This window comes from Marinoscillum luteum (assembly GCF_044005705.1).
Taxonomy (GTDB): domain Bacteria; phylum Bacteroidota; class Bacteroidia; order Cytophagales; family Cyclobacteriaceae; genus Marinoscillum; species Marinoscillum luteum.
Genome location: NZ_JBIPKE010000018.1, coordinates 230,687 through 288,357 on the forward strand (window position 1 = coordinate 230,687; position 57,671 = coordinate 288,357).

Genomic DNA, 57,671 nt, shown 5'->3' on the forward strand with positions numbered 1-57,671 from the left:
CGGCGAGTATTGTTGCCCGACAGGCAGGGGATGAGGAGTACAATGCAGCTTCCCTCAAGATGACTTTTGAAATAGACAAGGCCCCACTTACTGCCACGGCCGAATCTAAGAGCAGGATTTATGGTGAAGTGAATCCGGCATTGACGATTAGCTATGCCGGCTTTGTCAATGGAGAGACGGAGTCTGTCATAACAGAGCCATCAGCCGAGGTGATTGCGGATGAACAGAGTGAGGTGGGTAGCTATCCCATTACCCTGTCAGGTGGATTGGCAAACAATTACACCATTACCCTGGCAAACGGAAGTATGTCAGTAGAAAAGGCCACGCTGACCGTGACACCTGACGATCAGCAGAAAGTATATGGAGAGGAAAATCCGGGTTTTACATTTGAGTATTCGGGCTTTGTCAATGAAGAAGATGCCACCGTGATCGCCACAGCCCCAGTCTTCTCCAGCGACGCTACCGCTTCAAGTGATGTAGGGAGCTACGAGATTACCGGCTCTGGCGGAGAAGCGACAAATTATTCCTTCAGTTATGAGATAGGCGCTCTCACAGTGGTCAAAGCTGATCAGGTCATCAGTATAGAAGCGATAGAAGACAAGGACGTAACAGCGGAACCATTTGAGGTGGTGGCCAGCGCCACTTCCGGTCTGGAACTAAGCTATGAAGTGACCGGCCCTGCCACTGTCGAGGGTAACATCATCACTCTGACAGGCGTCACCGGGGAGGTGGAAGTGGCAGTAAGCCAGTTGGGCAATATCAACTATCATGCTGCGGCAACGGAGATCGTAAGCTTTACAGTGACCGATGCGAGTAAAACCACACAAACTATTTCGTTTACTGAGATTTTGGATCAGACTTACGGGGCCACTCCTATTACACTGGAAGCTACTTCTGATTCAGGATTGGATCTCACATTTGATGTGGAGGGACCTGCGATTCTTGACGGCTCAACACTCACGATCACCGGAGTGGGTGAAGTGACGGTCACAGCCAGTCAGGCCGGGAATGAGACCTTCAATCCTGCCACTCTCGCTCAGTCGTTTACCGTTGCTCCGGCCATCCTCACGGTTACTGCGCAAGGGGAGATAATCACCTATGGAGATGATCTTCCGGAGTTTACTTATGAGATAGGAGGCTTTGTGAATGGTGAAGAAGAGGGGGTGCTGACGTCCGTACCTACCATCAGCAGTAACGCTTCGGTAGAGAGTGATGCCGGCACCTATGAGATCATCGCGTCTGGTGGAGAAGCGGTTAATTATACTTTCGCGTATGTGTCTGCTACTCTGACCATAGAAAAAGCAGATCAGGCGATAGCGCTGGAAGGGATTGCGGATAAATTAGTCACTGATGCTCCTTTTGAGATCATTGGGATTGCAAGTTCCGATCTACCACTCACCTATGAACTTACCGGACCGGCCAGCCTCTCGGGCACGACCATCACGCTCAGCGGCAGTACGGGTACCGTTGTGATCACAGCCAGTCAGGCAGGTAATCAGAACTATCATGCAGCGGCAATTACAAGTGTGAGTTTTAATGTGACAGATCCATCTAAAGCGATGCAGACGATCACTTTCGAAGCTATCGCTGAAAAGAAATATGGAGATGTATTTACGCTTGGGGCAACGGCAAGTTCAGCCCTCAGTGTGGTGTACGCTGTGACTTCAGGTCCTGCCAGTATTTCAGGTTCGGAACTGACCGTTACCGGAGTAGGGGAAGTGACCGTACTGGCCACACAGGATGGAGATGAGTCCTTCAACCCTGCACCGTCAGTGAGTATGAGTTTTGAGGCCGGCAAAGCGGATCTGACAGTAACAGCAGATGACAAAACCCGAATTTTCGGGGAAGAGAATCCTGAGTTCACCGCCAGTATTCAGGGTTTCATTGGTAGTGATTCGGAGGCAGATTTGGAAGCGGTTCCAGCTGCCTCCACCACTGCCACTGAGACAAGTGATGCGGGGACTTATGCGATCACCGTTTCCGGTGGAGCTGCTCAGAATTATACTTTTAGTTACTCAGAGGGTACGCTCACCATTGGCAAGGCAGTGGCTGTTGTGAGCCTGAGCAACATGGAGCAGGTGGCAGATGGAGAATCCAAGATGCCTACAGTAACCACCGATCCTGCTGATCTGTCTTATGACATTACTTTTGACGGTAGCAGTGAGGTGCCTTCTGAAGACGGTACCTATGTGGTGGAGGTCACCATTGATGAGACCAACTATGAAGGGTCGGCTTCAGGAAACTTTGTATTAACCAAGGCATTCACACTGGTGGCACCCGTGAGGAATGAGGTGCAAGTCTACCCCAACCCGGCCTCTGAGCGGGTCATGGTGGAAGGAGCAGCTGGTCAGCTGGTCAAAATATATAATCTGATGGGTGTGCTACAGATGGAGAGCGAAACCAACAGGACTATTCAAATTGGGGCACTTAGCTCGGGAGTCTATTTGATTCGGGTGCTGGATGCTTCTGGTCAATTGGTCAGTCACCATAGAATAGTTAAGCACTAGAATTAAAGACCATACTAAGGCGGACTGATCATTAGATTGGTCACTAGCCAGCTCCCAGGGAGCTGGCTTTTTTTATGCCTTCAGCAGCTAGCGCTTATCGCAGTTGTCTGTTTTGGGTGAATTGGCTTAAATTCGGGATACCTAATACTCCTTAGGTGGCAAATAAGGGTTAAAGTAGATTTATGGCAAAATTGAGGATACTAGTAGCTGAGGATAACCTGGTTCACGCCAGCAAAATGGAGATGATACTGGAAGAGCTAGGATATGATCTGATTGGTATTTTCAATAATGAAGCAGAGGTGATGCGCATGTTCAATGCCACTCTGCCGGACCTGGTGATCCTGGATATTGATCTGAAAGATAGTGACGATGGTGTGTCCATTGCTTCTAAAATCAATAACATACGGCCTACTCCTATCATTTTTGCCACGTCATTTGTAGACAAAGAGACCATTTCCAGGGCGCTGCAGACCGATCCATATGCATACCTGATCAAGCCCATAGAAAAGCCCTCTTTGCAGGCGGCTATTGAACTGGCAGTATTTAAGTTGGGTAAGAAAGATCAGGAGGGGAGTGCTGGCAAATTTTCGGGCTGGTCTGAAGACCTTGTTCTGAACGAAAGCTTTTTTATTAAATCTGGCAGCAAGTTGGTGAAGGTTGCCTGGGCTGATATTCGATGGATAGAGGTAAGCCAGGACCGGTACTGTGAGATCGTCTCAGAAAAGCGCAGTTTTCAGATTCGCTCATCTATGAACCAGTTAGAGGAGAAATTGAACCCGGCAGTGTTTGTGAGGATTCACAGATCACATATCGTGAATATCGAAAAAGTGGACGGGGTGGATGATGTTGATATGGTGGTAGAAGTAGGCGAAAAATCACTACCCCTTGGGGGAGCTTATAAAAACAATTTGATGAACAGACTCAGATTGTTATGATTTACTAATATTACTCTCAACCAACCTTACTTATCGCCATGAATAGAGTCATTCGTTTCTCCCTGTGTTTGTCATTCTACATTAGTTCCCTATTTGCGGGAGCTCAGGGATTGTCTCTGGTAGATAGCTTGAAATCGATGCTGAAAAATCCGCCCAATGATTCAGTGGAAACCCGCTGGGTCAACTCACTCTTTGGGTTATACATGTCGATTGATATGGACTCTGCCCTTTACTATGGCCAGCAGGCCAAAGCGCTGGCAGAGGAGCTTCAGGATTCGGTATTGATTGCCAGCAACACCCTCAATTTCGGAGGGTATTACTGGTACCAGTCGGATTTCATCAAAGCGATGGAATGCTATGTCCGGGCTGCAGAGATTTTTGATAAGCTGGGGAGTGAAACTGACAAAGCCGACGCGCAGCTCAATATTGCCCTGATCTATATGACCATGGGCGAAGGAGCAAAATCTAAACCCCTTTTTTACAAAGTCTTTGAGGTCTATAAACGAAATAATTACCTGAACGGTCTCTCAACGGCCTATCAATACCTCGGGGCTGTCTTTCAGGATGAAGCCAACTATGACTCGGCTATTTATTGCTTTAAAAACTGCATTGACTATGCCATAAAGTCTAAAATGGTGTTGAATCAGGCTTGGGGCTATAGTGGCCTGGGGGAGGCGTATCTAAAGAAAGGAATGTATGCTGAAGCCAGAGCGTATCAATTGAAATCTCTTCAAATAGAAGAACAGCTGGGCAACAGAGTAGGAATGCTCCAATCTTACATCGCTCTTGGGTCATTAGAAAAACAAATGGGGAACCTGTCAATGGCTGAGCAATATTTTGTAAAAGCAGAGTCCATGCCTGAGTTGTCAGGAGACCTTATCAGTCAGCGAAATCTATCCCAGGAGTTTGTGAAATTGTATGAAACCACAGGTGAAGTGGCTAAAGCATACGAATACTATCGAAAACATGTAGCTGCGGTTGATTCCATTAAAAATTCACAAGACTTGGCGACGATCAATGAGCTCAATGAAAAATATGAATCTGAGAAGAAGGCCAACGAAATTTTGACTTTGCAAAGAGAAAGTGAGCTGAACAGATTGATTTTGGACAAAGAGAGGAGTCAGAAATTGCTCTTCGGAGGTGCTTCTGTTTTATTTCTGCTACTCAGTGGTGCCATGATTTTTGGCTATTTCCAACTGAAGAAGTCGAAAAATCAGATTGACAAGCAAAACAAACTGGTCACCAAAATCAACAAAGCACTCAACAAGTCACAGGATGAACTCCTTGCAGCCAATAAGACCAAAGACAAGTTTTTTGCACTCGTGGCCCATGATCTCAGGGGGCCGGTTACTTCTATGCAAGGCATTGGCCGAATGCTTTCGTTTTATCGAAAAAAGGGAGATGAGGAGCGCATCGATCAACTCATCGAGCAGGTAGATCAGTCCTCTGCATCGGTGAATCATCTGCTGGACAATCTGCTCAAATGGGCCCTCTCGCAAACCAATGGTCTCAATTTTCAGCGTGGAGCATTTGAAACGAAGGGCTTGGTAGAGGAGTGCATGACTATTTTTGACGAGGGCATAAAAGCCAAAGAGATCGCCGTATCTGTAGAAATGCAAGGCGGCCTGATGGTGGAGGCCGACTACAATATGATCAGTACCGTTCTCAGAAACCTGCTGAGCAACGCGCTCAAATTTTCACCAGTAGGGGGCACGATTAAATTATCAGTTTCTGAGCGAGAGGATTATGCTGAGATCACTGTAACGGACTCAGGGCAGGGTATGCCAGAAGAGACCATCCGTAAAATTCAAGGAAATGAGCCTGTAGAAAGCACCCGCGGTTCACAGGGTGAAAAGGGCACCGGGCTTGGGCTTGTATTGTGTCAGGAATTCATTCGCTTGCATGGTCAGCAGTTGCACATCTCTTCCTCCAGCCAGGGTACTTCTATCTCCTTTCTACTGCAGCTCGCACATCAGATGGCTTAGGTTTGGGGTTTTCAAAGGTAAAAATTAAGACGCGCTTAAAAATTTAATGATCAGAGTTGATAGGTTCATGTACGTATCTGAGTAGTTCATGTACGGATTGAATTAGCAGATTTTATTAGGAATCATATTACGGTGCAAAGCCTCTCAGGGAGGTCTATTGTCCCTTAAAACCTAGTAAAGACATGAACAATCTATCCACCTTTGATTCCCTGGAATCACGCACCGCACCTTTGACCAAAGGAGTGTACAGATCCTTGGCAGTCTTAGTACTGCTCTTGCTTACAGTTTCAGCCACTTTTGCCCAGCCGCCCATCTCTGGTGGAGATTGTGGAAGAAACGTCCTGGAGTTTGATGTCAGTGGTAACACTGGTACTACCTCCATTACCGGTTTTGACTATGCTGAAGGAAGTTTTGAAGCCTGGGTCAGGAAGGACAACTGGAGCGATCCTTATGACGATGCACTTTTCTCCAACGAAATCGGACATCCACATTCGAACTCTTTCTATATTTCTTTTCACAGTGCCGTAGGTTTACATTTCAGATATGGTGGTAGTGAGGATACCGGAAATGTTGCCGCTTACGCCTCGAGTACTTCCACAGACACCCTGGCAGCCAACTCCTGGCACCACATCGCCGCGACATGGGAAAATGATGGCAATGCTACTACTGTAGCCATCTACATTGACGCTCAGTTAATTGCGAGCACTTCCACTAGTAGTGATTTGGTGCTCAACACCACCAATCCATTTGGTCTGGGACTTGGTGTGGTCAACTATCTATACGATTTTCAGGGGGGAGCCATGGCTGAAGTCAGTGTATGGAATGTCGCCAAAACACAGGCAGAAATAGAATTAGATATGGGCAGGATATTGTCCGTGGAGGATTTGGGTTTGATTGCCTACTGGCCGTTGAACGATACTCCCGGAAGTGCCACAGCTTCAAATCTTATTCAGGCCACAGAAACCCTTTCGCTGTTGGATTTTAGTGATGTAAATACGTCTTGGGCTTCTTTTCCCATGGAGATCAAGGTGTCGGATGAGCGAATGTCATCAGGAGATACCCAAGATTTTGGGTTGGTGGCATTAGGTACATCACGTGAAGTTACTTTCACCATTACAAACCAAACTGATACCTCACTTGACCTCCTTGGCAACCCTGCTGCCACCATTACCGGGAGCGAGGCAGACCAGTTCACACTTGATCTGTCAGGTACAGCTACCACACTTGCGGCAGGAGCCTCTACAACATTCAGTGTGAGTTTTGATCCTCAGACAGTAGGGGTTAAGGAAGCTTCATTGGCTTTTACCACTGTTGCAGATTGCTCTGATCCCTACACGATCAATTTGACCGGGACGAGCCCGGATTTGACCCTATCGTATGCTGGTGCAGGGTTCACCGAGCAGACGGCCAATGACGGGTCGGTAGTAGGATCTATCACTATTACAGTATGGGGAGATACTTTCCAGGATGATGACGCTGATAATTTGCTTGACATTGATAGCGAGGTGACGATTGGCAATGTTCCGGTGGGTCTTACTCCCATTCTGACGCTGAACAGCGACACAGAGGCGGTACTAACCCTCATAGGGAATGCCTCCGCTCACCAGAGTGTGGATGATGTGGCGGATATTACTTTTGAATTTAAGGATGCAGCTTTCACAAATTACGAAGCTGCGTCTATACCCAACGCTACTGGTCCCGTATCAGGTGGTGCAGGTATTGATTTTGATGATAACCCAATCATGATTTATTCAGGAGAGGGGTTTGTGGAGACCATAACTAACGATGGTAGTGTATCAGGGTCAATATTCATGAACCTCTCAACAGGGTCTTTTGCAACAAAAAGTTCTCTAGTCTATGCCACGGACTATTCCATAAATAACCTACCAGAGGGACTTGTGCCAAATATTGCCATTTCAAATACTACTTTGGGAGAAAATTGGGTTTTAGGTAGCGGATCTTCAATTCAAAGTTGGAGATCTGTTGCTTATGGCAATGGTAAATATGTGGCTGTTGGTTACGAAACAAGTGACGTGATGATCTCCTCCGATGGTATCAACTGGGAAACTCATCCGGCTCTGTCTTATGGCAGATGGAATGAGGTGGCTTTTGGTGCAGGCAGATTCGTAGCAGTGTCCAATTCAGGAACAGATAGAATCATGACTTCCACCGATGGAGTCAATTGGTCTTCTGTGGGAATTAGCTCTGGCTCATTATGGTCAGTTACTTATGACCAGGGAAAGTTTGTGGTTTGTGGGACTGGAGTCACCCGTACCTCCACAGATGGGTTGACCTGGTCTATCCAATCTGAGCCGTCAAATAGTTATTGGTGGGGGGTTACCTATGGAAATGGGCTCTTCGTTGCTGTATCATATGTTGGGAGTAATAGCATCATGACCTCCACGGATGGTGTGAGCTGGACGTATCGCTCAGCACCGGAATCAAATTCCTGGAGAGGAGTAACCTATGGGAACGGTGTATTTGTAGCAGTAGGTGCTAACAGCATAATGACTTCAACCGACGGCATCAACTGGACAGCTCATTCGGCACCTTTTGGGAATTGGGAGGAGGTGACTTTTAGTCAGGGCTTCTTCACCGCTGTTGGTGATTATGGCATCATCACTTCATCTGATGGAGCGAGTTGGGTGCAAAAGACAGCCCCGTCTGCATCATGGTATGGACTTACTTTTGGCAATGGTAAATTGATAGCCGTAGCAAATGGAAGTAGTAATGTGACTGTGTACAGCGAGACCAGAGGAGCGACATTAACCTTTTCTGCTCAGGCATCTTCTCACTTAGGTTCGGACGATGTAGTCGGTTTGGAACTCACGTTTAACGACTCTGCTTTTGATGGAATACCTGCCAGCAGTGTGATAAATGCCATTAACGGGAACACGGGCTTAGGTATAAACTTTGTTGATGAAGCGCCCTCTCTCACATATTCTGGGACTGGCTTTTCAGAATCGGTTTCAAACCTTGGTGCTGTAGATGGTTCTATTGTTATCACGCTAACGGAAGATTCCTTTCGTGATGAAGACACAGACGGAAAACTCGAAGTAGGATCACAAGTCTCAATCAACAATGTACCGGATGGACTCACCCCGGTGGTGACAATTAACACCACAACCGAGGCGGTATTAACTCTGTTTGGAAATGCCTCGACACACCAAGTTTCCGACAATGTCGCGGAAATCACTTTCGAGTTTGACGATACCGCATTCGGTGCGTTTGGAGCTCAGGATATCACAAACGCCACCGGTCCGGCTAGTAGTTCGTTGGGTGTTTCATTTTCTGATAATCCCTCCATTACCTTCTCTAGTGAGGGTTTTGAGGAAACGACCGCCAATGATGGAAGCGTAAGCGGTTCACTGATCATCGACTTAAGTGGAGATACATTTGCTGAAGGCATTGATATTGGGAATGGAATTACCTTTGATAACATCCCCGCAGGGTTAATAGCTACGTTGACCAGCAATAGTTCGACTCAGATTGAAATTACCCTTTCAGGAAACGCCACTGACCATGAAACTGACCATGATTTAGCAGAGCTCTTGTTTTCTATGGATGATGTCGCATTTTCTAATTATAACGTGAGTGCAGTACTCAATGCCACAGGCACAGTGAATTCAGGAGTGGGCATCAGTTTTGCAGACAGCCCTGTGTTGTCATATACTGGTGAGGGATTTGAAGAGTATTACTCTAACAATGGCAGGCTTGAGGGCTATATTTCCATCACACTTGTTGGGGATACTTTCAATGGTTTAAGTGATGCTCATGGAAATAAATACCTGGAATATGGAGTGCATTACACCATCACCAACCTCCCGTCTGGCCTCATGCCCAGAATGGGTACGTGGGAAACGACCGCACAACTAAGTTTTTTATCTGATGGGCTTGCCGAGGCGCATCAGCCTTCGGATGATATCAGCGATCTGATCATCAATTTCAACGATGCAGCCTTCACTTCGGTCAGTGCCGAAAATATTATCAATGCGACCAATGCTTCTACCGGAGTGGGGATCAGCTTTAATTATGCCCGAGGGAGCTTGTCTTATAGTGGTGGCTTCACAGAGTCTGACCAAAATGATGGGTCATTGGAGGGTAGCATGGTCGTCACTTTAACAGGTGATACATTTTCTGATCCCGATATGGATGACTTATTGACCCACGGCAGCCAGGTTTACGTGTCAACTCCTTATCCATTGACTCCCAAATTGGTACTGCTCAGTTCAACGCAAGTGGAGGTGACACTCGAAGGAAATGCCAATGATCATGAAAATACAAACGATCAAAGCTATCTGACCATCACCTTTTATGACCAGGCTTTTACCAACTCCAATAGTGCTGAAATCTCTAATGCTAGAGATTATCAAAATGGAATTACTTTAGATTTCAATGATAACGCCGGGCTTACTTATTCTGGAGATGGATTCTCCGAAACATCAGAAAACAAAGGGGTAGTTTCGGGTTCAATGACCATAGATTTGATCAATGATACATTTGCCGACCCAGATGGCGATGGCCTTTTGACTGTTCCGGGTCAATTGAATCTACAGAACTTACCTGCGGGATTGACTCCTGTAGCTATTTTAACTTCCACCTCACAAATGGTGTTGACGCTGATAGGTAAGGCAGTAGATCACGAAAGCTCGAACGATGTACCAAGCCTCAATTTTCAATTTACGGACGAAGCATTTACTCTTACTGCGGCCCAATATGTAGCAAATGCAACTGACCCATATTCAGAATTCTTTGCTAGTGGCATTGGGATCGACTTTGAAAACCGGCCGGAAGGCATCAGTTTTGAAGGGAATGGTTTTAAGGAAGTATTAGCAAATGACGGATCAGTGGAGGGGGAAATCAAAATATTTTTGGCTGGTGAAACCTTTGAAGATGATGGAGATGGCCTCCTTGACCTTTCTTCACAGGTGACACTAGGCAATGTTCCTTCCGGCCTCACACCAAACCTCAGCATTACATCCAACAATTTGGCAGGCTATGACTGGGCGTCAACCTTCCATTCAGGTGATGGCAAATATGTAACCGTAACATATGGCGATGGATTATTTGTAGCTCTTGCTAATCACAACACCCATCGGCTGGCAACCTCTCCCGACGGTCTCAACTGGACCAAAAGCACATCGCTTGACATAGCTGAGTGGTCTTCTGTTACCTATGGCAATGGCATTTTTGTTGCCGTCTGCTACAGTGGTACTTATTTTTCTTACACCTCTACTGATGGTGTCAATTGGACACCCGGTACCGCTATGACAGAAATTGGTTGGCAAAAAGTAGTCTATGCAAACGGCATCTTTGTAGCGACTCAATCATCAGGAGCGAACAGGGTGATGACCTCTACTGATGGTGTAAACTGGAGTGTAAATGCCGGAGACTCAAATATAGGCAGCTCTCTCGCTTATGGAAATGGAAAATTTGTTTCTTTCGACTATTATCAGGGTCAAAGCGTGGCTGTATCAACAGACGGAATCAACTGGACCGCCCATGCAGTTTCAGCTTCCGACAGTTACTATTTGGGCATGAACGGAATAGCCTTTGGAAACGGAAAATTTGTTATCGTTTGTGACTATGTTGAGGATTCCGGAGAGCAGAATAGCAATGTGATAATCACCTCGGTTGATGGCATCAATTGGACCATGCATGAAATAGCCAATACCGAGATGTACGGGGTAGTTTATGGAGAGGGGATTTTTATCGCGAATGGGTATAACGATGTTTCTGAGGACAATGGGATTTACATTTCAGAAGATGGCCAGACCTGGGAGATCCTGGAAGGTGTGCCGGGTTTTGGTTGGAATGAAGCCATTTTTGCAAATGGAGGATTTGTTACAGTAAATCAAGGTTGGGTTAATGAAGGCTGGGGCAGTTACCAGATCATGACCAGTTTTCCTAATGCTGAGGCTACCCTCACCCTTACCGGAAATGCGGACTCACATCAATCAGCTGATGACATAGCGGACATTACCTTTGAGTTTACAGATGCGGCTTTTACAAATTCCCTTGCGGTGAATGTTCTAAACGCTACAGGCCCAGCGAGTAGTGGACTAGGAGTTGATTTTGAGAACAATCCACCCGCCAACGACGATTGTGCAAACCCTCAGGTCTTGAGTGTCTACCAACCGGGTGAAGGAATGGCAACAGAGGGATCCACTGAATTTGGCGTGCCAAATACCGAATCCAGCCCTTGCACAGAAGAATCAAACATTAGGGATGTCTGGTATTCGTTTAATTCGGGTGAATCAGGCCAGGTGATTTTTACAGTGGAGGCCGGAGAAAACACGACCATAGGGGGAGCGATTTATGCTGCTTGCGGTGAAATATACCAAATACCGCATCCGCTTGGAGCTTTTCCGGCTTGCGCACTCGACCAGAGTGAGCTGCTTCTTCTGACCCTTACTCCAAATACGGACTATTTGCTCCAGGTATGGAGCCCGGATGGAGACGAAGGTGACTTTACCGTACTACTTGAAGCGAACGCTCCTCCCGTCATCGATCAAATAACGGATAAGACCCTGGACGAAGAGACAGAAATTCAATTCACCGTTACCGCAACGGACGATTTTCTTCCATTGGGCAATATAGAATTTGTGCTTCACGAGGAGTCAGTCAATCTGGGAATGAATCTGGACAGTCAGACCGGTGCGTTCAGTTGGATCCCAACTGAAGACCAGGGGGGTGTCTATGAGGTAGTGGTTTACGCCTTGGATTACTTAAGTGAACTTACATATTCTGTTAGTTATACTTCAGATACTTTCAACATTACTGTAAATGAAGTGAATGTGGCTCCTGTGCTGAATGTAGTGGAAGATCAATCTGCGACAGTTGGACAAACGATGACCATCGCAATTTCCGGATCGGATAGGGATTTGCCTTCAAATGTGCTAACCTTTTCCTTGGATCCTATTTCCTTGGGCAAAGGGATGAGCATCAATTCAGCCACAGGGGGATTTAGTTGGTCGCCGACTTCAGCTGGTGCAGGAACTTCCAATGCTGTAACCGTGACACTTTCCGATGGATTTCTATCGGATGACGTCTCCTTTTTGATCAATGTGGAAAAGTTAGACCAGGCAATTACTTTCGACGAACTTGCAGACAAAACCTATGGAGACGCACCTTTTGACCTGACAGCTACGGCGAGTTCCGGTTTAGAGGTGGCTTATGCCAGTTCGGATGAAACTGTAGCATCGATTTCCGGAAGCACCGTAACGATCGTGGGAGCGGGTACAGCCACCATAACGGCCAACCAGGCAGGTAATGACAACTACAGTGCTGCATTGGATGTACAACAAACCTTGACCATAGAAAAGGCCTCCCAAGCCATCACTTTTGAGGCATTGGCTGATAAGACTTATGGGGATGCCGCTTTTGACCTGACTGCTACAGGCGGTGCGAGTGGCCATGAAGTGACCTTCACCAGCTCGGATGAAACTGTGGCTTCTATTTCAGGAAGCACCGTGACGATCGTGGGAGCGGGTACAGCCACCATTACGGCCAGTCAGGCAGGCAATGACAACTACAGTGCTGCATTGGATGTGACACAAAGTCTAACCATTGGAAAGGCCTCTCAGGCCATCACTTTTGAGACACTGACTGATAAGACTTATGGCGATGCAGCTTTTGACCTGACTGCTACAGGCGGTGCGAGTGGCCATGCGGTGATCTTCACCAGCTCGGATGAAACCGTGGCTTCTGTTTCAGGAAGCACCGTGACGATAGTGGGAGCGGGTACAGCCACCATTACCGCCAGCCAGTCAGGCAATGACAACTACAGTTCGGCATTGGATATAACACAAAGTTTGAACATTGGCCAAGCATCCTTAATGGTGTCGGCAGGTGATGAGTTCAGGATGTATGGCGAAGTGAATCCCGGATTCACAATTGCCTATCAGGGGTTTATCGGTGATGATTCGGAGGCAGATCTGGAAACAGTCCCGACGGCCTCCACCCTTGCCACTCAAACGAGCGATGTTGGCACATACGCCATCACTGTTTCTGGTGGTGTGGCTCAAAACTATGCCTTCACTTATACAGATGGAACATTGACCATCAACAAGGCGCAAGCCAAAGTGACCCTTGAGAACCTGACTCAAACAGCGGATGGTACAGCCAAGTCGCCGACAGTCACAACTAACCCTGCTGCGCTCAACTATTCAATGACCTTTGATGACAGTAGCACTTTACCCACCGAGGCTGGTACCTATGTGGTGGAAGTGACTGTATTGGAAACTAACTATGAAGGGTCGGCTACCGGCAATTTTGTACTCACAAAAGCGGTAGCCTTAGGCGCTCTTCCGCTGGTGAATGAAGTGAAAGTTTATCCCAACCCCGCCGCTGAACGATTGACGGTAAGTGGGGATGACGGACTCCTCGTGAAGATTTACGACATCAGTGGTGTGTTACTGCTCGAAGATGAAATAAACCAAACCATAGCCATTGACAGACTCAGAGCGGGCGTGTACCTGCTCCAGGTAAGTGATGCCAACGGTAGGGTTGTGAGTCATCAGAGGGTTGTGAAATACTGAACAGGAATAAACGATTACTAGGGCAGACTGATCTCAGAGATTGGTCACTAGCCAGCTCCCAGGGAGCTGGCTTTTTTTATTATTTATTCATCCCGAAGCACTTCTGCCGGATCTGCAGTGATGGTTTTGTAGAAATTAGAAAACACGGTCAATGCAGAAATCAGGATAGCGAGCGCGCCTGCCGTTAGAAAGGGAGCCGGACCGAGATCCACCCGGTAGGCAAAATCTGACAGCCAATTCCTAACCAAAAGAAGGGCAATGGGCGTGGCTAAAATGAGTGAGCCTAAAACCAGAAAAAACTGCTCTTTGTAGCCTACCATGAAAAGCTTCAAATGGCCAGCGCCCAGTACTTTTCGTATACCAATTTCCTTGGTTTTTTGCTGTGCAATAAAAGTAGCCAGCGCAAAAAGACCGAGACAGGCTATGATAATCGTGAGCACCGCAAAAACTCCCAGAATCTGTCCCAGGTTATTTTCACTTTTATAGAGCCCACGCAGTTCTTCGCTCAGTATTTTATAAGTAAATGGCTTATTCGGCACAAATTCTTCCCAAATGTTCTGGATATGGCCTAGCGTCTGATTATTTACCTCACTGACCTTGATGGCCACATGCCGAAAGAAAAAGAATCCATTGGGTCCGCGCTGACCTATATCCAGGACAAACGGCCCTATCTCAGAATGGAGGGATTTGTAATTGAAATCCCGGACCACTCCCACTATGTTTTCGTTGCCCGAAAGTGACCGAAGGGGGTGACCAATGGCCTCTTCCGGGGTGGCATAGCCAAGGGTTTTGGCCATGGCGACATTGATGATCACAGCCAGGCTATCTTCCTTTTGATGGTTTCTGTTAAAATCCCTGCCGGCAATCACCTCCAAACCTAGTGTGCCCGCAAAGTCTTCATCCACCAGCAGTGCCGGATAGAAATTCCAGGTGCCAGGCTGCATGCCTTCATGATGAAAGTCGTGATTGTTGTTATTGGCACCTATCATGTCACTCATGGTGGTGATAGACTCAACTGATGCATTGGCTTTTAGGGCGGTTTTAAAGCCTTCAATCCGCTGACCAAGATTTGTGGTGGCCGCATCCAGAATGATCACATCGTTGGTGTGATAGCCATAGTCCTGGTTGCGAAGGAGCTGTAGTTGCTGATAGGTGACATAGGTAAATATGATAAGTACTATGGCAATGGTAAACTGGGAGATCACCAGCCCTTTTCTAAGTAGTTGTCCTTTGGCGTTGGAGATAAATTTGCCTTTGAAGACCAGCAGCGGATCAAATGAGGAGATAAAGAAGGCGGGATAAATCCCAGATACCAACCCAACTAAAATTACCACTCCCAGTTGGAAGAGCAGATTGTTCAATCCAAACAGCTCTGCGAAGCTGATATTGATCAAACCCTGCAGAAATGGCAGCGCTATATAACACCCAATGAGTGCCAACACATAGGCAATGAGTGAAATGATCACTGACTCAGATAAGAACTGAAATATCAGCTGAGACCTGGCAGCTCCTGACACCTTGCGGACGCCTATTTCTTTGGCCCTCAGGAGGGAAAATGAGGTAGAGAGATTGATGAAATTGACAATAGCAATAACGATGAGGAACAGCGCACAGGAGATAAAAATATACACGTACTTCATATCACTGTTGGCACTCAGTTCGAATTCAAGATGCGAGCCCAGGTGGATATCCTGAATGGGCTGGAGGTAGTGGCTGGTTTTATCCTTGGTGCGTGGGTCATAATATTTCTCTACCATCAGGGGAAACTTATTTTTTTCCAGGTCCTGGACCGAGGCATTTTCGCTTAGCCTGATATAGGTCCATGCCGGATTCCACACCCATTGAGTTTTGAGAAATGGGGCATTTGTTTCCAGCGTTTGCATGGAAAGCAGCATTTCCGTACGAATGTGGGAAATAGATCCTTGTTCGTATACCCCGGTAATGGTATAGGTGGTATTAAATCCTTCACGAGTGATCTTCTTCCCCATTGGATTTTCATCACCAAAATATTTCTCCGCAAGGTTTTTAGAAATGGTTGCAGAGAAGGGGCCGGACAAAGCAGACCGATCACCCTGAATAAGCTTAAAATCCAGAAGGTCGAACACGGTGGAGTCAGTGAAGTAGATGTAGCGCTCATTGAACTTTCGCTGATCTTCCAAGGTGATGGTGATGATGGGAGTTTGAAAGTCAAAAAATCTTACCATCCCTTCCACATCATCTGGAAACTCTCTGACAATGGCGGGCCCTGTGGGCCACGGTGAACTGGAGCTGTTCTCCAGATAATTTTCACTCTCTATCAGCTCTGCCACGCGGTATAACCGCTCATAGTGTGGGTGTCCCTGGTCATAACTCAGCTCTTTCATTACATACCTGTAGATGAAAAAGAATGCAGCAAGGCTCACTGCCAGTCCAACAATGTTGATAAAGCTGATCAATTTGTTTTTGGCCAGGCTTCTAACAGTGGTTTTGATGTATTCAGGTGTCATGGGCGCGGAGTTTGTTTGTCTTATTTACGGTACACAGCTTAGGAAGTATGCTGATTTTACTTCAGCGGTTAATTAGGGTATATTGATTGTGCAGAGTGGAGATAAACAGGCAATTTGAGCTACCAGATGCAATAAGCCAATGGGTCTTGTCAGTAGAATTCTCATAATTTTCGCTATTTTCATACCCATGCCCTGTTTGTACCCCCTGAACAAGTAGCCACCAACATGTATCAGACCAATGTGAATGACGCCCAAAAAGTAACACGCCTGCTCGTAGAAGCCTATGATGCGAGGGTGAATGACCTTTCTAAAAGCGTGATGCTGGCGCAAGAAGCCCTGGAGATTAGCCAGCAACTGGACGAAGCTATTCTTATTGCCCGTTCGCTCTCGAGACTCTCCCTGTTCTATATGATTTTGGGAGAGTATAAGAAGACCATGAAGCTTGGTAAAAAGGCTTTGGGGTATTTTCAGATTCTGGGTGATGAAAAGGGCATTGCGGATGTCAAGTACAATATCGCCGGGGTGTACTACCGTACTGACAACTATCACCTGGCGCTTATTTACCTGATTGATTGTTTTGAGATTTACCAAAAGCTCAACGATTTTCATAATCAATCACGGGTGCAAAAATCTCTGGGCACCATTTATGAGTATTTTGGAGACCAGAAAAGTGCCATTCTTTCCTACGAAAAAGCCATCAAAGCCGCCCAAATGGCTGGCGATCTCAATCTCGAGTCCAATGCCTATAATCCACTATCTGGCGTTTATCTGAACAGAGGTGAAATAGACAAGGCTTCTGAAATGATAGAGCAATCGATCCGCATGAAGAATAAAACAGGGGATGTCCGTGGATTGGCATTTGGACTTTATGGCAGGGCCAAGGTGTATGTAAAACGCAAACAATATCAGTTGGCAGAGGAGACTTTCCTGGAAGCCGTTAGAATCCATGTGGAGATGGGTGAGCGGCTGGGCCGGGGTATGTGTTATCATAAGCTGGGGCAACTGTACCTCGAAATGGGTGATCTGGAGAAATCTGAGAAGATGCTGGATGAGGCATTGGACTTTGCCCAGGAGTACAACATGGTCATCATTAAAATTAACTGCAATTATCTCAAGTATCAGCTTTATAGGCAGAAGGATGATGCGGTGCAGGCACTGAAGTATTTAGAAATCTACCTCAAAGAGAAGGAGGCGGTGATGAATACCCAGACCCAAAAAGTGATAGAAAGCTATGAAGCAGTAACCAAAATGGAGCGCCTGCAGAAGGAGGCTCAGATGAACAGGGAAAAGGCCGAAATTCTCAAGAAGAAGAATAGGGCAGAGGAGTCTTCCAGGGTGAAGCAGGAGTTTTTATCCACCATGAGTCATGAGATCAGGACACCCCTCAATGCGGTTATTACCATTACATCCTTGTTGGAAGAGAGATCGGACAAGGAAGAGAATGAATTACTCCGGTCGCTGAAGTTTTCTGCAGATAACCTTTTGAGAATCATCAATGACATCCTGGACTTCTCCAAATTGGATGCTGGCAAGGTGGTGCTGGAACCTCAGCCCGTGGAGATTAGCTTGCTGATGGAAAACATCAGAAACACTTACCTGGGGATGGCTCGCGAAAAAGGGATTGACCTCAAGCTGACTGTAGATCCTTTGCTGGCGGAGGTCTATCTGGCTGACGAAACCAAGCTTTCCCAGATTTTGGGTAACCTCATCAGCAATGCGATCAAATATACGGATGAGGGGCAGGTGAGCGTGGAAGTAAAACTATTGGATCAGGGCGAATCGCGGGATCAGATAGAGTTCAGGGTGGAGGATACCGGGGGAGGGATCCCCGAGAATTTCCTGGAGGAGATTTTTGAAAGCTTCTCACAGCCCAGGTCTTACACCACCAAAAAGCAAGGCGGATCTGGGTTGGGCTTGGCCATAGTGAAAAAGCTCATAGGACTTCATGGGAGTAACATTCATGTGAAAACCCAGGAAAATGAAGGTTCGGTATTTTACTTTCAGGTGAGTTTTATGAAGGGGGAAAGAAAGATTACCCCCTCTCATCAGGAATCTGATGGACTAACCGGCCGTACGGTGCTCATAGCTGAAGATAATATGATCAATGCCATGGTAGCTCTCAAACTACTGGCCAACTGGGGGGTGAAGGCCACCCATGCGCGGGATGGATCGGAGGCTATTCAAATGTCCAGCGAATGTAAATACGATTACATCCTCATGGATATTCATATGCCAGAGGTAGATGGATTCGATGCTGCCAAGACCATTCGGGAATCAGAGAATCCAAATCTTGAGACTCCCATTTTTGCACTGACGGCTGATATTACTGCTCATCAGCGAGAGGTTTTTGAGCCGTATTTTGATGGTTTTTTACTGAAACCCATCGAACGAGAGAAGCTCTATCAGACGCTTCTTACTCATTAGCTTGGATTATTCAAGTTTGGCGGAATCGTGGCCCCGAATGGCAAGATTATGAGGGTGAACAGGTCATATCTTTACTGAAAAATCGGAAGTATGTTAACTACAAAATCCCGCAAGGACGTTCACCCATTATACAAATACATGCAGCACTGGCAGGCTTTCAATCAGCTGATGAGAAAGCAGGTAAACCACTCCTTACTCAGAGGACTTGGATACCTGATCTTTGCACTCATTATCCTTGGGCTGCTGGAGTATTGGTTCTAAAGCTTAAAAGGGCATAAAAAAAGCATTTTTGCTACCAAAAATGCTTGAGAGTGTTGCCTTAGGTGGCTTACTCTGCTTTTACAGACTTCTTGGCGCCATCTACCAGACCTTTGGCATTGTCAATAAGTCCTTTGGACTTGGTTGCATAGGTTTCCACCATATCATTGTACGTGGTTTTATACTCCGTAAGTTTCTTATCGAGCGTTTTCCTCGTTTTCTTCAAATCCTTCTCTATTTTCTTCAGTTTTTGCTGACTTCCCTTCGGATCTGCATAGTAGGCCAGGGCCAGTCCTGATGCCACTCCTGTAATAAATGTGAACAATGTTTTGCTAGCACTCATATCGTTAAAATTTTTAGTGATCTAATCTTTGAGTTATTAACCGACTCATTATCAATTTGTTTTATTTTACCACGCGGTATTTTTCTGACCTATTGCGATATTTAGTTGGCGAAATGAGTTAATTTTCGGGTTCTTTGGTATGAAGATAGGAGCGGAATATGAGCAACCCACCAGCGAATAAGTACGCATTTTTTCTACTGATCAGCACCTTTTTTTGTGTTCATTGTGCTTTTGCCCAGAGTAATGAATTCCAGGATTTGGTTAGGTCTATTGAAGCGATAGAAGCTCAGGATGAGCCGCCTACGGATAGCTTATGGGCCTTGAGTCAGCCTTATTTCAGTGCTAAGTCTGATACCATTAAGGCCCGCATCAACCTGCTATGGGGGCGTCACTATTTCAGTGAATTTCAGTTCGATTCAGCCAAACACTTTATGGAAGAAGCCATAGGCTTCTATGCCAAGGCCCCCGGAAGGAAAAGAGATCTGGCGGCCTCATTGATCTATCTTGGACATCTATGCTATGACATTGAGGACATCTCCAGTGCCATCAGTGCCTATCATCGGGCTCTGGCGATCTATGAGGAGTTGGGGATGCAAGCAGAAGCTGGAAATGCTTACAATGGAATAGGCAATAGCTACTGCTACATTGCGGAGTTCAACCTCTCTCTGGAGAACTACCAGAAATCCATGGAACTATACTCCACTATTGGTGACTCCACTGGTGTTTCCAAAGTCTTGGGAAACATTGCCAATTTGTATACGGTCAGGAAGGATTATGATAAATCCCTGGAATATTATGAAAAAGCCCTGAAATGGAGTGTTAATAACGCTCGTCAGCGAATGGATCACATTTTGGGAATTGGTATTATCAAAGAAGAAACCAAGGAGTACGATGGGGCCGAAGCGTATTATCGTGAGGCCGTGTCATTGGGCAAAGAAGTGAAGGACTATATCCAACTCGCCTACACCTATCAGAACCTGGCTTTCCTGTATGTCAACACTGATCAGCTGGATTCTGTACCTAAGTACATGGAACTCACCAGGGAACTGGCGGAAAAATACGCTATCGGGAACCTGCACAACAATCTCAATGAGATCAATCACCAGTACCTCTTCAAGAAAGGCTTATACAAGGAAGCCTACGAGTTGCTGAAGGAGGTACGAGCCAAGAGCGATTCATTTTACAACCTGGATATGACCCGTCAGCTACAGGAGGTAGAGGCCCAGTACAGCACCCTGAAAAAGCAAAAGGAATTGGCTCAGAAGGATCTGGAGCTGGAAAGAGCTTCTGGTGAGTTGGGAAGAAAGGAGTTTCAGAGAAATATTCTGATTGTCGGCCTGTTATTCGTCATGGTGCTGGTGGTGATGATTTACAGAAGTCGCCGGCTGAAGGATAGAGCCAATAATATTCTGAAACAAAAAAATCAGCAGATAGAGGAGAAGAACAAGGAAATCAAATCCATGGAGGAGGCCAAATCACGCTGGTTTATCAATATCTCTCATGAGCTCCGCACACCGCTTACGCTCATCAAAGGGCCCATCAGGCAGGCGCTTGGGGCCATCCCCAGCAATGATCACATTTATCAGGACCTGAAGATAGCCGACCGGAATGTAGGCCAATTACAAAAACTGGTGGATGAGATTCTGGATCTTTCCAAAATGGAAGATGGCAAGATGCCTGTGAATTTGGGGAGAACTAACCTGACCGAGCTTGTATTGAATGCCCTGGCGAGTTTTGACAATGCCGCGCGCCATACCAAGGTGAAGTTAGAGTTTGAGCTGGATCCGCAGAATCCCGTGGTGATTAGTGCGGATCGGGAAAAGATCAATAAAGTCCTGACTAACCTTGTTTCTAACGCGTTGAAATTTACGCACGAAGGTGGCAAAATCACCGTTGGACTAGAGGTGAGTGAGGAGGGTGTAGCCCTGTTTGTAAGAGATACTGGTGATGGGATTCCGGCAGATGATCTGGACAAAATATTCGATCGATTTTATCAATCTACCCATTCTGGTGGAGGTCAGGGGGGCACAGGTGTGGGACTTGCCTTTTGCAAGGAAATCGCCAGGATGCATGGAGGGGACCTTTCTGTTACCAGTGAGTTGGGAGTGGGTAGCCGGTTCGAATTGTTCCTTCCGGGGCAAAGGCTCTCAGGCGCAGATGAGATAGCGCAGGAAGAAGAAGCACTGCAGTTGGCAACTCCGGATATTCATGAAGAACCTGCCCAGTACCGTTCCGTGTTGAAAGACAAAAAAATACTGGTGGTAGAAGACAACGCAGATATGCGTGCTTATATCTCGGGTTTCCTGAGTAGGGATTTTGAAGTGATAGAAGCCAGAGATGGCATGGAGGGACTGGAGAAGCTGCGTGCTCACACACCGGACCTCATCGTGTCTGATGTGATGATGCCCCGTATGGATGGGCTCACTTTTGCCAGAGAAGTGAAGAAGCACCCGACCTGGAAAAACATTCCGTTCATCACGGTGAGTGCCATTGGGGACGAAACTGAGAAAGTGAACACCCTGAGAATCGGGATCGATGATTATCTGGTGAAGCCCTTCTTTGCAGAAGAGCTCCGTGTGCGGGTGCAAAACCTGATTTATAATTATTCGGAGCGGATCACCTCACAGGCAGAGCCACAAGAGGAGGAAATTTCTCATGAAGAAAAGACCTTGAAAAAGCTGGAAAAGGAAGTGTATGACAACATTGATGATTCCAACTTCAACGTGATCAGGCTGGCGGAGGCCGCTTCTATGAGTGAGCGTCAGCTGTATAGGTACATCCGTGAGATGACAGGCCTCACTCCTGCCAATTTCATCAAAGAGATCAGGCTGCAACGTGCCATGGACCTGATCCAGAAAAAGGTTTACAAACGTACCTCCCAGCTATCCTATGCGGTTGGGTTTCCACAGCCTGCCTACTTTTCCACGGTCTTCAAAAAACGTTTCGGGAGGCTTCCGGCAGAGTACATAGAAGACTAGTCACCTTATCAGCACCCGTGTCTTATGGTTTTGTTCTTAGCGAAAGTCTGATGATGACTCCTGACCGTAGATCAGATGGTTTTTGCGTCAGATCGGGTATTTTAATGCCTCAGTATGTTATCTTTCGACTCATGTCATCGCTAAGAAAGAAACTAATTCCAATATTCGTTTTGGTCATTTGCCTTGCCTCAGTTGGAATCGTTCAGTCCCAGCCTTCGGAAAAGCAATTTGATTTCGACAGTTTGGAGCAGCTGGTGTCATCTTCTCCTGATACTGTGAGGATAAAAATGCTGTTTGACGCCACATATGCCCTCAGAAAAAATTTTCCTGATAGTGCCCTTAGCTATGGGCAGCGAGCTCTAGAGCGATCAAAGATCATTGGTTTCGACAGGGGTATTGCCGAGAGCTATAATAATTTAGGGGCTGTATTTATCATCAGGAGTGAATATGATACCGCGGTGTCCTTGCACAGAAAGGCGATCGAATACTATCAGAAGCTGGGGGATGAAAAGGGCCGGGCCACGGCTTTGAATAACATTGGGCATATAGAGCAGGAAAGGGGCAACTATGAAGCAGCCGCGGAGGTGCTTCTAGAGTCTATTCAGCTCAATGAGCAAATTGGAAATGACAAAATATTGGGTTCAAACTATATTAATCTGGGCCTTGTCATGTCAAATCTTGGTCAGGCAGACGAGGCTATTTCCTATTACCGAAAGGCCATTCCGCTGAAGGAAGCCAGTGAAGACTTTGAGTCCCTCGGTAATATTTATAACAACCTGGGGATCGAATTTAGAGTGCGGGATCAATTGGATTCTGCGGAATATTTTTACCGAAAGGCGATTCATTATCGCATAAATGCCAGGGATTACTATGCCCTCGCTGGGAGCTACAATAATTTGGGAATACTCTATTACTATTTGGATAAGCCCGATTCAACCGCAAAGCTGTTTCACAACGCCCTCCAGACCTATCAAGCTGTGGACGATAAGAAGGAAATAGCCAGGTCCTATTTCAATATTGCTGAACTGCACAGAATGCAGGGCCGATTTGAACCCTCAATTACGAATTTGGAACTGGCCTTAGCCTCAGCAAAGCAAGCGAAGAGCAAGGAACAATTGCGGGACATCTATAAGGGTTTATCCAGGGTAAATGCTTCCAATGGGAATTATGAAAAAGCGTACGAGCATAGGCTGAGCTATGAGAACTATGAGGATAGCCTGAGGAGCGATCGGACCAACCGCATGGTAACTGAGATGAGCACGAAGTACCAAACCGCTGAAAAGGATCGGGAAATTGCGGCACTGAACTTAGACCAGCAAACAGCAGCTCTAGCTCTGGCCAACTCACAAAACCAACGAAACATCTTTATTTCAGGGTTTATCATCTTTTTTATAGCGGCTGGCTTCTTGCTCTACCGCTACAATACCAAGCGAAAAACCTCAAACCTACTGACAGAAAAAAATCAACAGATTTCCCTGGCACTAGAGGAGCGGGAGACGCTGCTCAAAGAAATCCACCACCGGGTAAAGAACAACTTGCAGGTCATCTCCAGTCTGCTTAACCTACAGGCCGGATCGCTGAAAGACGAAGCAGCGGTGGATGCAGTAAAGGAAGGACAGAACCGGGTGAAATCCATGGCGCTGATCCATCAGAAACTTTACAGTGCCGAAGATATCCGGGGGGTGGATGTGCAAGACTACCTCGAGAACCTCACTTCAGAGCTGTTCAGTGCCTTTGGGGTGCAGGGTGCAGGATTTGAGATTGATGCTTCGGGTATCAAACTGGACATAGATACGGTCATCCCTTTGGGCCTCATCATCAATGAGCTCATTACCAATACCATCAAGTATGCTTTTGTTACCTCTCATGAGGGGTTATTGGAAATACAGATCAGAGAGGAGGGAGATAAGCTCAATGTAATGGTGCGCGACAATGGAGCGGGCATGGATGCCGAGGCACTGGAAAAATCAAACTCCTTTGGGTGGAAGATGATCCGTTCACTGTCCAGAAAGGTAAAAGCGGAAATAAACATCCTAAATGATCAGGGTACCACCGTGCAGATGACCCTTTCGAGATATAAATTAGTCGTATGACAAAACCCTCGATCTTAGTAGTGGAGGATGAGCCACTCATTGCGGATGACATTGCGGATACGCTGACCAAAAACGGATACTATGTGGTAGCCATTGTGGATGAGGGAGTGGATGCGCTTCAGGCCATGGAGGACCATAAGCCGGATCTGGCCATATTGGATGTGAATATTGAGGGCGATATGGATGGCATTGAGTTGGCACCAAAGCTGGGCATTCCTTTTGTTTTTTTAACTTCCTATTATGACAAGGCCACACTAGACCGGGCGAAAGTCCTGCATCCTGCGGGTTACATTGTAAAGCCCTTCAGCGAGCGCGACCTGATCGCCAATGTGGAGCTGGCGTTGCACAAAGTGCCCCAGCAGCCGGTGGCAGCCAAGGCACATCCAGAAAAACTCTTTGTGAAAAGGGATCAGGAGATTCTCTCTGTGATGTCCGATCAAATCCTCTTCGCGGAGGCATTTGATAACTACGCCTACCTCTATACCGAATCAGAAAAGTACATTATCAGCCATACCCTCAAGAGCATAGAAGAAAAGCTGGTGCCGCTAGGTTTTCTCCGCGTGCATCGCTCGTATCTCATCAATTTTGAGCAAATCGATTCCATATCAGAGGGGTATGTCTTTCTGAAGGGACACAAAGTTCAGATCGGAAAGTCCTTCCGAAAGGAGTTTATGGACAGACTGTCGTTGCTTTAGCGCCACTAAAAGACAATAGCCCTCCACTAAAAATTTTTTGCCCTTCACTAAAAGGGTGTTCCGGGGGTAAAGTGCCCGTCATAATTTCATAGGGTTAAAAAACATATGCCCTATGAATAAGTCACTTTATACCTTCCTGCTCATTTTCATTTCCCATTGGGCGGTAGCTCAGCTCACCGTGACCGGCCTGGTGCCTGGTCAGAATGCCAACTACGCAGCCATTGATGCCAATATAGAAATCACCTTCAGTGCGGCTGTAGATGCTACTACGCTGGCTGGAAACATTCTCGTAAAGAGCGATCTTCAGGGTGGCTTGCCATTCACCGTCACCGGCGGGGGTACGGCAGTGATCACCATTGATCCCAATGATTCATTTCTCTATGGAGATAAAATCCATGTCCTACTCAAATCGGGAATACAGTCTGTTTCTGCTGCTCCTCTGACCAATGGATTTGGATATTCGTTTCGGGTGAAAACACTGCCTTCGTATTCTGCGAGTCCTACGCTGAAACCTCAGAAATTGTCCACATACTATGCCGGAGAAAAAGACCTGAGTGTGGCGGATATGGACAACGATGGAGAGATGGATTTGTTGAGTCTTGGTGGAGGGAGTCTGTTTTGGTATAAAAATGATGGTTCAGAGTCGTTCAGTACATACACACCTTCTGTCAATGAGTTGGCTAACATTGGAGGTGGAAATTCCTTCGATATGCACCTGGATGATTTGGATTACGATGGTGATGTGGACGTAATCTATGAGGAGCTTGCTATGGATCTCTTCAAATGGCTCGAAAATGATGCGGCTTCATTTACCGAACATGATGTGACTACCGAAGCGGATGGTCCGAATGTTTTAGCTTCCGGGGATTTGAACAATGACGGCCTGGTTGATATTGCCTATACTTCCAATAATGGGCTCCAGTTGGCCTTTAACAATGGTAGCGGAGAATTTACCCTGGTGGATATAGAAGGAGAACAGTCCAACGGAAAGCTTGTAGGTCTGGCGGATATGGACAAGGATGGAGATATAGACCTGGTTTGTCAGGGTACCAGCTCAAGATGCTTTTGGTATGAAAATGACGGCTCGGGCAATATGATACAACACCTCCTTGGAAGTTCGGTATCCTCCTTGTCTTACATCGATCCTGTAGATCTGGATGACGATGGTGATATGGACGTGGTGATCAGCTCTAATTTTAATGATGAATACTACTGGTTTGAAAATAACGGGTCACAAACTTTCTCGAAACACTTACTTTCCAACAGTGCAGATGGTGTTCACCTGATCAAAGCAGGGGATTTAGATGGAGATGGCGACATGGATATTCTGACCACTTATAGCAATGGTGCCCAGGTGGTGTGGTTAGAAAATGATGGTTCTGAAAACTTCACGGAGCGAGTTCTGGCGGATAATTTTAATTCTGTCAAATTTATGAATCCGGTGGATCTAAATTTGGATGGCCGTATGGACCTGGTGGTCTATCAGAGTGATGGAATTTACTGGTTTGAAAATAAAGTAAATGAAGACCCCACTTTGGAAAATCCAATTTCCGACGAGTCCGCTCAGGCGTATATTTCATTTACCTATACGTTTCCCTCAGATGTTTTTTCTGATCCGGATTTGATGATTCTGAACTATTCTGCTACACTCGGTACAGGAGATCCTCTGCCAGGGTGGTTATCCTTTGATGCAGATCTTAGGACATTTTCTGGCACTCCGGGCGGATCGGACGCAGGTACTATTTCAGTGAAAGTTACGGCTACGGACCCGGCTGGAGCATCTGTAAGTGACGAATTTGATCTGGAGATCACTGTGCCTTCACTTATGACGCTGGACTCATATGCTCCTGAACATTACGAACAAAACGTGTCGGCAGGAGCAAACCTGACCTTCACCTTTTCAGGAAATATAGATAATACCACCCTGACAACCGCCAATATCAAGGTGCGGGGCTCAATGTCAGGCCTGATAGCCGGAAGCTTTTCTGGAGGAGGTACACCCGGTATCCAGTTTGACCCTAATAATGACTTTTTGCCAGGAGAGCGCATACATGTTATGATCACCACAGATTTGAAAAGTGAGGGTGGAGGCATTATAGCCGGGAATAAGTCTTATTATTTTGATGTAGAGGCAGCACTTCCCCCGAGCACTCCGGCACTTCTTGTGAGCGAAAATGAATATAACATTGACAGCACGCCCACAGACATGGTGGAAGTGGACCTTGACAAAGATGGGGACCTGGATGTGCTGACTAGTAGCCGACCCTACCAGCGGATCAACTGGCATGTAAATGATGGAGCAGGAAACTTTACCGTGACCTATATCAATCACAGTGGAGTGACCTCCTGCAAAATAGATGTAGCAGATATAGATCAGGATGGAGACAATGACATTGTAGTGTTTGCTAATTCTGGGGGGGCTTGGACCTGGCTGGAGAACGACGGTAGTCAGGTGTTTACCTCTCACGTAATGAGTGCCGCCATGAATTACACTATGAGTGTCTCCATTGTAGATCTTAATCAGGATGGTTCCCTTGACGTTTTGGCTACCGAAAGCGGCTCAGATAACGTGCTCTGGTTTAAAAATGATGGTGCTCAAAATTTTACGCAGCGCGAAATAGGAACCTTTGGGACTAATCCCAATAAGGCTTACGCAGAGGATTTGGATCAAGATGGCGATATTGATGTTGTCGTTGGTGGACATAACTATGGCACCAATTTTCTGGCATGGTATGAAAATGATGGATCACAGGGTTTTACTTATAATGAAATCACACAAACTGCCGACGGGGTGTCAGATGTGGACGTGGCGGATGTGGATGGTGATGGCGATATGGACATCCTTACTGCTGAGAATCGGGAGGATCATGTGGTCATTTATCAAAATAACGGGAATCAGTCGTTCACAGCTTTGGAGGTATCAGACGACATTACCGGACCGGTACAGGCCTGTTTTGTAGACTTGGATGCTGATGATGACCTGGATATTGTGATAGGAGCGGATGGTGTAAACGCTGTAGGCTGGCTGGAAAATAAAGGAGGCTTCAATTTCACCTACTGGGAGCTGGCAGCGAATGAAGGAAATCTGATAGGTTTTGGAGATTTGGATGGTGACTCAGATTTGGATCTGGTATCTGTGTCTGAGGGAACGAATAAACTCTATTGGTACCAAAACAAAGCCAACGAAACTCCTGTGGTGAGCAGCCCTAAGTCTGATGAGGAGGTAGTGGCCGGAGTGGCTTTTTCGATTGACATGAGCGGGATATTTTCAGATCCCGATGGAAGCAATACTTTGGTGTATGCTATGACTATGACCAACGGGAATGACCTACCTGACTACCTCACTTTTAGTAATGCAAGCAAAACACTGACGGGAACAGCCCCATATGGATCAGATGGCACTTATAACCTTCGAGTGATCGCCACCGACCATGCAGGTGAAGCCGCATTTGACGATTTCGATTTTACGGTGAGTGAGCCTCCGCTGATCTCAGTGGTGAGCTTCACTCCTCTACGTGGTTCCTATCAGTCCACAGAGGTAGGTATTTCCATCACATTTGACAAAAATGTAGATGCCTCTACACTTCCTGGTTCGCTCATGCTATATGATGTTCAGGGACAGGTCGTTTCCGGGGATTTGGGGGGAGGTGGAACCGCTACAGTCACATTTACTCCGGCGTTTGATTTAGCTCAGAATCATGAATATACGGTTGTTCTTTCTGATCAATTAGAGGCCGAGGATGGATCCATTCGCACTTCACCCTTTTCGTTTTACTTTAAGACATCTGCCTCACCCGCTCCCGGAGCATTTGTGAAACAGTCGACCCTTGTTAGTCATAGTTTTCCACTAGGACTTGACTTGGGCGATTTGGATGGTGATGATGATTTAGATATTACAGTATCCGGAGGTACAGCTGCTACAGCAAACTTGCTGGTATCGGCAGGTGCGGATGCAGGTGTCACCAAGGATCTGGGTGTCCATGCATCTTCAATTCTTATTTTTGATTTGGATCAGGATGGTGACTTGGATGTGATTTCGGCCACCACGATTGATGATAAAATCACGCTGAATAAAAACGACGGGGCTGGCAATTTCACCATCACGGACATTGTGCCTGGTATTACAGACCCTGAAGCTTTCAGGATAAAGGACATGGACATGGATGGAGATTTTGACCTGATTGTGGTCTCTCATCTTTCTGTGGACATCTATCAGAATAACGGCAGTCTTACTTTCACCAAGCTTCATGTAAGCGATGATGATCACACCGCCTTAGAAGTATTGGACTATGACCTGGATGGTGATCTGGATATTTTGGGAGGAGAAAACGTATGGTATGAAAATGACGGACTACTTTCTTTCATCAGTCACAGCGGCTTTTTCTTCGATGACCTGGAAATGGATGATATCGATGGTGATGGTGATCAGGATATAATAGTCTCCCATGCCAATAACCTTACGCTTTATAATAATGATGGAACAGGCTCCTATGCGGCTGAAACACTGCTTTCCGGACAGGGCGCAGGTGTATTGAAAATAGTCGATTTGAATGGAGACGGTCATCTGGATGTGGTGACCTCTTTTCGATCGGATAATGCGCTCTTCTTTTTAGAAAATGATGGAAGTGGCGCGTTTACTTCAGCATTGCTCTCTGACCAGGAGTCGGATGTTATTGACTTTGAGGTAGGTGATTTAAATGGAGATGGAAACCTTGACATCATCGTTTGTAACTATGGAGACAATGAGGTCACCTGGTTTAAGAATCGATCCAATGCAGACCCTACAGTGGACAACGCCATGGCAAATCAGGAGACCAATGAAGATGCTCTTTTTACTTTTTCTATTCCTGAAAATACGTTCGCAGATGCTGATGAGGATGAGCTTTCACTATCTGCAAGTTTAACCGATGAGAGTGCCTTGCCTGACTGGCTTTCTTTCGACCCTGCCAGTCACACCTTCAGCGGCACGCCCCTTCAGGCAAATGTGGGTACAATCAGCATCAGGGTTACTGCCGATGACGGGCTGGAAGGGATTGTTTCTGATGATTTTGACATCACAGTTAACAATGTGAATGATGCGCCAGTAGTGAATCAATCCATTTCAACTAAGACGGCTTTAACGGATTTGACCTTTTCTTTCGAGGTGCCCGCAAATACTTTTGAAGATGAGGATGAGGATGTATTAACACTTACAGCAGGTCTCTCAGATGGGTCGGCCTTGCCGGACTGGTTATCGTTTGATGGTTCTACCAAAACATTTGACGGTACACCCACTGTGTCAGATGTGGCAAACCATACCGTAAGAGTTACTGCTACTGATCCCTCCACTTCCAGTGTTTATACAGACTTCACTTTAAAGGTCACATTGGACAATGATCCCCCGGTGGTAGCGGCGCCTGTACCAGATCTGGAAGCCAGTGAAGACCAGCCTTTTCAGTACAGCTTTGCGGCCAATACATTCACGGATCCAGATGACGATTTACTTACTTATAGCATGACCTTGCAGGGAGGCGACCCGTTACCATCTTGGTTGACCTTTGAAGCTACAGATTTTGAGTTGTCGGGTACCCCGTTGCAGTCAGATGTGAACACGTACACGATTGTGCTTACAGCAGCTGATGAGTTTGCTGAGGTGTCCGATGAGTTTGTGCTGACGGTGAATGCCGTCAATGATGCGCCCTTCCTGGTAGCTGGTTTGCCCGATCACAGTGTAGATGTAGGGGAGGACATCTCCATCGTCATCTCTGAGTCGGCCTTTTCAGATGAGGATCATGCAGAACTGATTTTTTCCATTAGAATGGAAGACGGAAGTGATTTGCCATCCTGGTTGACTTTTGATGCGACCAGTCGTACGCTCAGTGGGATAAGTTCTCTGGAGAATGTGGGTCAATATTCACTCAGGGTTACGGCTTCTGATGGAGAGGAAAGCGCTTCTGATGTATTTGTGTTGACAGTCATTTCCACCAATAGTTCGCCAGTTGTTCGCTCTTCGCTATCTCTTTTGAGGTTGGACATTGGGGATACACTGACCTTAGCCATGAGTACCCTATTTGAAGACCCCAACGGTGACGATCTGTCTTTTGAATCTCAGTTATTTGGAGGAGCCGAGTTGCCTGATTGGATGGTGCTTGCGGAGGATACGCTGACGATTACACCCACAGTGGGCACATTGGGAGAATATACTGTGGAGATTATAGCTTCAGACCCTTTTGATGAGTCAGTGTCCATGACATTTGACCTGGAGGTTTCCAAAAGTGATCAGACCATTTCTTTCACGCAGATAGCCTCAGAGGTGAACATCGGTGCGGAGAGTATCCCGCTTGAAGCTACAGCCAGCTCAGGACTGGAAGTAGTGTTTAGCTCATCCAATACGGATGTAGCGATGGTCGAAGGTGGGTTTTTAGAAATCATTGGTGCTGGCAGTGCAATCATCACCGCAAGCCAGCCTGGTGACGAAAGCTATAATGCTACTACAAGTCAGCAAACGATTACAGTCAGCAAGTATTCACAGTCGATTACTTTCGAACTACTCAGTGAAAAAACCTATGGAGATGGCTCCTTCGATTTGGAAGCTTATGCCAGCAGTGGGTTGGAGATTACTTATGAGAGTTCAGATGAAACAGTGGCTACCATCTCTGGCAAGGTGGTGACCATAATCGGCGCTGGTAATACTACCATTACAGCGAGCCAGCCGGGTGATGAGGAGTTTGACGTGGCCAGTGACGTGGCTCAGGTGCTTACAGTCAACAGAGCACCACAGCTGATTACTTTTGAAGCGATTGGTGAAAAAGCAGCTAACGAGAAACCCTTTGACCTGATCGCTACATCCAGTTCGGATCTTGAAGTTTCCTTTTCGAGCTCTGACGAAACGGTCGCTACCATCTCTGGAAATACGGTGAGCATCTTGTCATCGGGGACCACTACTATCACGGCCACTCAGGCAGGCAATGCGAATTACTTGCCTGCGTCGGAGGAGCAGATTTTATCCGTTTCTGATGTGACTAAACTCGATCAGACCATCACGTTTGTGGGACCTGATGATAGGGTGTTTGGCGATGCGCCATTTGAACTTAGTGCAACGGCCACCTCCGGTTTGGTGGTGAGTTTTGAAAGTTCGGATGAGTCGGTAGCCACTGTCAGTGGTAGCACTGTCACCATTGTGGGGGCGGGTTCCACTACGATCACTGCTACTCAGAATGGTGATCAGGATTACCTGTCTGCAGAATCAGTGGGACAGCCGTTTGAAGTGAGTACCGCTGAGCTGGTGGTGACACCAGATGATCAGGAAGTGGTATATGGTGAAGCGCTTCCTGAGTTTACTTATTCCATTTCAGGATTTGTAAATGGCGAGGATGTACAGGCCCTACTCGTACAACCTCAGGCAGGCGCTGGTTTATCTGGGATTCCGGATGCCGGAGTTTATGAAATCACCAGCTCAGGTGGAGAAGCAGCAAATTATTCTTTTGTATATACAGAGGGGGTGCTTACGATCCACAAGGCCACGGCATCAATAGTAATGACCCATTTGGAACAAGAGGAAGACGGCACCGGGAAGAGACCTGAAGTGACCACTGAGCCGGCTGACTTGAATTTTATCATGACATTCAATGGAGACGCTGAGGAGCCTGTGACAGCCGGCAGCTATGAGGTCTTTGTGGAAATCATTGAAACTAATTATACGGGATCCGCTACCGAAACTTTGGTCATTGCTTCCGAGGAGGTTTTGAGTGCACCGTCTCCAGTTCGGGTGAATGTCTACCCTAATCCGGCAAGTAGTCGCATCTTAGTGAAAACACCAGAGGTTGCCATTTGCAAACTGTATGAACTGGATGGTGGTCTCGTTCAGGAAGGGAGAAGCAATGAACCCATGGACATTAGCAGGGCAGAAGCGGGTATTTATATCCTGCAAATACTCAGCGAAGGTAAGGTCATTGATCAGGTAAAAGTGATCAAGAAGAACTAGGGCAGTCCCGGATACTTTTCGGGAGATAAGCCAACCCAAGGGGTTGGCTTTTTTTGTGTCTGATATGTTTAGGCTTTCAAGAAATCACGGATCAATTCAGAAATCTGTTCCGATTCAGTCAGAAATCCATCATGACCAAATGCGGATGTGACCAAACGGAATTTTGCATCCGGTATGAGCCCGGCAATGTACTGCTGCTCCTCCGGGGGGAAAAGTATATCTGTATCTATACCGATCACCAGTGCTTTGGATCGGATACGTTTCAGGGCAGTTTCTGCCGACCCGAAATGCCTGCCTACGTGGTGGCTATCCATGGCCTTGGAGAGGTAATAATAACTCTCCACTGAAAATCGCTTACGGAGTTTCTCACCCTGATATCGCTGATAAGAGGATGCCGAGAAGTCATCCCATCGCTGGTCTATGTCTCGCTGCGTTTTGTTATAGGTGTTGTAGTGCCTGTATGATAGCATGGCTATGGCTCGGGCGGCCTCCAGTCCTTTGGCACTATCGATGTTTTCCAGCGCCATTCGCTGCGCTTCGTTGAAGGCAATCCCCCATGGGGAATGGAAAGCGTTGGTCGCTAAGGGTACGATGTGATCAAAAAGTGTAGGCTCTTCCACGGCCCATTCCAGAAGCTGCTGTCCACCCATAGATCCACCGATTCCCAGATGGATGGTTTCGATTCCCAAATGCGCTTTCAGTAGCTTGTGAGCATTCACCATGTCACGGATCGTGACCAGAGGGAAGTTATAGTTTTTTGGTCCGGTGGTGCCGTAGCATGAGCCCAGCATATTGGCACATACGACGAACTTATCTTCCGGATCGATAGCCTTACCGGGACCCACAAGCTCGGGCCACCACTCCGCGGGGTTCCCGTTTGCAGTGAGGGCATGAAACACCCAGGCCACATTGGTCTTCTCACTATTGAGCGTACCGTAGGTGGTGTAGGAAATCCGGACATTCCGGAGTGTGTCTCCACACTCCAGGATGAACGGTTCTTCTACTTTGAGGATCGCAGATTTTGGCTGTATTTGTTCGATGGTATTAGGCATTAACTTGATTGTCTGCATATATTTTTTCGAAAGCCTGCTGGAAATCCGCTTTGATATCATCGATGTGCTCGATGCCCAAAGAGACTCTGAGCAGGTTGGGAAGTACGCCCGCATTTAATTGTTCTTCATTGGATAATTGCTGGTGGGTGGTGGCCGCAGGCTGTATGATCAGCGTCTTGGCATCCCCCACATTGGCCAGATGACTGACCAACTCTAGATTATCTACTAGTTGTGTGGCCAACTCTTTTTCTCCCTTCAGGGTAAATGAGAGCACTCCTCCAAACCCGTTTTTGAGGTATTTTTTGGCAAGCTCATGATAGCTGCTGCTTTTCAGACCTGGATAGTTGACGGTTTCTACCAGTGGGTGCTGCTCCAGCCATTGTGCCAGCTCCAATGCATTATCCACGGTGCGCTGCACGCGCAGTGATAAAGTTTCCAGTCCCTGCAAAAGCAAGAAGCTATTGAATGGGCTGAGTGCCGGTCCAAAATCTCTTAGACCTTCCACCCGGGCTCGGATAGCAAAGGCAATATTGGGCAGACCTAGCGGATTTCCTTCTCCAAACACATCCCAGAAGACCAATCCGTGATAGCCCTCAGAAGGCTCGGTAAACTGCGGGAATTTTCCATTGCCCCAGTTGAAATTTCCACCATCTACGATCACACCGCCAATGCTTGTGCCATGGCCACCGATCCATTTGGTAGCCGAGGCAGTGACCACTGAAGCCCCATGCTCCAAAGGTCGAAAGAGGTAGCCACCGGCTCCAAAAGTATTGTCCACTATGAGTGGAATATTGTTTGCTTTGGCTACTGCCGCGATCGCCTCAAAATCAGGCACATTGAAACCCGGATTGCCGATGGTTTCCAGATAAATGGCTTTGGTTTTCTCATCGATCAATTTCTCAAACTCTTCGGCCTGGTCGCTTTCAGCAAACTTCACTTTAATGCCGAGGCGCTTGAAGGCTACTTTAAACTGATTGTAAGTGCCGCCATAGAGAAATGAGCTGGACACAAAGTTGTCACCAGACTCCAGAATATTGCTGAGTGCGATAAACTGAGCAGCTTGCCCGGAGCCTACCGCCAATGCGGCCACTCCCCCTTCCAGTGCAGCGATACGCTTCTCGAATACATCATTGGTGGGATTCATGATCCGACTATAGATGTTTCCAAATTCCTTCAGGGCGAAAAGGTTAGCGCCGTGCTCGGAGTTTTTGAATCCGAATGAAGTAGTTTGATAAATAGGCACAGCCCGTGATCCTGTAGTGGGGTCTATTTCCTGGCCTGCGTGTAGTTGTAAGGTTTCAAATTTTAATGCTGACATGAGTGTATATTTTTTAAGATTCTAGAATAGTATATGGGGTATGCTTTTATGACCAAAGACAATACATGAATCGGCCTGCGGATTTTCCAATAACTAAAAGGAACAATACCTGCGGAATTAGCAGTAGTAACACATACAACAGAACCCTCTGTCGATCGGAGAATGTGAAATAGATAACCTTGCTTCAATGCTTGGCAAAAAAGCAGTTGCTTTCGCAAAAGTGTTTTTGTTGAATTTCATAACTATCAATTTATATATCAGGAATTAGCACCTTCCCGTTTAGGGTGGGGGTTGCTAGCGCTTCTTAGAGCCTGTCTCTCAGCGCTTCTTTATAAATCGATGCTTTATCGATTTGAGAGCACAAACGTAACACGGAAAAATTAGTTTGCAAAAAAAAAGAAGGGCAATAAAAAAATAAAGCCGGTCAGAAAATTCTGACCGGCTTATCTATATCTAATCGAACTAAAGTTATTAGCCCAATGCTTTTTTCATGACTTCCCCGATATCTGCAGGGGAGTTGACCACATGGATGCCATTGGCGGCCATGATCTTCATTTTGGCGGCAGCAGTGTCATCTGCGCCACCGATAATGGCTCCGGCATGGCCCATTCTTCTTCCGGGAGGTGCTGTTTGGCCGGCAATAAATCCTACTACAGGCTTTTTGTTGCCATTTTCTTTGATCCATTTGGCTGCCTCAGCTTCGTAGTTTCCACCGATTTCACCGATCATCACGATCCCTTCAGTCTCCGGATCCTCCATGAGCAACTGTACAGCATCTTTGGTAGAAGTACCGATGATAGGATCTCCTCCAATACCGATGGCGGTAGTAATACCCAATCCTGCTTTTACTACCTGATCGGCTGCTTCGTAGGTCAATGTTCCTGATTTAGAAACGATCCCAATATTTCCTTTCTTAAATACAAAACCTGGCATAATGCCCACTTTGGCTTCACCCGGAGTGATCACCCCAGGGCAGTTTGGCCCTACCAGTTTGGCTCCTCTGGCAATGGCGTAAGGTTTGGCTTTCATCATGTCCTTCACAGGAATACCCTCTGTGATGGTGATGATAACCTTGATGCCTGCATCAGCAGCTTCCATGATGGCATCAGCAGCGAATGCTGGTGGCACGAAGATGATAGATACGTCAGCACCTGTTGCATCTACGGCATCCTTCACAGTATTAAACACAGGTTTGTCCAGGTGGCTTTGTCCACCTTTGCCTGGAGTTACGCCTCCTACTACATTCGTGCCATACTCAATCATCTGAGTGGCGTGGAAGGTTCCTTCAGTGCCGGTAAAGCCCTGTACGATTACTTTAGAATCTTTATTAACTAGAACGCTCATTTTGGATTGGTTTCTATTTGAGTTGCAAAAATATTTGAAATGGACACATTGCCAAACGGATTGTGAATATAAAGTATTATAATACATTTGCGGCAGTCAGATGTCATCCGCCACATCGGCAAATTCAGTATAAAAACAAGGCATGCATAAGGCTGAAGGGTTTCAGATCATTTCGGAGGATAAAACTAAAATAAGCGCTACGCTTTTTTCAGGGGATGCCAAAAGCGCACATCTGATCATCGTGAGCCCTGCGGCTGGGGCCCCTCAGCGCTACTACAAAGGGTTTGCAGACTACGCTTGCCAATACAAAGAATTTGATGTGATCACTTTTGACTATCGGGGGATAGGAGACTCGCTGCACAGCTCGGTCAAAGACGAGCGCTGCAAAATGAGCGACTGGGGAGACAAAGACCTCAATAGCGTGATTGCCTGGGCGAATAAAAAATATGATAAAATTTTCCTAATAGGTCACAGTGTGGCGGGGCAGATTTTTCCAAAAGCGGCCAACAATGGGCGCATTAGATCAGCTTACTTTGTTGGGTCTCAATCTGCCTATAATGGACACTGGAAGGGCTTTTGGTGGCTGTATGTACTGATTTTCTGGTATATTTTAATACCCACCACTGTGGCCATCTACCGCTACTTGCCGGGCTGGACCATGGGTGGAAAAATAGATATCCCCAGGAATGCGGCACTCGAGTGGAGAAAGTGGGGAACCCACCCTCAGGGCGTATTGCAAGGGAGTAAGGAGATGGCCCAAAAATTTGATGCAGTAAGAATCCCAGTGCATTTTGTGAATATTCAGGATGATAAGCTGCTGGCACCTTCGGCCGCAACGCAGGCCCTGATGCATTATTATCGAAATGCCGTGACCACTTTCCAGTTTATCAAACCAAAAGATCTGGGATTTGAAAAAATTGGCCATTTTGGCTTTTTCAAAAAGAAGTTTGCCAGGAAGCTCTGGCCAATGCCCATCTTCTTCTTCACTCAGTTTTTAAATAAATTTGATTGATCAGTCCTCCGAAAGGATAAATCGATCAATAAATTCTCGCACCGCAGCATCACCACCTTTTCTGTCCAATACCACTTTCGCAATTTTCTTAATACCGGATGCTGCATCCGCCGGGCAGGCAGAAAAACCCACTTTTTGCATGACCTCCAGGTCATTGAGGTCGTCACCAATAAAACAGACCTCACTGTAGCTGATGTCGAGTGCTTTCATCCATTCATTTAAGACCTCAAGCTTGGGGCGTTGGCCCACATAAAAGTGCTTCATGCCCAGCATATTGGCTCGGGAGTTGACCATTTCTGTGGCCAGACTATGGCTAATGATGCCCACTTCCACGCCAGCCTTGATAGCTTCCTTGATACCTAGCCCGTCACGGGCATGAAATTTTTTAAACTGCCTGCCATCCTCCATGATGTAGATCCCTCCGTCGGTCATGGTGCCGTCTACATCCAGTACCAGGAGCTTAATGTGTGAAAGTTTAGACATCAGATTAATTTTTGACCCACCGCCTCTGCGACAGGTTTTAGTGAATGAAACATTTTGGTAAACTCATCAAAATTGAGTTGCTGGGCGGCATCAGATTTCGCCAGTTCGGGTGTTGGGTGGGTTTCTATCAGCAAACCATCAATCCCCATCGCTACAGCAGCTCTGGTGAGATCAGGGATGCCATATCTATAGCCCATGGCATGGCTGGGGTCTACCACCACGGGCAAGTTGGTGAATTCCTTCAGATAGGCCACACCGGTCAGGTCGAGGGTAAACCTGGTTTTATTTTCAAATGTGCGAATACCCCGTTCGCACAGCATGACATTGGGATTGCCACCGGAAAGGATAAACTCTGCTGCCTGCACAAACTCCTGCAGGGTGGTACCGAAGCCTCTTTTGAGCAGAACTGGTTTGGTAGACTTTCCGCATTTCCGTAGAATACTCTGGTCATACATGGCTTTGGTGCCGATTTGTACAATGTCTGCATGGTCAATCACCAGGTCCACATGAGAACTGTCCTTTACTTCGGTGATAATATTCAGATCATAAGTTTCCCGCACTTTTACCAGCATTTTTAATCCCTCTTCGCCCATTCCCTGAAAGGTATAGGGTGAGGTGCGAGGCTTGAAACAGCCTGCCCTCAATGTTTTGATGTTGAGGGATTTTAGCAGCTCAGCAGTCTGAGAGATTTGTTCCCAGGATTCTATGCTGCAGGGGCCGGCCATCATCATGGTATGATTGGTGTTACCACCTAACACGTCCTGGCGAATTTTAATATTTCTCTTATAAGACTGATAGTCCTTGCTGGCCAACTGGATGTCGCTGGACATCACAAAAGATTGATCAACGTAAGGGGCCAGGGCCGTCGGGACTGAGGTGATTTTGGAAGAAAGCACCAGTATGTCCCTGTCCTCTGACCGAAAATGGATGGCTTCATGTGCAGTAGCGAGGGTGGCTATTTTCTCAGGAGCCAGGTCACCTTTTAGGTGGATAATCATAGAGTCGAATTAATGCGTGTTAATATGAATTTATGGGGATTCAAAGATAGGGTTATTTCCAATTTCCATATTTTAGAGCAATGATGACAACAAGCAGCATAGCCGACCTGAGAAGCGATACCATCACACGACCTACACCTGCCATGCTGGAGGCCATGATGTCCGCTAAGGTGGGCGACGATGTGCTGGGCGATGACCCCTCAGTGAATGAACTTCAGGAGAGGATTGCGGCACTTTTTGGTGTGGAGGCGGCACTTTTTTGCCCTTCTGGCACGATGGCTAATCAGATTGCGCTGCGCATATCCACCAGCCCGCAGGATGAGGTGATCTGCGATAAAGATGCTCATATTTATCTCTACGAGGGTGGCGGAATGGCTTACAATTCTATGCTCTCCCCGAAGTTACTCGTTGGAGACAGAGGACGTCTTTCAGCGGAACAGGTTCAGGAAAACATCAATGCGGATGACATCCACTTTCCGCGAACCAAACTGGTAGGCCTCGAGAACACCATGAACAAGGGTGGTGGGAGTATCTACGATATCAGGGAGATACGCAGGATTCGAAAAGTTTGCGATGCTCATGGCCTGAATCTGCACATGGATGGGGCCCGGTTTTTCAATGCATTGGCGGAGACGGGGGAAGACCCGGCAGATTATGGAGGTTTGTTTGATACGCTCACTATTTGTTTTTCAAAAGGTCTGGGGGCTCCGGTGGGTTCTGTGCTGCTGGCCTCCAAGCCCATGGTCAAAGAAGCTAAGCGTGTGCGGAAAGCTATGGGTGGAGGCATGCGACAGGCGGGTTATCTGGCCGCGGCATGTACCTATGCCCTGGATCACCATCGTACCAGACTTTCCGAAGATCATCATAGGGCTAAGGTCATCGGCAGGGGGCTGGAGGGGCAGCCTTACATTGGAGAGGTGATCCCGGTGGTAACCAATATCGTGAGTGCCGAGCTGGATGGGATTTCACCGGAAGAATATTTGAAGAAGCTCGCCAAAAAGGGTGTCCTGGCCGTATCTTTCGGCAAAAAAGCAGTCAGATTTGTGACTCATCTGGATTTCACGGATGATCACCTGGAGCAAACACTTTCCACCTTCAAAAGCCTATGAAAAATTTTTATCAATGGACTATCCTATGCCTGATCGCAGCGCTATTGGCCGGATGCGCCAAGAACATTACTACTTCCAGGACTTCAGAGGTCTTTGAGGAGTTCTATGACCGCTTTCATGCTGACGAGCGCTTCCAGCTAGACCGGGTGAAGTTTCCGCTGTCCGGAGAGTATGAAGGCCCAGAGGGTAGTCAGCCCTGGGTAAAATCAGCCTGGGAGCCACATAAGCAAAAGGTGACCGAAATTTCCGATCCACAATACATCACCGATATCGTGAAAACGGAAGGTGAAGTCATCGAAAAAGTACAGGAGGATGGTGGCGGTTTTTATTCGGAGCGCCGCTTCCAACTGATCGATGGGAAGTGGTACCTGGTGTTTTACGATACAGTCAACCTCTAACCTCTTTTTACCACCAGCCATACACCGGCAAACACCAGAAGTGCTGCTATGAGGTGGCGGATGGATAGTATTTCCCCGAAGAAGGTACTGGCGATCAACGTGGCGAAAACAGGTTGGACGTAGATGTAAACACCTACCGTGGAGGGATTGACTTTTTTCAAAGCCCAGATGTTCAGTACATAGACGATCACTGTCACCCCTATGATCACAAAGGCCATGCTAAAATAGACTTTGGCGGTGAGGGCCTGCCATTCAATCTGGGTGAATTCATTCCAGCCAACCGGGAGTACCAGTAAAAAGCCGAAGAAAAAGATCCATTTGGCTACCGTAATGGGGGTATACCTGGCCATGAGTGGCTTCACCAGGACTAAGTAGACACCGTAGCTCATGGCATTGAGGAGAATGAGCACATCCCCTCTCCAGTTTCCCAGGGATATCCCTGTTCCAGGGCTGTAGATAATCAGAAATGCCCCGAGGAACCCAACAGCCAACCCGAGGACTTTTAAAAGGGTGACTTTCTCTTTCAGCAGGATTAGGGAGGTCACAAAGACCATCACCGGTGTGAGTGTCATGATGATACTCCCATTGATGGCGGTGGTTAGGCTCACTCCTTTGAAGAAGAAAAGCATGTTGATCCCTACACCAAAGAATGCGCAGAGCACAATCCGAACCCAGTCAGCACGCCAATTTATTTTTTCATTAACGGAAAGCCCTATGAGCCAAAAACAAGCTGTGGCGATGGCCACCCGTATCACGATCAGCCCAAAAGGAAGAATGTACTCTGGAGTGATGATTTTGACAATGCTGTAATTGGTGCCATAGAGGAGCCCCACCAGGAGCATGGCGATATGTTGCTTGAAATCCGGAATTTTCACGTGGCAAAGATATGGTCGCGGACTTAAGCCCTACCAGTTCCGCTGTTATTTTCGAGCCAGTTTGTCGTGGCTGAAATCACTTTGATCAGCAGGTAGTACAGGCCGGAACCAAGGGCGCACACAGACCAGAAGAGGTGATCAGCTAGAAATGTCACGGGATGAAATTTTTCCGGAGCTGCTATGGCTCCGGAGAGTTGGAATAGGAAGAAAATGCCGAAAATGGCAGCAATCCCATTTTTCTCCTTTCTCAGCACTTTTTTCCAGTTGAAGGCCCGGGTACTGGGTTGGTATTTTCTCAGGGAGGGAAAGAAGACAGGGGTGTTGTTCTTCCAGGTCAGGTAGTCTGCTCCGAACTCTGTTTCCAGAAAGGTCTCTTCCGTGAAGATGATGAGTCGATAAAACCACCAAAAGCTCAACAGAAATAAGATTGTGAACCCAAGGTGCTGGCAAAGGAGAACCACTGCCAGCCAGAGGAGGAAATTGCCAAGGTACAGCGGGTTTCTGGTCACAGCGTAAAGTCCTGTAGTGTTAAGCTGATGGGCTACCTGCGTGGCTGTGTTTCTTCCGGAGGTACCTTTTGGGCTATAACCTACTGTAATGATCCGAATGATCAGGCCTGATAGGGCCAGGCACAAACATGCGAGATCGTAGGTGCGTTGGTCATCTTCGGTAAAGAAAAAAGCAGAGTGTCGGGCTTGCAGAAAAAAAATAATCAATCCGATGATCAAAAAAGCCACTGGGAGGAGACCACGAAATTTGAATAAAAACTGGCCTTGTCGCAGCATTTTATTTTGCCGATTTGTACTCTGCATAATGAATGATTTGCGCTGGTTATTTTTTGCGAAATGTAAATTTAACGGACGTTGGTTCGGCGCAAATAAAGTGAAAATATTTACAACGAAAATGGACTTGCAATCGTTTGCAATTCGTATAATTGTACTACGATTCTATATTCTGGTAACTCTAAAAAGACAGCTTATGGTATTCACCGAGATTGACAAAAAGACTATGCAGATCCTCTGCACCCTTGCAAAGCTAGCCGGGCCTGCTGGAGAGAAAAGAGATGCAATTGTTAATATAGGTCAGTTTTTGGGAGTTCCCAAAGATGACACTTTGGAGCTGCTGGAAGAATGGGAGGAGTATGATATCATGCATTTGGCTTCAGAGGAGGAAAAGCGGCATTTTGTTAATTATTGCTTCTCCTATATGAATAAGGATTATCACCCCAAAAAATCCGAAAGAGAATTTTACCAACAGGTTGTTAATAACCTGGGGCTAACGGCCAGATTCGATAACTGACATTTTTCAATCCAAAATTGAACAGCTTTCCTTTCTAAAGGAAAGCTGTTTTTTTATATCCTTTGGCCACCGGGCCATTTATCTTTGTGGTATGAGCATTTTTCAAGACAACTCCCCGTTGGCGGAGCGGATGCGGCCTTCCAATCTGGATCAGCTCATCGGTCAGGAGCATTTGGTGGGTGAGAAGGGCATTCTGAAGCGATCCATCGCTTCGGGTCGAGTGCCTTCCATGATTTTGTGGGGACCTCCCGGTACTGGAAAAACCACCCTGGCCAATATCATTGCCAATCAGGTGAAAATGCCCTTTCATACCCTGAGTGCCATAAGCGCTGGCGTAAAGGACATCAGGGAAGTAATTGGAAATATACGTGGCGGCAGCAAGGCCATTCTCTTTATTGATGAGATCCACCGGTTCAATAAAGGCCAGCAGGATGCCCTGTTGGGCGCAGTAGAAAAAGGAGCGATCACGCTGATTGGGGCCACTACAGAAAACCCAAGCTTTGAGGTGAATGCGGCCCTACTTTCCAGATGTCAGGTGTACACGCTCAATCACCTGGAAAAAGGTCATCTGAAAACCATCATCGAAAAAGCACTGGTCGAGGATCATGAGTTGAAGAAGATGCAGGTGGATTTGAAAGAGACCGAAGCACTTTTTAACCTCTCAGGAGGGGATGCCAGGAAGCTCCTGAACATCCTGGAGCTGGTGATCAAGAGCGATGAAAATACGAAGGAAATTGTGATCACCGATGAAAAGGTGATCAATGCCGTGCAGCGCAAGACGGTACTTTATGACAAGTCTGGGGAGATGCATTATGACATCATTTCTGCATTCATCAAATCCATCAGGGGGAGTGACCCCAATGCAGCGGTGTATTACCTCGCGCGAATGATCGAAGGAGGAGAAGACGTCAAGTTCATCGCCCGCAGGTTGCTCATTTTAGCTTCTGAAGACATTGGCAATGCCAACCCCACTGCGCTGGTCATGGCCAATGCGACGTTTCAGTCAGTCAACGTAATTGGCTATCCCGAATCCCGGATTATTTTGTCACAATGTGTGACCTATCTGGCCTGCTCGCCCAAGAGCAATGCCAGTTATGAAGCCATCAATGAAGCTCAGCGGGTGGTCGCCCGAACAGGTGATTTACAAGTGCCCATGGCCATTCGCAATGCCCCTACCAAGCTGATGAAGGATCAGGGATATGGCGAGGGTTATAAGTATGCGCACGCTCATGAGCACAATTTTGCCGAAATGGAGTTTTTGCCGGAGGAAATCAGGGCCACCAGGTTTTATGATCCGGGGAAGAACCCCCGGGAGGATGAACTGCGAAAATTTCTCAAAAACCGATGGAAAGAGAAGTACGGATATTGAGTGTAATTACCAGGGGCATCTGCTTCTAAGTAAGCAAATCCTACTAGCTTTGTGTTCTTTTTCATTTAAATCCAAAAAACACCCTCGATGCCTATTCTTCATGGACCTTTCAGGCAAATTATTGCACTTTGGGACATTCCCTTGAAAGGGAAAATTCAGAACGAGCAGCTCACGGTGATCGAGCAGGGAGGGGTAGTGGTAGAGGATGGATACATTGTCAACATCGCTCCGTTTTCTTCCTTTGACGTCCGGGATTACGAATACCACCCCATTGAAGAAGACATGGTGCTTATCCCCGGACTGGTGGACTGCCATACACACCTCGTGTGGGGAGGAAGTCGCTATCAGGACTATACCATGCGTACTTCGGGGCGATCATATCAGGATATTCTGGCAGCTGGAGGAGGTATTTTTGATTCAGTCCGAAAAACTCAGCAGGCCGAATCGGAGGATCTCCTTCAAAACTTAATCCGAAGAGCCGATAAGCATCTGAATGAAGGAGTGACCACCATAGAAGTGAAGACCGGTTATGGACTGGAAACAGCACACGAACTTCGGCTGTTGGAGGTGATCCGGGATGCAAAGTCGGTGGTGAAGGCCGATCTGGTCCCCACCTGCCTGGCAGCTCATGTGTGTCCCAGGGGTTACGAACCTGCAGCTTTTTTGGCTTACCTGGAAAATGAGCTACTCCCTCAGGTGTTGGTAAGGGGGCTGTCCAAAAGGGTAGACATTTTTGTGGAAGACAATGCTTTTCCTGAGCCCCTGGCGCGACCTTACCTGTCCGCGGCACGCAAATTGGGCTTCGAACTGACAGTACATGCTGATCAGTTTAGTGTAGGGGGCAGTAAGTTGGCGGTGGAAATGGGGGCATTTAGTGCTGATCACCTGGAAGCCTCTGGCGAAAATGAGATCAAAGCCCTGGCCACTTCGGATGTGATTTCAGTGGCTTTGCCAGGAGCCTCTTTGGGGTTGGGAATGCAGTTTACTCCCGCGCGAAAGTTGCTGGACGCTGGTGCGAGTCTGGCCATTGCGACCGATTGGAATCCGGGATCTGCGCCCATGGGCGATTTGCTGGTGCAAACCTCCCTGCTGGGGGTATATGAAAAACTAACCGCCGCTGAGCTGCTTGCCGGGATTACCTTCCGGGCTGCTCAGGCGCTCAACCTGAGGGACCGGGGCCGGTTGGCCATTGGTGAGCGTGCGGATATGATCGCCTTTTCCTTAAAGGACTACAGAGAGATTTTTTATCATCAGGGGAGTGTGAAGCCATCGCTGGTTTGGAAAAGCGGGCAGCTCACCTGAAGTCATAGATTTTATACTAGACCAAATATGTATCAGTCACCAAATAAGAAAATTTGGACGGGGAGAAATGACCCGTTTGATGGGGAAGATGGCCACTTGTGGCATCATGTAGTGGAGGTAGTGGACATGGAAAAAAGCCTGGTGCCTGCCGTCCACCCCAATCAGGTAGCTATTTTGGGTTTTGCTTCTGATGAGGGTGTGAAAAGAAATCAGGGAAGACCCGGAGCCAAAGATGGTCCGGATGTTATCCGAAAGGCCATGTGCAATCTGGCCGTACACTTCAATAGTGACGAACTCATGATCAAAGACGTGGGCAATGTGGCCACGGTAAAAAGCAAACTGGAAGAGGCGCAAAAGGAGTTGTCGGAGAAGGTAACTACTTTACTAGGCGCCGGGTATTTCCCAATCTTGCTTGGAGGTGGACATGAGATCGCCTATGGTCACTACAATGGCATCTACGAGTTTGTGAAGGATAAGCCAAAAAGAAATATAGGAGTCATCAACTTTGATGCACATTTTGATTTCAGGTCTTACGCCAACGGCGCACATTCGGGTTCGCCCTTTCGGCAAATAGTAGACGACTGTGAGGAGCGTGGAGAGCAAATTCATTATCTACCGATAGGGATTAATCAGGCGGCCAATCAGCGGGCACAGTTCAAGGTAATGGAGATTTACAACCAGACCTATATCCCGCTGGAGGAGGTCCGCATTGATACCATAGAGGAGATCAAAATGCGTATTTTGGGCTTTGCCGCACGTATGGATTACATCTATATCACTTTGGACCTGGATGTCATGTCCATGGGCTTTTCGCCTGGTGTGAGTGCTCCGGCGGCCTTCGGTGTGTTTCCCTATTTGGTTCGGGGAATGATCAAAACCATCCTGGGTACTGGCAAGGTCATCAGCTTTGACGTGGCGGAATTTAACCCCACCTATGACGATGGGCGTACTGCCAAACTGGCTGCTTCGTTTGTGTATGATGTGGCCATGAGTCGCAAGAAGAAAGAGAAGAGTTGAAAAAAGCGCTCCTGCCAGACGGCAGGAGCGCTTTGGGTTTTCTAGCCCTTGCTGATGACAGCAGTTGCTTCTATCTCCACCAGCAGCTTATCGTCTATCAGTGCCGACACTTCTACCATGGTGGTGGCAGGCTTGATGGTGCCGAAAAATTCTCCGTGTGCCCTGCCAACTTCTTCCCACTGAGAAATGTTGGTGACGTACATGCGTGTGCGCACCACGTCTTGTAGGGAAGCCCCGGCTTTCTTGAGTGTTGCTTCTATGATTTCCAGGCAGCACCTGGTTTGCTCATAGGCAGACCCGTAAAAAGGAGCACCATCTTTTACCGGTGCTGTGCCGGATATTTCTATCACGTTGCCAATGACTACCGCCCTGCTGTAGCCAACTTTGTCTTCCCAGGGGCTCCCCGAGGAAATGTTTGTTCTCATATGTTGATTTATTGATTTAAAATGATGGATTGATCCATTCGGAATTTGATGATGACCGGTTTATTGGACAAGTTTTCAAAAAGCGGCTGTAGGACAAGTCGGGCATTCGTTCGGGTTTGCTCCAGGATGCCCATTTTCAGAGCCGAAGCTTTGATTTCTGCTTCAGCCACTTTGTATAGTTCCTCCATGAATTTTTTCTGATCGTTCTTGGCTATTCCGGAGATCTCCAGGTCATAGAGCCTTGATTTTTCCAGATCTATTTTGAAATAGCAGAGGTTCGGTGCGGGCAGGGTCACATAGAGGGTGTAGTTATCCTCCCTGATGTCCTCTTTTCGTACGGCAGACAGGTCGATGCAACCGGCAGCACTTCCCTGACTGATGAGCACCGCCCTGGAGTCGGGAGCCAGAGATGTGGGCAATTTGAAAAACTTAAAATCGATTTTATCCACCGCCTTTTTTACTTCCGTCACCTCCTGAAAATTGTATTTTACCAGCTCCAGATTTCCCATTTCCTCTACACGTGTGAGAATGGTGCTCTGGTAAGTGTCTTTTCCTCCCGTGATCACATCCAGTGAGAGCTTCTCCTCCAGCAGCATCAGTGTGAGTAGGAGTACTACCAATAGCCAGGGGAGTATTTTGAGGATGATTTTCAGAAGACCGATCATGTGGTCAATTTATCCAAGGCTGCGGTGAAATCAAAGCGAAGAGGTACACCGCGCTACTTTCATTAGAATCATTACTTTTGTCGGATTATCAATTTTACAACCTATTCCCTTTTATGCTTCAGATCAACGAATTTCTTAGCCTCATTGACAGTTTCATTGGTGGGGCAGTCTGGTTTCCTTATGCCCTGCTAGGTACAGGTTTGTTTTTCACTATTTACCTCAAGTTTCCTCAGGTCAGGTTTTTCAGACATGCCCTCCGCATTGTGAGTGGAAAGTTTGATCGAAAGGATCTTCCAGGCGATACTTCGCACTTTCAGGCATTGTCTACAGCCCTTTCTGGCACGGTAGGTACGGGCAATATTGCGGGTGTTGCGTTTGCGGTACACCTTGGTGGCCCTGCGGCTCTTTTTTGGATGCTTGTGACTGCTGCTTTGGGTATGTGTACCAAATTTGTGGAGGTTTCGCTTTCGCATAAGTACAGAAACAAACTGGATGACGGCACCATGGCCGGTGGGCCAATGTATTATATGAAAAATGCCGACTTCAAAATAGGAGGTAAAAAAGTGAACCTGAAGTGGCTGGCGACCATCTTTGCTGTGGCTACGGTGCTGTCTTCGTTTGGCACAGGGAGTCTCCCTCAAATCAACAGCATCTCCAGCACCATGTTATCCACCTTCGGAGTTAATCAGATGCTGACAGGCGCGGTACTGGCTATTTGTTTGGGATTGGTGATTATCGGAGGGATCAAGCGGATCGCTGCGGTGACTTCCAAGCTGGTACCCGGGATGGCCATAGTTTATTTCATTGGAGCCTTTGCCGTTATATTCTTCAACATCGAAAATATTATCCCTTCTTTCGTTTCCATCTTTAGTGATATTTTCACTGGTACGGCTGCTACTGGGGGCTTCATCGGAGCCAATCTTGCTTTTGCCTTCAATCGTGGAGTGAACAGAGGACTCTTCTCCAATGAAGCGGGTCAGGGGTCAGCACCTATTGCTCACGCATCGGCCAAGGCTAACGAGCCATTGTCTGAGGGTATGGTGGCCATTCTGGAGCCTTTTATTGATACCATTATCATTTGTCTGGTGACTGGCCTGGTACTACTTTCCTCTGGTGTATGGTCAGAAAAGCACAATAATCAATTTGAATATGCTGAGATAGAGATACTCAACGATAGCTATAAAGAGAGCAACCCAGATAACTCTAAAACCATCTATGACCATTTGAATGGCATCAAAGCATTGCCTGTATATACTGGCGCACTGAATGTGGTGGATGGTAAAATACAGAACGAAGACATCACGTTTCTGCATTCAAGAAGTTTTGCAGAAAATGTCATGGTCTACAAAAATGAAGGGCTCCTGACGGATGAGGTTTTCACCGGTCAGGTGGAGATTGTCAACGGGACAGTGACCGACAGTAAGCCGCTGAAGTTTATTGGAGAGTCACTGGTGCACAGTGCACCACTTACGGCCATTGCCTTCAACAGAGGTTTTTTTGGTGACTATGGTCAGTATATTGTCTCCATTGGCCTGCTATTATTTGCCTTTAGTACGGCCATTAGCTGGTCCTACTATGGAGACCGTGCCATGACTTTCTTATTCGGTTCTAAATCCGTGATTTACTACCGCATCGTCTATGTCATTGCCTTTTTCTTTGCGGCTTTTCAGGATACCACCATCATCTGGACCTTGTCCGGCATCACCATAGCTCTGATGACGATACCCAACCTGATCGGGATCATTTGGTTGAGGAAAGACATGAAGCAAACGATCAAAGAATACGGCGAGTTCTTCGAGAAAACTTTCCCGGGTGAAAAACATCCAAAGTTTTAACAGAAGTTCTTCTTTTGCGAAAGCCCTCCAGATCAAGTATCTGGAGGGCTTTTTTATACCAGCGCCTGAAGCAATACCATCCAACGCCAAATAATGACCGCATACAAAATCCTCATTACGCTCTGATAAACAATTCTGTACTTTAGCGCTTCTAAGAATAAACACAAACTGAAAATGAAGCAATTACTGGTACTATCCACGGCCTTATTGGTCTCTTTTGGGAGTTTTTCTCAAAAACTGGTGAAGGACATAGACAAGAAAGTTCAGCTAAGTGAAATCAAATCACACTTGTATTTTTTGGCCTCCGATGAGCTGAGAGGAAGAAATACAGGTACTCTAGAAAATGAAATAGCGGCCAGATACATTGCGGAGCGGTTTCGCTCTTATGGAGTGAAAATGGCTCCGGGTATGGATTCCTATTTCCAACCTGTTTCCCTGATCAAAGAAGTAAGTCCCCAGAAAGCTACTTTGTCGGTAGGGGAGAAAACCTTCAATCTGGGAGATGATATGGTCTTCTACAGTTCTACCAATGGGACATTCAGTGGTGAGGTCATCTATGTGGGTTTTGGCTTGGAGGAGGACCTGGAAGGTAAAGACCTCAAAGGAAAAATAGTGGTAGCCAAAGCCGGGAATGGTAACCCTGATGAGAGACTTACCCCTTATACCATCCAAAAGCAGGAAATGGTGGAGGCGGCAGGTGGATTAGGCCTGGTGGAACTTTATAAGCCCGGTCGTTATCCATGGAAGCTCATTCAATATTACTTCTCAGGAGAAAAGTACCGACTCGACAAAGGCGAAGTGGGAGGCAAATCCACATTTCCATCGGCATGGCTGTATGACTCGGGTGATGTGCTGGCCTATTTTGAAGAAAGTGATGGGGCGCTTGCCACGATCACGATCGAGGGTAAAAATAATCTGTCCATATCTGTACCCAATGTAGTGGGCTACATAGAGGGGACCGACCCCACGATGAAAAGTGAGTATGTCATGATCTCGGCGCACCTGGATCATGTAGGTGTGAGCAAGGCAGACGGAGACTCCATCTGGAATGGTGCCCGTGACAATGGCATAGGCATAGCCAATATGCTCACGGCTGCTGAGTATCTAAGCAAAAACCCACCCAAGCGATCTGTGGCTTTTTTAGCATGCAATGCTGAGGAGAAAGGACTGTTGGGTAGTCGTTGGTACGCGGATCATCCTGTGTTTCCCCTGGAAAAAACCGTTTTTGACCTGAATACTGATACCGGAGGGTACAACGACGTGACGAAGGTAACCGTGGTAGGATTTAATAGAACTTCAGTGACACCACTTTTCGTGAAGTCAGCCCAGGCCTTTGGACTTACCGCCATAGATGATCCTTTGCCAGAAGAAAATTATTACGATCGATCAGACAATGTGAGCTTTGCGGCCAAGGGCGTGCCTTCGGTCTCCTATGATCCCGGATATACCGAAATGAACGAAGAAATCACTAAATACTACCATCAGCCTACAGATGAACCCAATACGCTGGATTATGAGTATCTGACGAAATACTCCAAATCGTTTATTTACGCAGTGTGGCTCATTGGCAACCGTACCGAGGAGATTTTCTGGGAAGCGGGAGACAAGTACGAAGAGGCAGGGAAAGCTCTGTATGGAGTGGAGTAAGCGCTTATTAAACAACACACCCGATACCACCTGGCCTTGCCGGGTGGTTTTTTTATATCTCAAAGTAACGCCTCACCACGCCGCGCCAGATTTTGTAACCCTTCTCATTCATATGAAGCTGATCTTCCAGATAGAGTTCCGGACGGGCTACATTTCGTTCATTGAGCATAGAGTCGAACACGTTGATGAGGCGGGCTTTGTCCAGACCCATCAGTTCCTTCCTGATGAGCTTATTGGTAAGCTGTATTTCCGGTAGCAGGTAGGTGCGTATAGGACTGGGTTTGATGGTAATGAAATCCAAAGGCATCCTGGGAAAAGTGAGTCGAACCATCTTCACCAGCATGCGAAATTTTTTCAGCACTTTCTCTGGTTTGATGCCATTCGCCAGGTCATTGTCCCCTACATAGATGACCATATGGGACGGCTCAATGTTGGCGAAAAGACGCTCGAAGTAGTAAATACACCAGGAGAAAGAAGATCCACCAAAGCCAAGGTTGAGGATGTTCAGGGGAGTCAGGTCATTTTCCAGGTTTTCCCATAGCCTTATCGAGGAGCTTCCATAAAATACGACAAGGTCCTTTTTATTGGGGTGATCAAGGATTTTTTGCTCAAGCGCCTCGATCTCCTCTTCAAATTCAAAATCCATAATATGTTCATCCATGGGTCATTGCACTAAGACTTCCTGGATTGTTCCAGGGCTCGCTCCACATAGTCGCGGTATGTTTCCTGATACTCCGAAAGAAATTGCTTCATCTCTGTTTTGCTTTCAGGGTCGCTAATATAGTCAGACACCTTGAAAGGGGGCAAAATGAGGCAGGAGAAGCAATTGTTTCGGGCACGCTTCTCAAAATTGGCCATGGCCACAGGCACGATCCAGGGTTCTTTTTTCATGGAAAGTGCCAGGTTGAAGGCCCCCGATTTGAATGGTCCGGGGGATTCTTCAGTGCTGTAGGAGTTTCCTTCCGGGCTAATGATGAGGTTGCCGCCTTTGGCAAGGTGCGCACCGGCTTCATTGTAAAACATTTGGCGTACCTGCTTCTTGAGTTTTTTAGGTTTCGTTCCCGAATCTTCAGTGAACACATCTATGTGCCCCAGGCGTTGGTAGTATTCCTGATGTGCAAACTCTTTGCTCAGTCCCACCCGCACGATGCGCAAGCCCGGATCACCATATTTTTTCATCAGCACCATGCTGCTGATAAAATGAGAGTCCAGAGTGATTTGAAACTGGTTGGGCAGGGTGTTGTACGTATGGTTTCGGAGGTGATTGTATATGAAGATATTACCGGATTTTTCTGGCAGGTTTTCCTGGCCCTTGATGATGTGCTCCTGATGATCGAAGATCTTCATATAGGCGGCCGCACTGATTTTTCTGACCTGCTCTGCAGGCAAGTCCTTAGGGGCACCCACCACGCTGTTGTACACATTCACCAGGCCTTTGTAAAACTGTTGTTCTTTTCGGATTCCTTCCAGAATGTCCAGTGAAGAGAGTGCTACAGTCTTCTCCAGTGAAGTACCGTGTTCTTTGAGACGCTCCAGGGTGTCAATGGCATCGGTCACTGTGAGCTTATTGTCCAGCAGGTGAGGTATTTTGTGCAATGGAGAAGTAAGCGTGAGCCTGGCGCTGTTTTGGTCGATCAGGTTGCTGATGGCCACCACTTCATGGTTGAGTCGAGAGGCAATGATCCTGGCTCGGATGGCTTGTAGCTGGTGGCTGATCAGCCAGAGGAGTCGCTTGAAGTACTGTGGTGAGAAAGTAGGGTTGAGCTTGATGATCCTGTCCATGCTGGTCTGAGGCACAAAATAGACCAGGGTATCCTGGACGGCATGCGCATTGATGATGTTGGCTTTGAACACGGATGAGGCCCAGCTGAGTACAAACCCAGGAGTGGTGATTTGTGTGAAACTTACATTTGCCTGATTTTCGCTGTGGTAGCTAAAACGGACTTTGCCCATCCCGAGAATAAACAGGCCATCAGATTTTTTATCCTGGGTGTAGATGATTTCATTGGCTGCATACATCCGGCGCTCTACATTTTGGGAGAGAAACTCTAGCGGGACTTCATCAAAGGCCTCGAAAAACGCAGATTTTCTTAGGAATTTGACCAGGTCTTCTTCCGGAGAAGGCGCCGTGATGGTGAACCCATTGGAGCTTTCGGGAAGTGAGGGCAGCACAGATGGGGCTTTTGCATTGAGAATTTTTACCGCGATTTTAATGAGGTCTCTGGCCCTTCCGCAAATGTCTCTGAGAAAGGCAGTGCCCAGTTCAGGGTTGGCTTCCAGAATCTCGCGGAGCTCCTCGTGGTTCCATTTGATAAAGGTGGCCGAAAGCGAATCCACTTTCACAGTGGTGGCATATCTGCCGGGCGAATTGAACCCACTCCACCCAATGGGAGTCAACCTGGTGTCACTTTCACCAACTTCTATTTCTCCACCTGAGTCATCCATGGACAGAAAAAACCTTACGCGACCCGATTTCATCAGATAGAAATCATTCGCTTTGGCAAATTGCTGAGTCAGGATTTCACCGTTTTTTAAACGGATTTCCATACCCTTGTCCAATAAAGAGGGGTCAATTACGGAGTTAATATTCAAAGTCTTCACTTATTGAAATATTTTTAATTTATTCAACCAAAAGCAAAATATTATTTAATAAAAATAGATAATTGTTGGGAATAATAAAAATATAGTGTGGTTTTGATGGAGTTGTGAGACTTGAATTTTTGGTGCTGAAAGTGTACGTTGTTTCATTCTTATTGTGAAAATGAGTGGTGGGTGCCCTTATCTCAGGGCGTATAGTAGGGGGTATGTATGCAAAAAAACCAATGGGCACGGGTGAATGCGCAAATGGCTAATGCCGGATCAAACGGAATTCTAGTGGGGAGATTTTATTAAAGATGGATAGTGATCCGTAATCTGGCATCTCATTTGACTCAATCCAACTGATTGGCTGCTTAGCCTTCATTTTCTTTGCTTGCCCAAAGAAAACGAAGCAAAAGAAAAGGCACCAACGCAAAAAATCATTTTGACTCATCGTTTATTGACTTTTTTAAAGACCTTCTGAAGTCAAAATGATTCACACTTGCCTTGGATGCCCCACCCGCCTTTGTGTCCTTACTTTTCTGGATCTACAGTGGAATAGTTATTTTTTTGCAAAAAATAACTATGTAGTGATGCCCCACACAAATATCGCTTGATCCATAGTGCCATCAGAAAACTTGATAGAGCTGATATGACAAAGCATGCTCAGAACAGCGCATGCCAATACACTGACTGAGAATTCTCAGCAGGAGATCATTTCGGAAATGTTGTTTGGTGTGAAGTATTATAGCGTATCCCGGTAGTTCACAGGACTACATTGTGCAAATTTCACGTCCTTGCTCATCGGGAACTTCGCACTGTTGATAAACTCATTCAGGAGTTGATCAAACTCTGCCTGTCTTTCTACACTGAGTTCACCTTCCTCAAATTGATAGATGAAATATTCGATGGAGCCATCGGCGGCAAAATAGATTCTGTTGAAGCAGCGGGTCTGTCCACCCCATCTGAAATCGTTGCTATTCAAATAGGTGCTTAGGTCACGAATCATCGCGTAGTATGCCTGAATGTACTCGGTTTGCTGCTCAGAAAACACCGCCAGGTTGGGATCACTGTGTATGCCACTCTTGTAGGTACTGTCCAGCTCTGCTACGTTGATACCCTGGTTTTTGGCTTCCTCAAAGGAGATGGCCATTTGCCCGAAGGACTGGATAGAAAGCAGACTGAGAATAATGATTGGAATGTACCTGAATATTTTCATGGTTGGCTTTGATTAAAACGGGGCAAAAGTAGGACAAAACCAAGAGAACGAAAAGGTGAACCTCAATGAATGAACTTGTAACCTGTTTGGGAGAGCATTTTTTCGGATGAAACCTCTTTGTAGGGTTTGGCTTCCTCTGTGAAGTCCGGAATTTCGACGCCCAGGTCTTTTGCCGCCAGGGTATAAAACTCGGCTCTGGTCTGGCGATGGGGGGAGCAAGCGTTGAATGTTTGATTCCAGTGATGGTCTCGGATGATGGTTTGGATAATGCCTATACAGTCGTCTAAATGGATCATGTTGACCGGGTTATGAGCGCCACCAAGCTGCTTTTTGCCTGCCAGAAATCTACCGGGGTGCCGCCCTGGGCCATAGAGCCCACCAAACCTGAGAATGGTACTTTGGAGGTTGGGGACTTCTGTGAAGAGGTGCTCCATCTGCAGTAGCGAGATACCAGCCCTGCTCAGGCTATTTGCCGTGGCATCCTCCTCCGTGACCACCCGATTGAGATCAGGATAGACCGCCGTAGAGCTCACAAAGATCACTTTGGAAACCCTGGAAACAAGCATGTTTTCTCTTACGGATAAAAGTTGCTTTAGGTGAAAGGACGGGTCTTCGTTTCTATTTCTGGGTGGGAGATTGATAATGATAAGGTCACTTTCGAAAAAATCTTTCGGTCCCTGATACGTGGGGTTAAGATCTATCAGATACGGATGGATACCTGCGGTGTGCAAAAGAGATATTTTTTCAGGATGTGTGGTACTGCCTTTGACCAGATGTCCCGCTTTTATGAGGGCTTTGGCCAGCGGGAGGCCTAACCAGCCACATCCCAGGATCGAGATTTTCTCCATAGCGCAAAGGTAAGGCTGAATAGTGGGGCGTATCAAAAAAACTCGGCGAGTAAGAATTGGTTGAATTTGATATCTTTATTGGCTGAAGATTCTAAACTCATTTTTTTATGAAACACCGCTTGATACTACTACTCTGCCTTTCCTGCTTTTTTTTGATGACCAGAGCACAGGAAAGGGACGAGAATATTGTGACGATCATTGATGACCTCACTATCCAGTGGGACAATTCTGCAGAGAAACTTAGAACTTATGAGGGCTTGATGGACTATTGCCGTACCAAGGCATATAGGGATAACACCATCTTGCTCTTAAAGCAAATTCATCATTATGACAGTGCCCTTTACAGGATTGTACAGAGTAAATTTCAGACGAGCGAGGATCCTGAGGCCAAGGCCACCTTGGATGACATCAGTACGCTGGAGACGGATTATACCACAGGCGCTTTTCTGATGTTTCTGAGACAGGAGTGCACCTCTTTGAATGATAATGAACGCAACAAGACCATGGATGATTATAAGAAGGTGTCCAAGGAACTGGAGAAGGAAATGAAAAAGTATGTGGAAGCGATCACCAAACAAATAGACGTGGTGGACGAACATATTCATCACTTAAAAGGCCTTTGAGTTACTCATAATACGCACCAAAGAGAATCATCATTTCATCGGTGCTTCTCAGCCCAAAGGCCAGATCTCGGTCTTCCCAGTTGTTATAGGTGGCCTCCAGCATGAGGCCCTCACCGGCTTTGAGGCCGAGGGGTGGATCCAATTGCAGAATAGGTGGGTGCTCCCAGTCATTGGAGAAGTAGACAAGCTCACCGTGGCGTTCTCCCCCTGAGATGAACACTTTGAAGGAGGTGTTGTGCTCATGCGCGTGAGACCAAAGTTGAAAAATATGCCGATCCTTATCAAAGGTGTAGGTTTTTTGAATGGTGGTTACTTTTCCGGCAGGTAGATAGAAGTTGTCATTATTGAGGTTGAGAATTTGAGCAATATGCGTGACCTCACTGGCAGAGGTGGTATAGATATTGGCATATACTTCCCCCTCCATGGTCTCGTCTGTGCGGTTGGCATAGTGACTGTTCATGTCAAACCCTGAGTTTGCAGGTACTTTAAGAGCCACTCCCTCCGGGTAGTTGTATCGTACTTTGGGCACCTGGGTACCAGCTACAAACTGATGAAACTGCATGTGATACAACGTAGTAAACACATAGTTGCCGGAGGCATCATAGACATCTCTGATCAGGTTTTCATTGGGCAGGAGCGAGGGAGCAAACGTCTCGGGGAAGTTGTAAAGGATAAAATGGTGGCTTCCTGACTTCATAGTGATTTCAAAGCCGGAGATGTAGAGTGGCTCGGTATTATTGAGTGGCTGGTACTTGAAAAGCTCACGTTCGCTGTTTGGACGCACCTCAAAAGGAGTAATATGAAATTGATATCCTTGCTCGGGTAACGGAAGCGGCTGAAAGGCTACACGCTCAAACCGGCTGGTGTCTTTAAGTACCTCCCTGTCTATCACGTCACCCTTCTGCGGTGCACCTGCCGAGATCCATTGCCGGATGAATTCAATTTGCCCATTGGTCAGTGGATCCCCACCCAGAGGCATCTGTGAGCCATAGCCTGGGTGATCTGCGTAAAAGTGCTCCTGATCCGGAGCGTTTATTTTTTCCCAAAGG

The 57,671-nt window shown here is 46.9% G+C and carries 36 protein-coding genes and 1 riboswitch (2 of these 37 running past the window's edge); of the genes, 20 read left to right on the forward strand and 16 right to left on the reverse strand.

The features are described from left to right. The 4 genes from ACHKAR_RS14590 to ACHKAR_RS14605 form a co-directional block, all read left to right on the forward strand. Positions 1-2,507, forward strand: partial view of an MBG domain-containing protein gene (locus ACHKAR_RS14590; protein ID WP_395418088.1) — the 3' end only. The gene continues 5,743 nt to the left of window position 1, outside the view; the window shows 2,507 of its 8,250 coding nt (coding positions 5,744-8,250); its start codon lies beyond the left edge, outside the window; the stop codon is at positions 2,505-2,507. A 182-nt stretch (positions 2,508-2,689) separates the two neighbouring features. Beyond that, the gene (locus tag ACHKAR_RS14595) at positions 2,690-3,442 is read left to right on the forward strand and encodes a LytR/AlgR family response regulator transcription factor (RefSeq protein WP_159582419.1); all 753 of its coding nucleotides are present in this window, start codon (positions 2,690-2,692) and stop codon (positions 3,440-3,442) included. Between the two features lie 38 nt (positions 3,443-3,480). Beyond that, the gene (locus ACHKAR_RS14600) at positions 3,481-5,427 is read left to right on the forward strand and encodes a tetratricopeptide repeat-containing sensor histidine kinase (RefSeq protein WP_159582420.1); all 1,947 of its coding nucleotides are present in this window, start codon (positions 3,481-3,483) and stop codon (positions 5,425-5,427) included. A gap of 182 nt (positions 5,428-5,609) precedes the next feature. Beyond that, positions 5,610-13,967, forward strand: coding sequence for an MBG domain-containing protein (locus ACHKAR_RS14605; RefSeq protein WP_395418089.1), 8,358 nt, complete (start codon positions 5,610-5,612; stop codon positions 13,965-13,967). Positions 13,968-14,050: 83 nt separating this feature from the next. On the opposite strand, the gene ACHKAR_RS14610 is transcribed toward ACHKAR_RS14605, so the two are convergent. Beyond that, positions 14,051-16,453 (reverse strand): ABC transporter permease, encoded by a 2,403-nt coding sequence (locus ACHKAR_RS14610; RefSeq protein ID WP_395418091.1) that lies wholly within the window; start codon positions 16,451-16,453, stop codon positions 14,051-14,053. Between the two features lie 225 nt (positions 16,454-16,678). Here ACHKAR_RS14610 and ACHKAR_RS14615 point away from each other — a divergent pair, with 225 nt between their 5' ends. Beyond that, positions 16,679-18,877, forward strand: a complete 2,199-nt coding sequence (locus ACHKAR_RS14615) for a tetratricopeptide repeat-containing hybrid sensor histidine kinase/response regulator (RefSeq protein WP_395418092.1) — start codon at positions 16,679-16,681, stop codon at positions 18,875-18,877. 90 nt (positions 18,878-18,967) lie between these two features. Next, complete coding sequence (locus ACHKAR_RS14620; protein ID WP_159584041.1) at positions 18,968-19,138, forward strand: hypothetical protein; 171 nt, start codon at positions 18,968-18,970, stop codon at positions 19,136-19,138. 67 nt (positions 19,139-19,205) lie between these two features. Here ACHKAR_RS14620 and ACHKAR_RS14625 read toward each other — a convergent pair whose 3' ends face one another. After that, complete coding sequence (locus ACHKAR_RS14625) at positions 19,206-19,478, reverse strand: hypothetical protein (RefSeq protein WP_159584039.1); 273 nt, start codon at positions 19,476-19,478, stop codon at positions 19,206-19,208. 158 nt (positions 19,479-19,636) lie between these two features. Here ACHKAR_RS14625 and ACHKAR_RS14630 point away from each other — a divergent pair, with 158 nt between their 5' ends. The 4 genes from ACHKAR_RS14630 (at position 19,637) to ACHKAR_RS14645 (ending at position 33,207) form a co-directional block, all read left to right on the forward strand. Further along, a complete protein-coding gene (locus ACHKAR_RS14630) occupies positions 19,637-22,456 on the forward strand; it encodes an ATP-binding protein (protein WP_395418094.1) in 2,820 nt (939 codons plus the stop codon). A 131-nt stretch (positions 22,457-22,587) separates the two neighbouring features. Beyond that, positions 22,588-24,549 carry a tetratricopeptide repeat-containing sensor histidine kinase gene (locus tag ACHKAR_RS14635; RefSeq protein WP_395418096.1) on the forward strand — a complete coding sequence of 654 codons (1,962 nt, stop codon included), beginning with the start codon at positions 22,588-22,590 and terminating at the stop codon, positions 24,547-24,549. Next, positions 24,546-25,244, forward strand: coding sequence for a LytR/AlgR family response regulator transcription factor (locus ACHKAR_RS14640; RefSeq protein ID WP_395418097.1), 699 nt, complete (start codon positions 24,546-24,548; stop codon positions 25,242-25,244). The genes ACHKAR_RS14635 and ACHKAR_RS14640 overlap by 4 nt, the downstream gene beginning before the upstream one ends. A 112-nt stretch (positions 25,245-25,356) precedes the next feature. Beyond that, positions 25,357-33,207 carry an FG-GAP-like repeat-containing protein gene (locus ACHKAR_RS14645; RefSeq protein WP_395418098.1) on the forward strand — a complete coding sequence of 2,617 codons (7,851 nt, stop codon included), beginning with the start codon at positions 25,357-25,359 and terminating at the stop codon, positions 33,205-33,207. 68 nt (positions 33,208-33,275) lie between these two features. Here the strand turns inward: ACHKAR_RS14645 and ACHKAR_RS14650 are convergent, their stop codons facing one another. The 3 genes from ACHKAR_RS14650 to sucD form a co-directional block, all read right to left on the reverse strand. Then, positions 33,276-34,259 carry a homoserine O-acetyltransferase family protein gene (locus tag ACHKAR_RS14650; RefSeq protein ID WP_395418099.1) on the reverse strand — a complete coding sequence of 328 codons (984 nt, stop codon included), beginning with the start codon at positions 34,257-34,259 and terminating at the stop codon, positions 33,276-33,278. Then, entirely contained in the window at positions 34,252-35,577 is a 1,326-nt protein-coding gene (locus ACHKAR_RS14655; protein ID WP_395418100.1) for an O-acetylhomoserine aminocarboxypropyltransferase/cysteine synthase family protein, read from the reverse strand. The genes ACHKAR_RS14650 and ACHKAR_RS14655 overlap by 8 nt, the downstream gene beginning before the upstream one ends. A gap of 247 nt (positions 35,578-35,824) precedes the next feature. Further along, positions 35,825-35,915, reverse strand: a riboswitch (SAM riboswitch). A 133-nt stretch (positions 35,916-36,048) separates the two neighbouring features. Then, positions 36,049-36,921 carry a succinate--CoA ligase subunit alpha gene (sucD, locus tag ACHKAR_RS14660; protein ID WP_395418101.1) on the reverse strand — a complete coding sequence of 291 codons (873 nt, stop codon included), beginning with the start codon at positions 36,919-36,921 and terminating at the stop codon, positions 36,049-36,051. A 142-nt stretch (positions 36,922-37,063) separates the two neighbouring features. On the opposite strand from sucD, the gene ACHKAR_RS14665 reads away from it, so the two are divergent. Next, entirely contained in the window at positions 37,064-37,933 is an 870-nt protein-coding gene (locus ACHKAR_RS14665; RefSeq protein ID WP_395418103.1) for an alpha/beta hydrolase family protein, read from the forward strand. On the opposite strand, the gene ACHKAR_RS14670 is transcribed toward ACHKAR_RS14665, so the two are convergent. Next, on the reverse strand, positions 37,934-38,416 hold the full coding sequence (locus tag ACHKAR_RS14670; protein WP_395418104.1) for a KdsC family phosphatase: 483 nt from the start codon (positions 38,414-38,416) through the stop codon (positions 37,934-37,936). Next, on the reverse strand, positions 38,416-39,414 hold the full coding sequence (gene aroF, locus ACHKAR_RS14675; RefSeq protein WP_395418105.1) for a 3-deoxy-7-phosphoheptulonate synthase: 999 nt from the start codon (positions 39,412-39,414) through the stop codon (positions 38,416-38,418). Before aroF ends, ACHKAR_RS14670 begins: the two co-directional genes overlap by 1 nt. Positions 39,415-39,494: 80 nt before the next feature. Between aroF and ACHKAR_RS14680 the strand changes: the two genes are divergently transcribed. Further along, complete coding sequence (locus tag ACHKAR_RS14680) at positions 39,495-40,523, forward strand: threonine aldolase family protein (RefSeq protein ID WP_395418107.1); 1,029 nt, start codon at positions 39,495-39,497, stop codon at positions 40,521-40,523. Next, positions 40,520-40,921: a hypothetical protein gene (locus tag ACHKAR_RS14685; protein WP_395418108.1), complete on the forward strand. Its 402-nt coding sequence runs from the start codon at positions 40,520-40,522 to the stop codon at positions 40,919-40,921. The genes ACHKAR_RS14680 and ACHKAR_RS14685 overlap by 4 nt, the downstream gene beginning before the upstream one ends. On the opposite strand, the gene ACHKAR_RS14690 is transcribed toward ACHKAR_RS14685, so the two are convergent. Together ACHKAR_RS14690 and ACHKAR_RS14695 are read right to left on the reverse strand one after the other, a co-directional pair. After that, complete coding sequence (locus ACHKAR_RS14690; protein ID WP_395418110.1) at positions 40,918-41,796, reverse strand: DMT family transporter; 879 nt, start codon at positions 41,794-41,796, stop codon at positions 40,918-40,920. The genes ACHKAR_RS14685 and ACHKAR_RS14690 overlap by 4 nt on opposite strands. Positions 41,797-41,819: 23 nt before the next feature. Next, positions 41,820-42,581, reverse strand: coding sequence for a methyltransferase family protein (locus ACHKAR_RS14695; protein ID WP_395418111.1), 762 nt, complete (start codon positions 42,579-42,581; stop codon positions 41,820-41,822). 193 nt (positions 42,582-42,774) lie between these two features. On the opposite strand from ACHKAR_RS14695, the gene ACHKAR_RS14700 reads away from it, so the two are divergent. From ACHKAR_RS14700 to hutG, 4 genes are all read left to right on the forward strand, one after another. Next, entirely contained in the window at positions 42,775-43,095 is a 321-nt protein-coding gene (locus ACHKAR_RS14700; protein WP_395418113.1) for a hypothetical protein, read from the forward strand. Between the two features lie 91 nt (positions 43,096-43,186). Then, positions 43,187-44,464: a replication-associated recombination protein A gene (locus tag ACHKAR_RS14705; RefSeq protein ID WP_395418115.1), complete on the forward strand. Its 1,278-nt coding sequence runs from the start codon at positions 43,187-43,189 to the stop codon at positions 44,462-44,464. A gap of 87 nt (positions 44,465-44,551) precedes the next feature. Continuing rightward, positions 44,552-45,766, forward strand: coding sequence for an imidazolonepropionase (gene hutI / locus ACHKAR_RS14710; protein WP_395418117.1), 1,215 nt, complete (start codon positions 44,552-44,554; stop codon positions 45,764-45,766). Between the two features lie 27 nt (positions 45,767-45,793). Continuing rightward, a complete protein-coding gene (gene hutG / locus ACHKAR_RS14715; RefSeq protein WP_395418119.1) occupies positions 45,794-46,783 on the forward strand; it encodes a formimidoylglutamase in 990 nt (329 codons plus the stop codon). 41 nt (positions 46,784-46,824) lie between these two features. Here hutG and ACHKAR_RS14720 read toward each other — a convergent pair whose 3' ends face one another. After that, complete coding sequence (locus ACHKAR_RS14720; RefSeq protein WP_395418120.1) at positions 46,825-47,208, reverse strand: RidA family protein; 384 nt, start codon at positions 47,206-47,208, stop codon at positions 46,825-46,827. Between the two features lie 8 nt (positions 47,209-47,216). After that, entirely contained in the window at positions 47,217-47,873 is a 657-nt protein-coding gene (locus ACHKAR_RS14725; protein WP_395418122.1) for a DUF4230 domain-containing protein, read from the reverse strand. A gap of 113 nt (positions 47,874-47,986) precedes the next feature. Here ACHKAR_RS14725 and ACHKAR_RS14730 point away from each other — a divergent pair, with 113 nt between their 5' ends. Both ACHKAR_RS14730 and ACHKAR_RS14735 read left to right on the forward strand, forming a co-directional pair. Further along, the gene (locus tag ACHKAR_RS14730) at positions 47,987-49,708 is read left to right on the forward strand and encodes an alanine/glycine:cation symporter family protein (protein ID WP_395418124.1); all 1,722 of its coding nucleotides are present in this window, start codon (positions 47,987-47,989) and stop codon (positions 49,706-49,708) included. Between the two features lie 174 nt (positions 49,709-49,882). After that, positions 49,883-51,355, forward strand: coding sequence for a M28 family peptidase (locus tag ACHKAR_RS14735; protein ID WP_395418125.1), 1,473 nt, complete (start codon positions 49,883-49,885; stop codon positions 51,353-51,355). A gap of 52 nt (positions 51,356-51,407) precedes the next feature. Here the strand turns inward: ACHKAR_RS14735 and ACHKAR_RS14740 are convergent, their stop codons facing one another. From ACHKAR_RS14740 to ACHKAR_RS14755, 4 genes are all read right to left on the reverse strand, one after another. Further along, positions 51,408-52,016: a GDSL-type esterase/lipase family protein gene (locus tag ACHKAR_RS14740; protein WP_159583995.1), complete on the reverse strand. Its 609-nt coding sequence runs from the start codon at positions 52,014-52,016 to the stop codon at positions 51,408-51,410. Positions 52,017-52,027: 11 nt separating this feature from the next. Continuing rightward, the gene (locus ACHKAR_RS14745; RefSeq protein WP_395418127.1) at positions 52,028-53,902 is read right to left on the reverse strand and encodes a 1-acyl-sn-glycerol-3-phosphate acyltransferase; all 1,875 of its coding nucleotides are present in this window, start codon (positions 53,900-53,902) and stop codon (positions 52,028-52,030) included. A 775-nt stretch (positions 53,903-54,677) separates the two neighbouring features. Then, a complete protein-coding gene (locus tag ACHKAR_RS14750; RefSeq protein WP_159583991.1) occupies positions 54,678-55,151 on the reverse strand; it encodes a hypothetical protein in 474 nt (157 codons plus the stop codon). A gap of 62 nt (positions 55,152-55,213) precedes the next feature. After that, the gene (locus tag ACHKAR_RS14755; protein ID WP_395418128.1) at positions 55,214-55,999 is read right to left on the reverse strand and encodes an SDR family oxidoreductase; all 786 of its coding nucleotides are present in this window, start codon (positions 55,997-55,999) and stop codon (positions 55,214-55,216) included. A 107-nt stretch (positions 56,000-56,106) separates the two neighbouring features. Between ACHKAR_RS14755 and ACHKAR_RS14760 the strand changes: the two genes are divergently transcribed. Continuing rightward, a complete protein-coding gene (locus ACHKAR_RS14760; protein WP_395418129.1) occupies positions 56,107-56,622 on the forward strand; it encodes a hypothetical protein in 516 nt (171 codons plus the stop codon). A 1-nt stretch (position 56,623) separates the two neighbouring features. Here the strand turns inward: ACHKAR_RS14760 and ACHKAR_RS14765 are convergent, their stop codons facing one another. Continuing rightward, on the reverse strand, positions 56,624-57,671 hold the 3' portion of the coding sequence (locus ACHKAR_RS14765) for a hypothetical protein (protein WP_395418130.1). 311 nt of this gene lie beyond the right edge of the window; 1,048 of the gene's 1,359 nt are visible here — the last part of the coding sequence; the start codon falls outside the window, past its right edge; it ends in the stop codon at positions 56,624-56,626.

Excerpts from the sequence above, each read along its gene's own strand:
- hutG (WP_395418119.1), top strand. The coding sequence starts at position 45,794 with ATGTATCAGTCACCAAATAAGAAAATTTGGACGGGGAGAAATGACCCG.
- ACHKAR_RS14700 (WP_395418113.1), top strand. The coding sequence starts at position 42,775 with ATGGTATTCACCGAGATTGACAAAAAGACTATGCAGATCCTCTGCACC.
- ACHKAR_RS14750 (WP_159583991.1), bottom strand. The coding sequence starts at position 55,151 with ATGAAAATATTCAGGTACATTCCAATCATTATTCTCAGTCTGCTTTCT.
- ACHKAR_RS14595 (WP_159582419.1), top strand. The coding sequence starts at position 2,690 with ATGGCAAAATTGAGGATACTAGTAGCTGAGGATAACCTGGTTCACGCC.
- aroF (WP_395418105.1), bottom strand. The coding sequence starts at position 39,414 with ATGATTATCCACCTAAAAGGTGACCTGGCTCCTGAGAAAATAGCCACC.
- ACHKAR_RS14600 (WP_159582420.1), top strand. The coding sequence starts at position 3,481 with ATGAATAGAGTCATTCGTTTCTCCCTGTGTTTGTCATTCTACATTAGT.
- ACHKAR_RS14620 (WP_159584041.1), top strand. The coding sequence starts at position 18,968 with ATGTTAACTACAAAATCCCGCAAGGACGTTCACCCATTATACAAATAC.
- ACHKAR_RS14625 (WP_159584039.1), bottom strand. The coding sequence starts at position 19,478 with ATGAGTGCTAGCAAAACATTGTTCACATTTATTACAGGAGTGGCATCA.
- ACHKAR_RS14605 (WP_395418089.1), top strand. The coding sequence starts at position 5,610 with ATGAACAATCTATCCACCTTTGATTCCCTGGAATCACGCACCGCACCT.
- ACHKAR_RS14630 (WP_395418094.1), top strand. The coding sequence starts at position 19,637 with ATGAGCAACCCACCAGCGAATAAGTACGCATTTTTTCTACTGATCAGC.
- ACHKAR_RS14680 (WP_395418107.1), top strand. The coding sequence starts at position 39,495 with ATGATGACAACAAGCAGCATAGCCGACCTGAGAAGCGATACCATCACA.
- ACHKAR_RS14755 (WP_395418128.1), bottom strand. The coding sequence starts at position 55,999 with ATGGAGAAAATCTCGATCCTGGGATGTGGCTGGTTAGGCCTCCCGCTG.
- ACHKAR_RS14725 (WP_395418122.1), bottom strand. The coding sequence starts at position 47,873 with ATGATCGGTCTTCTGAAAATCATCCTCAAAATACTCCCCTGGCTATTG.
- ACHKAR_RS14705 (WP_395418115.1), top strand. The coding sequence starts at position 43,187 with ATGAGCATTTTTCAAGACAACTCCCCGTTGGCGGAGCGGATGCGGCCT.
- ACHKAR_RS14650 (WP_395418099.1), bottom strand. The coding sequence starts at position 34,259 with ATGCCTAATACCATCGAACAAATACAGCCAAAATCTGCGATCCTCAAA.
- ACHKAR_RS14745 (WP_395418127.1), bottom strand. The coding sequence starts at position 53,902 with ATGGAAATCCGTTTAAAAAACGGTGAAATCCTGACTCAGCAATTTGCC.
- ACHKAR_RS14740 (WP_159583995.1), bottom strand. The coding sequence starts at position 52,016 with ATGGATGAACATATTATGGATTTTGAATTTGAAGAGGAGATCGAGGCG.
- ACHKAR_RS14735 (WP_395418125.1), top strand. The coding sequence starts at position 49,883 with ATGAAGCAATTACTGGTACTATCCACGGCCTTATTGGTCTCTTTTGGG.
- ACHKAR_RS14635 (WP_395418096.1), top strand. The coding sequence starts at position 22,588 with ATGTCATCGCTAAGAAAGAAACTAATTCCAATATTCGTTTTGGTCATT.
- ACHKAR_RS14685 (WP_395418108.1), top strand. The coding sequence starts at position 40,520 with ATGAAAAATTTTTATCAATGGACTATCCTATGCCTGATCGCAGCGCTA.
- ACHKAR_RS14640 (WP_395418097.1), top strand. The coding sequence starts at position 24,546 with ATGACAAAACCCTCGATCTTAGTAGTGGAGGATGAGCCACTCATTGCG.
- hutI (WP_395418117.1), top strand. The coding sequence starts at position 44,552 with ATGCCTATTCTTCATGGACCTTTCAGGCAAATTATTGCACTTTGGGAC.
- ACHKAR_RS14695 (WP_395418111.1), bottom strand. The coding sequence starts at position 42,581 with ATGCTGCGACAAGGCCAGTTTTTATTCAAATTTCGTGGTCTCCTCCCA.
- ACHKAR_RS14720 (WP_395418120.1), bottom strand. The coding sequence starts at position 47,208 with ATGAGAACAAACATTTCCTCGGGGAGCCCCTGGGAAGACAAAGTTGGC.
- ACHKAR_RS14615 (WP_395418092.1), top strand. The coding sequence starts at position 16,679 with ATGTATCAGACCAATGTGAATGACGCCCAAAAAGTAACACGCCTGCTC.
- ACHKAR_RS14645 (WP_395418098.1), top strand. The coding sequence starts at position 25,357 with ATGAATAAGTCACTTTATACCTTCCTGCTCATTTTCATTTCCCATTGG.
- ACHKAR_RS14610 (WP_395418091.1), bottom strand. The coding sequence starts at position 16,453 with ATGACACCTGAATACATCAAAACCACTGTTAGAAGCCTGGCCAAAAAC.
- ACHKAR_RS14665 (WP_395418103.1), top strand. The coding sequence starts at position 37,064 with ATGCATAAGGCTGAAGGGTTTCAGATCATTTCGGAGGATAAAACTAAA.
- ACHKAR_RS14655 (WP_395418100.1), bottom strand. The coding sequence starts at position 35,577 with ATGTCAGCATTAAAATTTGAAACCTTACAACTACACGCAGGCCAGGAA.
- ACHKAR_RS14730 (WP_395418124.1), top strand. The coding sequence starts at position 47,987 with ATGCTTCAGATCAACGAATTTCTTAGCCTCATTGACAGTTTCATTGGT.
- sucD (WP_395418101.1), bottom strand. The coding sequence starts at position 36,921 with ATGAGCGTTCTAGTTAATAAAGATTCTAAAGTAATCGTACAGGGCTTT.
- ACHKAR_RS14670 (WP_395418104.1), bottom strand. The coding sequence starts at position 38,416 with ATGTCTAAACTTTCACACATTAAGCTCCTGGTACTGGATGTAGACGGC.
- ACHKAR_RS14760 (WP_395418129.1), top strand. The coding sequence starts at position 56,107 with ATGAAACACCGCTTGATACTACTACTCTGCCTTTCCTGCTTTTTTTTG.